This is a genomic window from Enterococcus sp. 3H8_DIV0648 (assembly GCF_002140655.1).
Lineage (GTDB): Bacteria > Bacillota > Bacilli > Lactobacillales > Enterococcaceae > Enterococcus_A > Enterococcus_A hulanensis.
On record NZ_NGLG01000001.1, the window covers coordinates 3,107,448 to 3,165,118 of the forward strand.

The following is a 57,671-nucleotide window of genomic DNA, read 5'->3' on the forward strand; positions in this document are numbered from 1 at the left end:
TGTTGTTATCATTATTTAATCATATTATCATTAAAAACGCTATTCCTTTTTTAAGCATTTCCGTTCTGTTTCTGGTTGTTCTTCTATATAATGTAGCTGGGAGGGCTATGGACAAATGAATACAAAAAAAATGATGGCACAAGAAAAGGTTAAACCTTTTTTGTTGCAAGCACGTTATGGGATCGAAAAAGAAAGTCAACGAGTTACACTAGATGGTGATCTCGTTCAGACCGACCACCCGGCTCTTGTGGGGAATCGGAATTTTCATCCTTATATCCAAACAGATTTTTCTGAAACACAATTAGAATTGATCACCCCAGTCACTGAATCAGTCGATGAAGTGTTGGCCTATTTAGAGGCGATCCATGATGTCGCACAACGAAGTATGTCAAAAGATGAAATGATGTGGCCGTTCTCCATGCCGCCGCTGCTTCCTGAAAAAGAGGAAGATATTCAGATCGCGAAGCTGGAACGTCATGCGGATGTTTTGTATCGGCGTTATTTGGCACGGGAGTATGGCAAACGAAAACAAATGGTCAGTGGCATCCATTTTAATTTTGAATATGGCTTAGACTTAGTCAAACAATTGTTTATGGCACAAACGGAAGAAACTTCTATGGAAGACTTCAAGACCCGTTTATACATGAAAATTGCGCGCAACTTTTTACGTTATCGCTGGTTGTTAACGTATTTATTCGGTGCTAGCCCGTTAAGTGAGGACCGTTACTTTGATAGCGAAGATCGTCCAAATGAACCAGTCCGGAGTATTCGTACTAGTCATTACGGATATGTAAATAAACCTGATGTCCAAGTGTCTTACGAAACCCTGACTCGCTACAGTGAGGATTTAGCTGAAAACGTGGCGCAAGGCAGATTATCAGAAGAAAAGGAATTTTATGCGCCGATTCGGATGCGCGGCGGGAAAAAGGTCGCAGATCTTTTCCACACCGGAATCCGTTATGTAGAATTGCGAAATATTGACCTGAATCCTTTTGACCGTGTTGGTATTGATGCAGAAGAAATCGAGTTTATTCATTTATTCATGCTTTATTTGTTATGGACGGACGAAAAATTATCAGCTGATGAATGGGTAGCAGAAGGAAATCGCATTAGTGATGAGGTTTCGTTAGAGCATCCAGCTAAACCAACGGCTCATTTAGCAGAAGGACAAGCGATTTTTGCAGAAATGCTGCAAATGGTTGATGATTTAGAACTAGACGGTGCTGACCTGCTTAAAAAATATCAAGGTTGGCTGGAACATCCAGAAGAAACTTTAGCGGCTAGAATCTTAGCTTTAGATGAAGCAGAAGGACAAGCCGCAGTAGCAACAAAACTGGGGCGGAAGTTTTACGACCAAGCTTGGGCTTATCCCTATCGATTGGCTGGCTTCCAAGAGATGGAGCTGTCTACGCAAAATCTCTTATTTGATGCGATTCAAAAAGGGATCGAGACCGAAGTCTTGGATCGTCAGGATCAGTTCGTGAAGCTGCAGCATAACGACCATCAAGAATTAGTGAAGAATGGGAATATGACCAGCAAAGATACGTATATTGCGCCCTTATTGATGGCCAATAAAACAGTGACTAAAATCGTGTTGGCTCGAGCAGGATTCCGTGTACCAGACGGCGAAACGTTTGGAACGATGGAGGAAGCCAAAAAGGCTTATCCGCGATTTGCCCAAAAAGCTTTTGTAATCAAGCCGAAATCGACGAATTACGGTTTGGGTATCACGATCTTTAAAGGGGAGACATCAATAACTGATTTCAATGCAGGTTTGGCAATAGCCTTTGCAGAAGATGATGAGGTTATTATTGAAGAGTTTTTACCGGGGACGGAATATCGCTTTTTCGTCATCGACCATCAAGTCAAGGCGGTCTTGTTGCGAACACCGGCCAATGTTATAGGTGATGGCGAACGATCGATTGAAGAATTGGTAGCCGAAAAGAATGCGAATCCTTTACGGGGAACGAATCATCGCTCACCGCTGGAGAAGATCCAGTTAGGTGATTTAGAGCAATTGATGTTAAAAGAACAAGGCTTGCGAATCGATAGTGTTCCTGAAAAGGGCCAGCAAGTCTTTCTGCGAGAAAATTCTAATGTTTCGACGGGCGGAGATTCTATTGATGTCACAGAGGAAATCCACGAAAGCTATAAGCAATTAGCGATCGATGCAGTCGAAGTATTAGGAGCCAGCATCAGCGGCATTGATTTGATCATCCCAGATAAAGATAAAGCTTATGAAACACATGAGGACTATGGGATCATCGAAGCAAACTTCAATCCAATGATGCATATGCATATCTATCCTTATATTGGTAAGAGCCGCCGCTTGACTCTGGATGTGCTGCGTTTCTTATATCCTGAAATGAATATCTAAAAAAACGACCCGCGCAAATTAGGAGGCTGCTGAAAAAGTCTCCCAATTAGCGTGGGTCATTTTTTATAATAGTCTTGAATAAATGTATCGATTTCCAAGAGTGAGTCGGAAAACAAAACCAGCTGACGATCTTCATGAGATAAAAAATTTTGCTCCACCATCTGATCAAAAAATGTTTGTAACGGAGCATAATAATTGTTTACATCAAAGAAGATACAGGGAGTATTATTTTGTCCGACACGTGCCCATGAATAAGCCTCACTGATTTCTTCTAATGTTCCAATCCCGCCGGGTAAGGCCAAGCAGACATCTGCGTGCTGCATCATGGCTTTTTTGCGTTCATCCAAATCATTCACAGTGATCAGATGAGTCAAGCCAGTATGGATGCGCTCGCGATCTTGTAAAAATTTAGGCATGATTCCAGTCACTGTACCGCCTTTATCCAAGACACTGTTTGCAACTGCGCCCATCAAGCCAAGCTTGCTGCCGCCATAGACGAGCTCGTGGTTATTCTCGACGATCCAATCACCTAATTTTTTTGCGGCTTCTTGATAGGCTGGATCGGAACCTAAGTGTGCCCCGCAATAAACAGCGATCCGCATCAGTTTTCTTCCAAGTCGAGCGTTTGCTTCGTTGATTCAACCGTTAAACCAGTTTTTTCTTCCCACCAAATCTTCATTTCTTCTTCGTAAGTGTCAGGAAATCTGTTAACTGTATCAATTAAGGGTTCATCTTGCAGCTTGGCATAAGGATAGTTCATCGCTAGATTCAATTTTAATTCCTTCAATAAACTATAATATTGGAACATCATGTAGTACATTTCCTCGTCATCACCACTGGCTAAAACTAAAGCGGCACGGTCTAACATGAAGCCAAGGCTGCGCATCATAAATAAAAATGCAGGAATTTCTTCTGCTTTGATGTCATTGACCTCTTTCAAAATATCAACGTGTAAATCAAGCGCTTGCAATAAATCGGTTTGAAGGTTCTTATAAGTAGCCATTAGGATCTCCTCCTTAAATATTTTCTTTAAAATAAGTATAGCACAGACGAAAAAAATCCTGCGGTCAGATTCAGCTTTTGACTCGCATTATTGCAGTGATTTGTGTAAAGTAGACGGGAAGGAGGCGGCAAGATGGGAAAATTAGCTGTGATTACGGATCTGCATGCAGATATCAATCATTTCGATGACCATGAATTGACTAAACTTTTTGCGCTGTTACGCGAGCAAGAGGTGACACGTCTGCATTTTGCTGGTGATACGGCCAATAAGATCGATCAGACGCTGGCTGTCAATCATTTTTTTCGCAAGCGCGGCATACCGACGACCTTCAATTTAGGAAATCATGAGATGGGGAACGTTAAAGGGGAGCAGATGATTGAACACTATCCCGACAGCCATTTCTTAAACCTGCGCTATGTGCCGCTTAACCATGAGACTGTATTATTAGGCTTCAATGGCTGGTATGATTACAGCTTTTCTGAGATAAAGGACCCGCAGCAAAATCGTTCAATTAAAAATATCTATTGGTTTGACCGCATCATCGACCGTTTTTCTGACGATCAGACAGTCAATCAAGAAATTTTGCAGCAGTTGCGCAATGTACTGGATGATTTGGCGCGAAAAAATTATCAAGTGATTTTAGCAACGCATTTTGTACCAAAAGAAGAATTCATCGTTCATTTAAGTGGGAAATATCGAATTTGGAATAAATTGAACGCTTTCTTAGGTTCGCAGGCGTTAGGCGAATTATTGGATCACTATTCAAACGTGAAGCAGGTGGTGTTTGGTCATACCCATCGACGATTTGACGATCAAACGATCCACGATACGATTTATAGTTGTCGGCCATTAGGCTATTATTATGAATGGAGAATTACGCGGAATTTTGTTTTAGAGAATCAATTAGCGGAAGTTTTTATACCGATGAAGATGCGTAGTTTATTGAATAAGCATCAAGCGGAGTTTGCTGCTTATAAAGAGGAGCACTTGCTGGAAGAATTTCGGCAGGCGATGACCTTGATTTCATATTAGTGGAAGGATAATTTTGGGATGGAAGCAATTAAAAGATTTTTACGACAGTTTACTCAGACGACGCCGTTTATTTTAGCGAATACGATGATCGTCATTCCTTATTTACTATTTATGCACCTGATTGATTCGCGGCTGTCTGTTACGGTATTGCCCTTTGTTCTGTTCTATACATTTCGAGTAACGGGAATTTTTTTGATTCGTGGACTGTATCGCTCCATTGATCAATATACTTTGTTGATGGTCTCGCTCTTAGCTGGCGGTATTGGGGCATTTTTGACCTTGATCGGAGCATTACATTTTACATTCTATTTATTTGGCAGTATCTTTTTAGGATTAAGTGCCGCTTGGCTGCCGCCGGCAAATACAAGTGTGAATTTTTTTGAAAAGTCCAAGGGCTTTCAAACAATGAGCAGTCGCCGCTATTTAGTCGCGCTGATCGTTTTATTGCCGCTATTTTTGGGAACCACGCTCACATTTCCTGTTCAAGCAGTGATTGTGCCAAGTATCGTTACACTTTATTTTGTATGTGCGTATCACACAGTGAAACATTATCCGCATTATGAGATGGATTTTAAGGAATTGACGAAGCATGTCTTCTCGCTTTCAGAATTGGTTTGGTTCGTTTTATTTTTTATTGCGCTCTTTTTATTGCGCAGCGGCCGATTATTGTTTAGTGAATCGATGCTGAATAATGCGATCATTCTGTTTGCCGGTATTTTTATGGCAGCCATCGTTGTGGTTAACCAAGTAAAGAATCGCTGGAAGCTTCCGCTTTGGCAAAATGCCCTAACCTTCCTTAATGGAATGCTGGGAAATTTTATTTTTCTTTTTGGCGCTTTTTATGTAGCCGTTTATAAAGGAGCTGCTTCTCAAGGAACCTATCTATTTTTACCTTATCTTTTAGGAGTCATCAGTTCGTTGGTTTTAGCTGGAAAGGTTCGACAAGCTTTCAAAAATGAGTTGCTTGTTCAACTTGTGGGTTTAGCCGCAGGGTTATTATTATTAAGTGTGCGCCCCTTATTTCCAGTTGCGATTTTTGTTTTAACCTTTTTCCAAAAGGGAACAAGCGCATGGTTGAATCGTCTGTACTATCAGACAGACACTATTGAAGCGCAACAACGTCTTACTGCGAAATACTCGACGTCGAATAAAGGCAGCATTACCCATCAATTTATTTTGATGTTCTTGATGCTGGTCACTTTGCAGTTGAAAAATTTGCCGGTCAAAGATATTTTTTTATTGCGCAGCTTGCATACACCGGAAATCCTTGCAACAATGGACGTAGTTAAATTCATCTCGATCATTATTTTATTAATTGGACTTTGGTTGATTGGAAGGGTAGGAAAATATGCGTTTGATCATTGACGGCGATGGTTCGCCAGTAAAAGATACAGCAATTATCGTTGCAGAAGAATATTCGCTGCCGGTGGTGATCGTAACGAGTATCGATCATTATTCAAAAAAAGAATATCCAGCTTTTGTCGAATTTATCTACGTTGATCGTGGAGCAGATTCCGCCGATTTCAAGATCGTTTCGGTTATTCAGCCAGAGGATATTTTGATCACACAAGATTATGGATTGGCCTCTTTAACATTGGCAAAAGCAGCCCATGTTCTGCATCAAACGGGTATGGAGTATACGCAAATGAACATTGATTCCTTGTTGACACAACGATTTATCGGCAGTAAGATGCGCCAAGCGAGACAACGCACGAAAGGGCCCAAGCCTTTTACAAATGAAGATCGAGCACATTTTAAGGATGTGCTGGAAAGCTTGATTCAACAGTCTTTAATGTAATATAAATGATAAGCATTGTAATACTTGTAAAATTTCTTTTTGGGGATTTTGATTTTTGTGCTAAAATGTTAGGGATCAGAAAGTAATGGAGGATACGCAGTTGAAAATTATTTTACTTTATGGTGGGAAAAGCCCAGAACATGATGTAGCTATTTTATCGGCTTTTTCAGTTATTTCTGCGGTATATTTTGATTATTATCAAGTACAACTTATTTACATTGATAAAACCGGCCAATGGGTCAAAGGTCCATTGTTGACGGAAGCACCAGAAACAGACGAAGCACTGCGCTTAACTTGGGACCCAACTGGTAATGTAGTTGAAGGCTTTAGTGGCAGGGTAATTTCTCCTGGTGATATCAAAGAAGACAATGCAATCGTCTTTCCGGTCTTACACGGACCAAATGGAGAAGATGGAACAATCCAAGGCTTCTTAGAAACCTTAGATATGCCTTATATTGGTGCAGGAGTAATGACCAGCGCTTGTGCGATGGATAAAATTATGACAAAATATATCCTGCAGGCAGCCGGTATTCCACAAGTTCCGTATGTTCCGGTCTTGAAAAACCAATGGAAAGAAAATCCAAAACAAATCTTTGATAAATGTGAAGGAACGCTTTTGTATCCGATGTTTATCAAACCAGCGAATATGGGCTCAAGTGTCGGCATCACACGAGCAGAAAATCGAGAAGAATTGCAAAATGCTCTTCAAGAAGCTTACCGTTACGATTCTCGCGCCTTAGTTGAACAAGGCATCGATGCGCGTGAGATCGAAGTTGCCGTTTTAGGAAACGCTGACGTGCGTACGACTTTACCAGGTGAGGTCGTAAAAGAGGTCGCGTTTTATGACTACAACGCTAAGTATATCGACAATACGATTCAGATGGCGATCCCAGCAGAGATCCCAGAAGAAGTGATGAAAAAAGCGCGAGACTATGCTAAATCAGCATATACAATGCTGGGTGGTTCCGGACTTAGTCGAGTCGACTTTTTCTTAACGAACAAAAACGAATTGTTCTTAAATGAATTGAATACGATGCCTGGCTTCACTGAATTCAGTATGTATCCATTATTATGGGAAAACATGGGCTTGAAGTATGGTGATTTGATTGAAGAATTGATTCAATTAGGTAAGAAGCGCTATGAGCAGCAGGCGGCCTTTGAATAAGTGAGTATCTGTTTTGCAAGCGAGCAGGGCTTGAAACATGATTCGATTTGAATCGTGTTTCAAGTTCCTTTTAACGTCTGGCTGATCGAACGATTAATTATTCAGAAGATGGACAAGTTTTATAGGAATTTTACTGTAGTCAGAAACAAAAATTTGGGAGGAACACCATGAATTTTACAACGACAATCATCAGCAGGGCCGTTCAAGGTGAAGTATTGGCGGAAAATGAGGTGACCGTTACTGGTGTCGAATTCGATTCACGAAAAATTCAAGCCGGCGATTTGTTTGTTCCGTTAAAAGGAACAAATGATGGCCATGAGTTTGTATCAAAAGCAATTGAAAATGGCGCGAAGGCAACGCTTTGGAGCAACGATCCAGCGACTGCACCAGCAGGTATCGCAGTGATTTTAGTTAAGGATACGTTGTTGGCATTTCAAGCGTTGGCAAGCTATTACTTATTAGAAGAAAATCCAGATGTGATTGCAATTACAGGCTCAAATGGAAAAACCACGACAAAAGATATGACTGAATCGGTCCTTAGCCAAAAGTTTCGGACGTATAAAACACAAGGCAATTATAACAATGATATCGGTCTGCCTTACACGATCTTGCATATGCCAGAAGGAACGGAAAAGTTGATTCTGGAAATGGGAATGGATCATGCGGGAGAAATCAGCATTTTATCAGAACTGGCTGAACCGGATGTTGCGGCGATCACGATCATTGGTGAAGCACACATTGAAAATCTAGGCTCACGGGAAAAAATTGCGGATGCTAAGATGGAGATTACAACAGGTTTGGCATCAGATGGTCTGCTGATAATTCCAGCTGATGAACCTTTGTTGGAAGAACGCACCAACTCGGTGTCACAAACAGTAGAAACGTTCGGTATCCAAAAAGGCGACTTGTCTGCCACTATTTTGAACGAAGATAAAGGGGCGACGGTCTTCTCTGTAGATGACAATGGCTACCAGATTCCCTTGCCAGGCAGTTACAATGTAGAGAATGCGCTGATTGCGATGGCGATCGGCCGGTGGTTTGAAGTAAGTACAGAAGAAATTTTCCAGGGTTTGGCTTATGTTCAAGTCACTCAAAATCGTACGCAATGGCTGAAGGCTAGTAATGGCGCGGATATCTTGAGTGATGTGTATAACGCCAATCCAACAGCGATGGGTTTAGTCTTAGATACTTTTGCTAAATTACCAACTGAAGGCCGGCGTTTGGCAGTTTTGGCAGATATGCTGGAGCTAGGTGCGGATTCATATTCGCTTCATGCCAGCATGGCAGAGCATATCAACAACAAAGATTTCCAAGAAATTTATTTATATGGCGATGAAATGAAAGGGCTGAAGCTGACTTTAGCTGATCGCTATCCAACATTGGCGGTTCATTATTTTACTAAGAATGACAAGGCGCAAATGATGCAAATGCTCAAAGAGAGTTTGCAAACAACGGACAGCGTTGTTTTGAAAGGCAGTAACGGTATGGGGCTGATCGAAGTCGTTGAAGCATTGCAGAAATAGTGAAAACTTGCAGAAAACGAAATGATGTGCTAAAATGAGCCATTGCCGAGAAATGAAGTATGATTGAATGAATCATCTATGAAGTTAAAGATTCGCTAGCGAGATTCGCTGGCTTACCAATTATTTTTGAGAAGCGGTTGGGGCATTTTTCGATTGAATGATGTCTCAGCCACTTTTTGTGAGAGATGATCCTTCCGCCTGACTTCGCGGAGCGGTTTTTCGGTAGTATCGCCAAGGACGGCAACTAAAGGGACAGTTGCAGCCCAAGCGCTGATACCAAACCATACGCTCTAAATGATAAGGTCAACAGACATTAGGAGGATATCATTTGAAATTCAAAGAACTAAATTTATCACCAGAACTATTAATTGCGGTTGAACGAGCAGGTTTTGAAGAAGCAACACCGATCCAAGAACAAACTATTCCTTTAGCACTAGAAGGAAAAGATGTAATTGGTCAAGCACAAACGGGTACAGGTAAAACGGCTGCTTTCGGATTGCCAATGCTAGCAAAAATTGATACCACAAAAACAATGTTACAAGGATTAGTAATCGCGCCAACACGTGAACTTGCGATCCAAACACAAGAGGAATTATTCCGTTTAGGCCGTGACAAAAAAATTCGTGTACAAGCTGTATATGGCGGGGCTGATATTGGTCGTCAAATTCGTGGTTTGAAAGATCGTCCGCATATCGTTGTAGGAACACCAGGACGGATGTTGGATCACATCAATCGCCACACACTGAAACTAGAAACTGTCGAAACGCTTGTCTTAGATGAAGCTGACGAAATGTTAAACATGGGCTTCTTGGAAGATATCGAAAAAATCATCAGTAAAGTCCCTGCAGAACGCCAAACATTGTTGTTCTCAGCAACAATGCCTGATGCAATCAAAAAAATTGGCGTTAAATTTATGAAAGATCCTGAACACGTGAAAATCAAAACCAAAGAAATGACGGCTGATTTGATCGATCAATATTATGTTCGGGCAAAAGATTATGAAAAATTCGATGTCATGACGCGCTTGTTTGACGTTCAAACACCTGATTTGGCGATTGTCTTCGGACGTACGAAGCGTCGGGTTGATGAATTAGCTCGTGGATTAGAAGCTCGCGGCTACAAGGCTGAGGGTATCCATGGTGATTTATCACAACAAAAACGGATGAGCGTATTGCGTTCATTTAAACGCGGCGATCTTGATATTTTAGTAGCGACAGACGTGGCTGCCCGGGGGTTAGATATCTCAGGAGTAACCCATGTTTATAACTACGATATTCCACAAGATCCAGAAAGCTATGTTCACCGTATCGGTCGGACTGGTCGTGCTGGTAAAGGCGGTATGTCAGTAACGTTCGTTACACCAAACGAAATGGGCTACTTGCATGTCATCGAAAACTTGACGAAAAAACGCATGAATCCAATGCGTCCACCAACCGAAAAAGAAGCCTTCAAAGGACAACTAGGCGCGGCGATGGAACAAATCCAAAGTCAAATGGAAGAAAATTCCGACAGCCTGGAAAAATACAATGAGTCAGCGAAAGAATTATTAGCGACTTATTCACCAGAAGAACTTGCTGCTTTATTATTAAAGACAACAGCAAAAGATCCTTCTGACGCTGTTCCTGTGAAGATCACTCCTGAACGCCCATTGCCTTCAAATAAAAAAGGCGGCGGCTTCAATCGCGGCGGCGGTAAACGTGGTGGCGGAAGCAACCGTGGCGGCGGCCGTGGTAAAGACAACTACCGTAAAGATCGTGACCGCAACAGCAGCAATAAAAACAAAAATTACGGCGGCAACAAACAACGCAGCAACAATAAAAGTACGAACCGTAATAACGACAAAAAACGTGGATTTGTGATTCGCACGAACACAAACGACTAAGTTAAGTTTGACTATCAAAGCTATCAATCTTTTTGATTGATAGCTTTTTTCTTGATTTAAAAGACTTTGCACGGATTATTAAAAAAAAATCGTAGCATTTAAAGAAGTCTTTGGTAAAATAAAGATGTTACTTGAAAGGGTTGAGAGTATGATTAAAGGAATCGGGATCGATGCGACCGAGCTGGAACGAGTTGCAAAAATCATTGAACGCCGCCCACATTTTGTGGAACGAATATTAACTCCGGCGGAACAGACCCTTTTTGCTAGCCATTCTCCTCATCGTCAGGTAGAATTTCTAGCAGGACGGTATGCATGTAAAGAAGCTTTTTCTAAAGCCTGGGGAACCGGCATCGGAAAAGTCAGTTTTCAAGATTTGGAGATTTTACGAGATGATCATGGTGCACCCGCCTTTACAAAATCACCTCATCAGGGAAAAGTTTTTGTCAGCTTAACCCACACAGAGGAACTAGCGATCGCACAAGTATTGCTGGAGGAATAGAAAGAAGGACACTTAGTTTATGGTTGTAACATATCATCGACCTACAAGAGCCATCATACATAGGAAAGCATTGAGAGAGAACATTAAGAACGAAATTGAGCGTTTGCCGAAAGGAGTCGAGTTATTTGCCGTAGTTAAAGCAGACGGCTATGGTCATGGAGCGATCGCCGCTGCCCAAATGGCCTTGTCTGTCGGCGCTGCAGGTTTTTGTGTAGCGACATTGGACGAAGCGATCGAATTACGAGAAGCGGGAATCACTGAACCCATTTTAGTATTAAGTGTAGTCTTCCCAAGCTATCTGTCGCTGGTTGTCGACTACGATTTGTCGATTACGGTAGCGACAAAGGAATGGCTGGTCGAAGCCCAAGAAGTATTGAACGTTTTAGAAGAAACAACGGCACCAATAAAAATTCATATCAAAGCAGATACTGGCATGGGGCGGATCGGTTTTGTGACCCCAGAAGAAGTCAAAGAAGCGGCGGACATGATTGAAGCTTCATCGAATATGGTTTGGGAGGGGCTGTTTACCCACTTTGCTACGGCGGATGAAAAGGATGCTACTTATTGGCATAAGCAAGCAGATCGCTTTAACGAAGTGATTGCTGCATTAGATCATTTGCCGCGTTATGTCCATTCAAGCAACAGCGCGACGGCCTTATGGCATGATAAAGAAATGCCGGGAAATATGATCCGTTACGGTGTTGGCATGTATGGGTTGAATCCATCAGGTCATGAATTGCCTGAGAGCTATCCATTAAAACCAGCGATGGAATTAGTTTCTGAATTGATTCAGGTGAAGGAATTAGCAGCTGGTGAAGGCGTGGGTTACGGGAAAACCTACGACACACCGGAAAAAGAATGGATTGGAACGATCCCCATCGGTTATGCGGATGGCTGGCTGCGGAAGATGCAGGGGTTTTCGTTATTAGTTGAAGGTGAGTTCTGCGAAATTGTTGGGCGTGTTTGCATGGATCAATTAATGATCCGGCTGCCGCGAGAATTTAAGGTTGGGACAAAAGTCACGTTGATCGGCAGAAGTAAGGGGCAAGAGATTACGATGCAAGATGTGGCGGATCATTTAGGAACGATCCATTATGAAGTTTGTTGTATGCTTTCGGAACGTGTACCAAGAATTTATCAAGAGTAAAAAAATATTTTGGAGCTTTGGAGGACGACTGTTCCTCCTTTATCAGCAATTATCAAAGAACAACTCTCGTATAAACTAAAAAAAGAGTAAGGAGAATATTATGGTTAAACGTGGTGATATCTATTTCGCGGATTTATCGCCAGTTATTGGTTCTGAACAAGGAGGGATTCGCCCGGTGTTGGTGATCCAAAATAATTTGGGCAATCATTTTAGTCCAACGATCATCATTGCGGCAATTACGGCAAAAATGGCGAAGCCTAAATTACCGACACATATTGGAATCAAATCAAATGGTACCGGAATTGAGCGAGATTCGGTCATTTTATTAGAGCAGATTCGCACGATCGACAAATCACGTTTGAAGGAAAAGGTTTGTCATTTAGATCGCTGCTTGATGGCAGAAGTCGATGCTGCTTTACGAATAAGTGTGGGCATCGAGACAATGTCTGCCGTTACAACGAATCTTACATAAAGTCAACATGGTTGATTTGCGAAGCCAACTTTTTGCCGCTTTCTTGGCTGAAGGGAAGATCATGAGTTAAATGAGCTTATCAATCGGCCAGCATAGTTGGTTCGGATGCGTAAAAATAGAATATTAGGCTAGCTGTTAAGGACGCAACGTTTCGTTGCGTCCTATTTTTGTCTGTTCAACGAATCATCTATCAACGATTTGTAGTAAACCCGAAGTCGGCCGTTGTATAATATAAGCAGAAATAAAGGATAGAAAAACGGGGGAAGACGATGGTTGAGATCGGTGAACAGCTTAAATATTTTCGCCAAAGAAAAGGAATGAGTCAAAAACAAATTGCTGAACTTTTACATGTTACGCCACAAACCATTTCTAAGTGGGAATTGAATAAGAGCGCACCAGATTATGACCAGCTGATCGCTCTTAGTAAGATTTATCGAAAAAGCATCGATGCTCTTTTAGGCCAAGCAAAGCCTAGTCTTTTAGATTATTTAGCGGACTCGCAGAATTTTAGAAATCAGTACGGAATTCCTAGAATAGATGGAGGCGATGGAGATGGAAAGGATTCATAAGATCAATAAGCTGCTTTTGATTACTTATAACCTAGGCGGAGTGTGTTTGGTGGCGATCGGTTACATGGTAGGCATTGGCGCACCTCCAGGCTATCTTCCAGTATGGGTGAAGATCATTACTGCGATGGTGTTCTCAACAATGATCATCGGTCATATCGTCCGCTACATTTTGGAGCGGAGAATGAGTAAAACAGGCTGACACAAGTGTGTCAGCCTGTTTTTATGCTTGAGCGTAGACGATCAGATTGACGGAATCGCCAATACAGGTTTGTAATGTAATGCGTTCGCCGCCGCCAGCAGATGTAATTTGATCCCAATTGTCTATACCAGAAGCGATGTCTCTGCCGCTGTCGTCAACTTGGACCAAGCCGTTTACTATATAGGTTGTTGCATTTCCTGCACTGTCTGTAACTGTGATGGCATCCCCGCCGCCAAGCGCTAGTACTGGTGAGAAAATACCAGGATTATGTCCGATGAAATGAGTATTTTGATTATCAGTACCCGATTGTATTGGATTTCCGCCCCAGGTGGCAGCGATTGATCCGCCATTGATGACTCCTTGCCCACTGCCTTGTCCGGCATTTTGATAAGGGATGGACTGTCCATGAAAGGAAATTTGATTTGGCTGCAGCACGGGCTGTTGTGGGGCAGGAGGTTCAACTGCGGGTTGTGTGTTTGCTGGAGCAGTCGACTGTGCTTCTTGCGGGCTTGCGGTTTGTTGTTGTTGAGGTACGGTTTCTTGGGTATTTTCTATTGGCGCTTGCTGCGCTTCTGCTGAAGGAGTTGATTCTTGAATGGTTGGGTTTTTGGCTGGCTCTGCTGGAGCTTCTTTAGGAATTGTTGAGGCAGGTGGTTGACTGGGCTGCGTTTTCTTTTCAGCTTTGGCAACGTTGTGGGGTTTGTCTTTTTCAACAATGATCAGGGCTGTTCGCTTGTCATAGTCTTTTTTATTTTTTGCAGTCAAAATTAAGGAGTAGCGTCCGGGCTTGCTAGTATTGACGTTGGTGTAGTTCAATTGAACCGGCTGATAGTCATCACCAACAGCTTTGTAATACTGTTTTGGATGAAAGGAATCATTTTCAGTAATGGTGATCACATCTTCACCATAGATTTTTACATGGTCCTCGTAGCCTTCCTTTTTTTCAGCTTGAGCATCTGAAATAGAAGAAAAAATGATCGGGACAAATAATAAGAGGAGACATACAATAACAGCGGAAAAAATGATTTTCTTTCTTCTCGATGGTTTCAAGAAAATCCCTCCTTTTTCTTATTTGCTTAAATGATAAGGGATGAAGCAATAATAGAAAATAAAAATAACGTAATTGTTAAAAAGGGTTGTTATTTGTGAATTTCAGTTTAATAAATAGCAATATTTTTCCGTTTTACTAGGGTTATTTTATGATATAATGACCAAAGAATGTTATAATCCGAAAACTTAAAATTGATTTTCGTATTTGAAGATTTGTGACAACTGGCTGAGGAGGGTACTTTTGTGCGGAGACTATTAAAAAATACAACACAACGACGGTTAGCCATTATTGGCGTTTTACGAGATTTAATTGGCTGGCAGAATCCAGAGATGGTGGCAGACTTGCTGGATTGTTCGATGAAAACGGTTCTATCTGATGTCGAGGCAATCAATGAGCATTGGGGCGAGCATGTCGGAGTAGAGTATTCCCGTACGAATGGTTTACGGTTGAATGATGCCCTTCATAATAAAACACGGCAATTAGCCAGAAATTTGATGGAAGAATCTGAGGCCTTTACTTTTTTAGAGCGGATATTCTTTCAACCGAATGAAGACATGGATTATTGGATCAATGAGCTGTATATCAGCGAAGCAACCTTTTATCGAATGATCAAGCAGATCGACAAGGTCTTAAAAGAAAAAGGACTCGTTTTGGAGCGAAGGCCGTTTCGCATCTCTGCGAAAAATGAACGCTGGGTGCGAGTTTTTTATGTTCAATTGTTTTTAGAAAAATACGGTTTGAATGAATGGCCCTTTGATATCGGGCGGGAAAGAATGATCAATTTTATAAAAAATGCGAATCGTTCCTTCGATATTGTCTACAATGATCGCGAGATTTTAGAAAGCAGCTACTTGCTGGCAGTCATCATCGTACGGACTTCGCAGGGATTTGTTTTAACAGAAAGAGAAAAGATGAATCTAAATCAAGCGCTGATCGATAAAATTTTGACTTTACGCTCAGCGGCGGATCAAATCGTTCAAGGGACTAAATATACGGTGACGGATCAATGGTATTATGAAGTGGCGAATAGTTTGTTCTGTTCTTGTTTTATTACCCGCTTTGAACCCAGCTGTCAAATTACCTTGAAACATTTGGACAGTTTTCTAAAAGAGCTGGAGCATCTTTATGAATTAACGCTGTCAGATGAAAGTCGTAAGAACATTTTACAAAAATTAGTGCAGCTTCAGGCGGCTTATCAGGTATGTCCTTATCCACGCTCGATTTTATTCGATTCATCAGCGTATTTTTCAAGAAATGCGAAACAGCAATATCCGTACTTTACAAAGTCCGTGCATCAATTATTATTACGCTTGGAGCGAACCCTCGGGGATCCTTGGTTTAGTCAATTCCAGTTTTCCGTTTTGACGATTCTATTTAAAGAGTGGGAAGGACTGGCGCACTCACTGGATGTTCACTCGGCGAAGGTTCAGATTTTAGTAGTGAGTGATTCTGGTAAGAGTCATGCGGAGATGATCGCGGAATTGATCAAAAATCGATTCTATTATCGTGTGGGAATCGAAGCCCATCAAGGGTCGATACTGGATTTTGGTCCGGATGAGAGTTTTAAAGAGTATGATTTAGTAATCGCTAATTATCCGATAAAAAATTATTCCTATGGTAATTTAAAAGTTGTTGATGATTTTTTGACTGAAGGTGATCTATCATCGATCGGCTCTTTCATCAAAGAAGTTCGTTAGAAGGCTCATTGCGAGTCTTCTTTTTAAGGTTTTAATCCTTAAGAAAATTCGCTACACTGATAGTAAACGTTTTTGTTAAGGAGAAAATGATGAACCCAAAACTTTTAGTTATAGGGATAATTTTGTTTGTTGCTGTATTTTTTATTGCTATAGACCTTTATTCTCAGTTCAAAACTCGCCAATTTGTTCGGAGCCAGTGGGGGAAAATTCCTTGGCAGACTCGCTTGGATAAAGAGGAAAGCTTAAAGGCGGCTTGGCAGATTGAAAAGCAATTTCACAAATGGGATAGCGAGATTGATGATTTAACCTGGTATGATATTGATATGCAAGAGATTTTTGAACTGATCAATGGCACTTATTCCAGTATCGGTTCCGAAGCGCTCTATCAACGTCTGCGTAATTATAATTTTGATCAAGCGGATGATTTGGAAGAATTGATCCAATTCTATCAAGACCATCCTGATATTAGAGAGAACATTCAATTTCATTTTGCTGGTTTAGGGAAGCGGGACAATAATTTTACCAAGCAATATATCGCAAACGGCAAAAAAGAAAAGCTAGGCAGCTTGTGGTTGTTTGTGCTGCTGGGATCATTGCCGCTCATCAGCATTGTCCTGTTTTTGCTGATCGGTCCAATCGGAATTTTTGTGCTGTTAGGCTCGATCTCATTTAATATCGTTTTTTATATGATGAAGAAGGAAAAATTGGAGATCGAACTAGAAAGCATGCGCTATCTGGTGCAGTCAATTTCTGTGGCCAATCGGTTAAGCAAAATAGCGACTCCGCGACAGGCTGAGATCATTAAAAATGTAGTGCCGTTGAAATCAATTGCCAAATGGGGCTTTAGTTTTCGCCTGAAGAGCACCAATGAAGCAGATATTATGTTTGAATATCTTAATTTAGCATTTATGATTCCTTTTATTGCCTATAATTTTGTAATTACTCGTTTGAGTAACTACAGCCAAGAAGCCATTAATTTATGGAAGGTATTAGGTGAGCTGGAAGTTGCTGCAGCAATCTTGAACTTTCGTACTTATTTTCCAATGAGCTGTCAGCCAGTGTTTGCCGCTGGCGGGATTCAAGCGGAGGATATTTATCATCCGCTAGTCGATTATTCAGTCGTCAATCCTGTTGATTGGCAGCGGAATACCTTGGTTACCGGGTCCAATGCTTCTGGAAAATCAACCTATGTAAAAAGTATTGCTATCAGTGCGATTCTTTCGCAAACGATCAATACGGCGATCGCTGAGGAATTCACCATGCAGCCGGGACATGTCTTGACCTCAATGGCAGTTGAAGATGATATTTTCGCCGGAGACAGCTATTTTGTTGCTGAGATCAAGTCAATCAAGCGGCTTTTAGATCAAGTGGAAAAAGGCGAGCGCTGCTATTGCTTTATTGATGAGATATTAAAAGGAACGAATACGATCGAACGGATCGCGTCATCTTCCAGTGTTGTTACTTGGTTAGGGGATTATCCAAGCATGAGCTTTGTAGCGACACATGATATTGAATTGACCGAAATATTGAAAAATCAATGCGACAACGTGCATTTTGAGGAAACGGTGACAGAAGAACAGGGCATCACCTTTGATTACATTTTAAAACAGGGGCCGGCAGTGACTCGCAATGCGATCGCTTTATTAAAGGTGATGGACTATCCAGATAAACTTGTTGCTCAGGCAAAAAGCCAAGCACACTATTTTGATGAACAGCGAACTTGGTCCATCATAGAGGATAGTTAAGAAGAAGGCGGCTTAGCCTGCTTCTGACGGATTAAATAAGGAACGTCTTACATTCAAGGCGTTTCTTTTTTATGAAAAAGGGATGAATTTATTAGAACTTTCGAGAAAAAATCTCTATACTATAGTAAGCAATCGTTAATAAAAAAATGAAAGGACGTGAGTACATGCTAAAAAAATTACTGGCAAATGTCGGTGAATATAAGAAGCAGAGCTTGCAGACCCCGCTGTTTACGATGGGGGAAGTATTGATGGATGTGATCATGCCCTTGATAATGGCAGGCTTGATCGACAATGGAATCGAAAAAAGCGACACCAATACGATTTTACGCTATGGCGGTTTATTATTTTTGTGCGCGCTATTTGCGTTGGGCTCAGGAACATTAGGCGGACGAACCGCCGCGATCGCCTCAGCCGGTTTCGCGAAAAATTTGCGTCACAACTTGTTTGAACGGATCCAAAGCTTTTCTTTCTCGAACATTGACCGATTTTCGAGTTCGAGCTTGATTACTCGTTTAACAACCGATGTGACCAATGTACAAAATGCCTATCAGATGGTGATACGGATTTTGGTGCGTTCGCCGTTGATCTTGATTTTTTCTTTAGTGATGACGTTTCACATCAATCGGGAATTATCCATGATCTATTTGGTGATCGTACCGATTATGATCGTGGGACTTGGGCTGATCATTCGTTTTGCCCATCCGCTATTTGAAAAAGTTTTTCGGACGTATGATCGATTGAACAATGTGGTTCATGAAAATCTGCAAGGGATTCGTGTCGTAAAATCTTATGTAAGAGAAGAACACGAAGAAGAAAAATTCAGTCGTGTATCCAAAAAGGTTTTTGACAATTTTACGAAGGCGCAGCGTATCGTTGCCTTCAATATGCCTCTTTTGCAAGTAGCAGTCTATACGTGTATGCTGCTGCTCTCTTGGTTAGGTGCGGAAGTGATCGTGAACAAGGGGACGCTATCGACCGGAGAACTGGTCAGCATGTTCAACTACACGATGCAGATTTTGATGAGTCTGATGATGATGTCTATGACCTTTGTCCAATTGATGATCGCCCGCACATCAGCTGAACGGATCACGGAAGTGCTTAATGAAGAAAGTGATCTGAAAAATGGCGAAAATCCGTTGACGGAAGTTCCTGACGGATCAGTAGAATTTAAGAATGTCTGCTTCAGCTACAAAGACGATATGGATAAATTAGTATTGGAAAATATTGATTTGAATATTGCTTCTGGTGAAGTGATCGGAATCGTCGGCGGGACCGGGAGTTCAAAATCCAGTCTGGTACAGCTGATTCCGCGTCTTTATGATGTCACACATGGTGAGATCAAGGTTGGCGGACATGATGTACGAAGCTATGACTTGGAAACGTTACGTGATCAAGTCGGGATGGTTTTGCAAAACAATGTCTTGTTCAGCGGAACTATCACAGACAATCTGCGATGGGGCGATGAACATGCGTCGAAAGCAGACGTGATTCATGCTGCAACGATCGCACAGGCAGATTCATTCATCCAAGAGTTTCCCAATAAGTATGACACGATGATCTCTGAAGGCGGGAATAATGTTTCCGGCGGACAGAAGCAACGATTGACGATCGCGCGTGCATTATTGAAGAAGCCGAAGATTTTGATCTTAGACGATTCCACCAGTGCCGTAGATACAAAAACCGATCGCGCGATTCGCGAAGGCTTAGCCAAAGAAATCCCTGGAACGACCACTTTCATTATTTCTCAGCGAATCAGTTCGATCCAAGATGCCGATCGAATCATCGTGTTGGATGATGGGAAAATCAATGGTATCGGAACACATGATGAGCTGCTGGAAAATAATGTGATCTATCAAGAAGTCTTTGATTCTCAACAGAAAGGATTTGGTGATCATGATGAATAAAGCGACAATGCCCAAATCCAATCCGATGAAAACGATCAAGCGACTATTAAAAATTATGGCGAAAGAGCATAAGCTGCAGCTGGTCATTGTCTTTTTCATGATTTTGATCAGTGCATTTGCTAACGTGCGAGGCTCGCTGTTCTTGAAAGTAGTGATCGATGACTATATCACACCATTAATTGGTCAAAGCAATCCGAATTTTACGGGTTTGCTGAAAGCGATCATGATGATGGCCCTGATCTATGTCGTCGGGATCATCGGGACACTATCTTATAATTTGATCATGGTAAAAGTATCCGAAGGGACGCAAAAGAAAATCCGTGATCAGATGTTTACTCATTTAGAAACATTGCCTTTACGCTATTTTGATTCAAATGCCGATGGCGATATCATGAGCCACTTTACCAATGATACCGATACATTGCGGCAAATGATCTCGCAAAGTATTCCCAACTTGATGATGGCTCTGGTGACCTTCATCTCAGTTTTTATCGCGATGTTCTCCTTGAGTATCCCTTTGACTTGCTTTGTCATCGTTTCAGTTTCGTTGATGTTTGTGATGCTTCGTTTCATTACTAACCGCAGCGGACGATATTTCGGTGAGCAGCAGCATTCGCTTGGTAAGGTCAACGGTTATATCGAAGAGATGATGCACGGTCAAAAAGTGGTGAAGGTCTTCAACCATGAAGAAAACGCAATGAAGGAATTCGATGTTATCAATGACCAATTGCAAGAAAGTGCTTCAAAGGCCAACGCTACGGCGAATACCTTGATGCCGATCATGATGAATCTCCTGAATATCCAGTATGTGTTAGTAGCGATTATCGGAGGATTGTTCGCGGTTTATGGTGTTTCTGCTTTGACCGTTGGGATGATTGCGTCCTTCTTACAATTGAGCCGCTCATTAAATGGACCGATTAGTCAAATTTCGCAGCAGATCAATTTTGTCATTATGGCCTTAGCCGGAGCTGATCGAATCTTCCAATTATTAGATGAAGAATCGGAAGTTGATGATGGCTACGTGACGCTCGTCAATGTCAAAGAGGTCAACGGCGAACTAATCGAAACCAAAGAACGGACTGGAATCTGGGCATGGAAACATCCCCATGAGGATGGAACGACCTCTTATGTCCGCTTGACCGGAGATGTACGATTTGAAGATGTGAACTTCGGATATAACGACGACCAGCTGGTGCTGCATGACATCAATCTTTATGCGGAACCTGGACAAAAGGTGGCTTTTGTTGGAGCAACGGGAGCCGGCAAGACGACCATCACGAACTTGATCAATCGTTTTTACGATATCCAAGAAGGAAAAATTCGTTACGATGGCGTCAATGTTAAAAAGATCAAAAAGAGTTCTCTGCGGACTTCTTTAGGAATCGTTTTGCAAGATACTCATTTATTTACTGGAACGGTTAAAGAAAATATTCGGTACGGAAATCTGAGCGCGACGGATGAAGAAGTCTATCAGGCAGCAAAATTATCGAATGCAGACACCTTTATCCAGCATTTGCCAGAAAAGTACGACACCGTAATTACTGGTGATGGTGAAGGTCTATCGCAAGGTCAGCGCCAATTACTGGCGATTGCTCGTGCGGCGATCGCTGACCCGCCGGTTATGATCATGGATGAAGCAACTTCAAGTATCGATACCCGCACAGAAAGCATCGTTCAATCAGGAATGGATCGCTTGATGGAGGGACGGACAGTATTTGTGATCGCCCATCGATTATCAACGATTCAAAATTCTGATGTTATCATGGTAATGGATCATGGTCGAATTATTGAAAGAGGAGACCACGAAAGTCTATTAGCGGAACATGGAATGTATTATCAACTGTATACCGGAAAAGTTGAATTGGATTAGCAATTCAAGAAAAGGTGTGTCCTGCATAAGCGGAGCACACCTTTTTGTTGGAACAAGCACAAAATAATCGCTACAATGAAAAGAAAGGACTCGGAAAGGAAGCGGTGGTATGGCACTTGAAATTTCACAGTTGGATTTTTCAGAATTAGCTGAAGCGAAAGAATTGATCAAAAAAGTTTTCATGACTTTTGAGGCACCGGATTATTCTGACGAAGGCGTAACTCATTTTTTGACCTATTTGGATGAAGAGCTGGAAAAGGAAATGTCAGCTAATCAGGTTCAGGTTTGGTGTGGAAAATACGATCAGCAAATCGTAGGCATATTAGCTGTCCGGTTACCTGCCCATATCGCACTGCTTTTTGTTGACGAAGCGTATCATCGTCAAGGAATCGCAAAGAGAATGTATCAAGCGATGATTTCAGAATTGTCGCCAGAACGAATGACCGTCAATTCGTCACCTTATGCCGTACCAGCTTATGAAAAATTGGGATTTCAGTTAAATGGCGAAGAGGAGACAGTTTCAGGAATTCGATTTCAGCCAATGATTTTTATCAGAGAGGAAGGATAAAGATGAAACGTTTTGCGATAAAAGATTATGGAGCAGCGAAAGATGTATTGATTGAGCTAGAGGCGGAACCTCGCCTTGTTGATGACACTCATGTGCGTGTTGAGCTTAAGGCTTTTGCGATCAATCCTTATGATATCGCCTTGCGGCAAGGAGCGATGCGTGATTTTCGGACGCTAAAATTTCCTTATGTGCTAGGCAATGATGGTGCAGGAATCGTGACCGAAGTCGGCAGTGAGATCACTCATGTAAAGGTCGGCGACGAAGTGATCGTTCATGCAGTTGGCGGGACTTATGGTGAAGAAGTCGTGGTTCCCGGCAAGAAAATAGTGAAAAAACCTGCCTCTATGACTTGGGAAGCTGCTGCTGGTGCAGTCACGCCGTGGTTAACTGCGTATAATTTAGTGACGCATTTATTAGGAGACAAAATCGGTGAAACGGTGATGGTGCAAGGGGCATCTGGAGCAGTCGGTTCATTGCTGGTCCAATATTTAAAAGAGCAAGGAAAAACGGTCTTAGCTTCTGCTTCTAAGCGAAACGAGGAGTTGGTCCGACAGCTAAGAGCCGATCACTTTGTGGCCTATGATGTAGAGGATGCAGGATCATTTTTTGCTGATCAGGCCGATACAGTGATCGACGCGACGAAAGGCGGCCGTGCTGGCGAAGCGGGGATGCAGATTATGAAAGCGGGCGGTAATTTCGTTGCCTTGAATGATCTGCCAAGTGAGCAAAAGAAGACAGGAAATTATCTATCCTTCGGCCCATCTAAAGATTACTCTGATTTTGAGGCTCTAACTGCTTTGACCAAGTTGGCAGATAAGCTCCAGCTGACGATCGCCGAAGTATTGCCTTTTACTTTAGCAAGTGTGATTGCCGGTCATGAAAAATTAGAAGGTCATCCATCGGCAGGAAAAATCATTATCAAGAAGGTGGGATAAAATGAATCAACAAAAATGGCAATTAATAAAAGCAAATTTTGACGGAACAGAGGCCTTGTCGGATGGGTATTATCGTATACGGGAAGTTGACGGCGGCTATCAATTTGCCTATTTAGTCGCGGGACCCTGCGGCGATAAAAATCCTCATCCAGAAGTGACGCTGCATCAGGAAGGAAATCTTGTGCGGCCGATTCGTTTGCGAGATTGGGAAGAAACACCCATTTTGAACTTATCGGAAGAAAATGATTTAGACAAGCTTGAGGAGCTGACAGATCAACTTTTAGATCGCTTTATAAGGATAAAGAACCTTAGTCTTTAAGCATTTCTTTAGTATTTCATAGGTGAAAAGGGATACAATTGTGACAAATCGTTAGGAATGTCAAAAAAGGTGATTTCAGCTGCTCACGAGAATTGAAATTAGCCGAAATTCCGTGCTACATTAGTTCAGCGAGAAAAAATAGTAGGTGAAATCAATGAAAGTTTTTCAATCTCTTAAACACACATGGAGTCTATTCAAATTAGATTGGCGTCGAATTTTCAAAAATCCGATCGCCATTTTTCTGATGGCCGCATTGGTCATCATCCCATCACTTTACGCTTGGTTCAATATCAAGGCTTTATGGGACCCATATTCAAATACCGGCGAATTACCGATCGCTGTTTACAGTGCCGATACCGGCGCGAAGTTTCAAGACAAGGATGTCGAGATCGGAAATGAAGTAATCAAAAACCTCCACAAGAATAAGCAATTAGGCTGGCGCTTTGTCGATTCAAAAGAACAAGTCGTCGAAGGCGTAAAGTCTGGTAAGTATTATGCGGGTATCTATTTACCCAAAGAATTCTCTAAGGACTTATTGAGTTTCACATCAGGAGATATCCAAAAACCAAAGATCGAGTATTATTTGAATCAAAAGATCAATGCGATCGCACCAAAAATCACTGATAAAGGTGCCGGATCGATCCAGCAGGAGATCAGCCAAGAATTTATTAAAACTGCCAGCTCAACATTACTGAAAGTTTTTAACGAGATAGGCTATAACATTGACGAGAACTTAGTCAGCATCAATAAAGTCAAAGATTTGATTTTGACGACGAATGATAATTTAGGTGAGATCGATAAGTACACACAAGAGGTCGTAGAGGTTCACAGCAAACTGCCTGAGCTGAAAGAAAAATTAGCCAAGGCCAATGAAATCCAAGCCTACTTGCCGCAAGTCGATGAGATGGGGCAAAAACTGATCACCTTGAATCAGAAAATGCCGGAAATCAAACAGCAAGCCAGTGTGATTTTGACCTTACAACAAAAAATTCCCGAAATCCAACAGGCCGGCAATCAAATTGCCCAAGTCGATAGCGACTTTGCTCAAATCGAAAAGACGATGAATGACGGCATCAACGAAGCTAAACAAGGCTTGAACATCATTCATCAAGTCCAAACGATCTTGCCGGATATTCGAAAGCTGGGCAATCAGGCAGATGATTTTGCGGCGACCACTAAAAATGGTGCGGAGCAATTAAAATCAGCCGTACCAAGTATTTCAAATAGCGTTCAAATTACACTGCAATCGATAGGTCAAGTAGCAACAACAACGCAGTCAATTACGAGTGATCTGTCAGCCTTACTAGATAAGGAAGAATTAACACCAGATGAAAAAGCCCATATTGCGGCGATCATTGGTGACTTCCAAAGTAATTTAGCCGATCAGCAAGCGGCTATTGACAAACTCAATCAGTTTTTGACGGACTTAAAAAAAGCTGCTGATGATAATGGCAATACTGAAGCTAGTCAAAACTTAGCCACCATTATTGGTCAGCTTGGCAATCTGAAGAACTCTTTAGGTGATCTAAGCAATCGCTTTGGTCATTTAAATGATTTGGTTCAAAACAGTACACCAAAAAAAGCTAAAGAATACCTAGATGAAATCAATAGGGCTGCGGGGGAAATAGCGAATTTTGTCAACGGCATCAATGCTGAACAAATCGGTCAAACCGTCAGCACGATCCTTGATAAATTAATCAACACGATCACTACCGCGCAAGGTGTCTTGAACCAAGCGCAGCAAATTGATTTTGCTTCATTATTGAATTCAACTGAAGGAACCGTCAGCAATGCGATTACCTTCTTAGAAAAATACCAAAAACAAATGCCGGCGATCGGACAAGAAGTTCATGATGCAAATGTACTATTAAACGGACATATGAATGAGATTGTCAACGGCATCAACACTGGCGCAGATCTGTACAATAATGAGCTTCCAGTAGTTGAGCAAAAATTAGGCTTGGCTGCGGACTTCATGCAAAATGATTGGCCAGGTGTGAAAAAAGATTTGACTGGCGGCTTGAAAGTAGCGAATGATAAAATGCCGGAGGTTGAGCAAGCCTTGAATCTTGCGACGGATTTAATTCAAAACGATTATCCAACCTTGCGGGCAGGTATTCAAAAAGCGGCGAACGCAATTCAGCAAGGGGATAAGACAATCGACTTCGGTCAAGTATTGAAATTATTGAAATTGGATGCACAAAAGGAAAGTGACTTCTTCACCACTCCGGTAGAACTGCAAACCAATACAATGTATCCAATCGCGAATAATGGTTCGGCTAGTACGCCTTTTTACACAGCCTTGTGTTTGTGGGTAGGTGCGGTACTCTTCTCAAGTGTGACGACAACCGAATTTTTCTTGGATAAGAAAGATCGCGGCAAATACACAAAACGTGAACAATTTGGCGCGCGGATGCTGACGTACTTAGTTGTAAGTGTCGGACAAGCCCTGATCGTAACACTCGGAAACATGTTCTTGTTGGGTGTTTATGTGAAGAATCCAGTGTACAGCGTATTGTTTGCTGTCTTAGTGGCATTAGCCTTCATGATGATTGTTTATACGCTTGTGGCGCTCTTTGGAACTGTCGGGAAAGGAATCGCGATTATTATTCTGGTGCTTTCCATTTCTGGTGGTGGCGGGAACTATCCGATCCAAGTATCGGGCAAGTTCTTCCAAGCCGTGAATCCATGGCTGCCATTTACCCACGCGGTCAACTTGCTGCGTGAAAGTGCCGGCGGAATCTACTGGCCTAACGCGACCGGCGATATCATTATTATGATCGGATTGTTCATTGTATTTGGTATCTTAGGAACTTGGGCATATCCACTTCTGCAGCCGCATTTGACGAAGCTTACAAAAGTGGCTCATGAAAGTAAAATATTCCATTAAGCTAGCTTATAAGTTTAGTATGTATTTTCGTAAAATTACAAAAGCAGAACTCGCAAATGAGGCAGGCAAGATGACAGCGTATTGCTGTTGTTTTGCCTGTTTTCGTGTTTTACTTAGGTTACGAAAAATCGTTGAAAAAATCATTGACATTTAGTTTGAGTGCGAGTAATATTTCGCTTGTTTGTCTTTTTTAAAAGCTGTTTATTAAGAAAGACAAAGAGGTTAATTCCTCTAAAATGAAAAGGAGTGAGTCTAGTGGATTATCTTAAACGCTTGCTGGTTGGCCGGCCACTGAAGTCGTCTGAAAATGATGATCAAAATCTGTCGCGCTTTGCGGCTTTGGCGATGCTGTCCTCAGATGCGTTATCCTCTGTTGCGTATGGGACAGAACAGATCGTAGTTGTTCTGGTTACCTTATCCGCAGCGGCGATTTGGTATTCATTACCGATCGCATTTGTGGTATTGGTTTTATTGACTTCATTGATTTTATCTTATCGTCAAATTATTCATGCCTATCCTCATGGTGGCGGCGCGTATGTCGTCAGCAGTGAGAACTTAGGGAAGAACGCCGGCTTGATCGCTGGAGGCTCGCTTTTAGTGGATTACATGCTGACCGTTGCCGTATCTGTATCAGCTGGTGCGGAGGCCATCGCTTCTGCGGTCCCTGCGTTGTATCATCATCGCGTCCTGATTTCCGTTATTATTGTTTTATTATTGATGCTGATGAACTTGCGCGGACTGCGTGAAAGTGCTGGGTTATTGATGGTGCCGGTTTACAGCTTTATCGCGGTCATTACGATCTTGATTATTGTCGGCTTAGTGAAAATCATTTCCGGTGCGGCACCTGTGCATGCGACAGCGCAAGTCGGAGCTGTGGTACCGGGAATTTCTATCGCACTGTTGCTGCGAGCATTCTCATCTGGTTCCTCTTCGTTGACCGGGGTGGAAGCTATTAGTAATGCCGTGCCTTTCTTTAAAAAACCGCGCGCTAAAAATGCGGCGGGAACATTAGCGATGATGGGCTTGATTCTTGGGTTCTTCTTTACAGGGATCACCTTCTTGAACTATTGGTTCGGGATTGTTCCAACGGCTGAAGTCACTGTTTTGTCACAAGTTGGTGAAGCCGTCTTTGGCAAAGGCATCATGTATTACCTTTTACAATTCGTAACAGCTTTGATTTTAGCGGTAGCGGCGAACACAGGCTTCTCAGCCTTTCCTGTCTTGGCTTATAACTTGGCTAAGGATAAATTCCTGCCGCATCGTTATCAAGACCGTGGAGACCGTTTAGGCTACTCTAACGGCATCATCACATTGGCTTTAGGCTCGATCGTTTTGCTTTTGATCTTCCAAGGTTCGACGGAACGTTTGATTCCCTTGTATTCAGTCGGTGTGTTCATTCCATTTACCTTGTCGCAAACAGGGATGGTTTTGAAATGGCGTAAAGAAGGACAGCATTGGATCAGAAAATCTATTGCCAATATCATTGGTGCGTTGATCTCATTTGCGATCGTTCTGATTCTGTTTATCTACCGTCTGCCAGATATTTGGCCATTTTTCATTATTATGCCGATTTTGATTTATGCTTTTTATAAAGTCCATACTCATTATAAGAACGTGGCAGAGCAGCTTCGTTTGGCGGATGATGTAGAATTGCATGATTACGATGGAAACACCGTTATTGTACTAGTCGGCAATGTGACGCAAGTAAATATTGGGGCAATTAATTATGCCCGTTCGATTGGTGACTATGTGATTGCGATGCATGTTTCCTTGGAGGAAAATGAAGAGAAGGAACGAGAGATCCGGCGTGAATTCCGTGAAAAATTCCCAGATGTCCGCTTCTCAGTCGTTCGTTCGCCTTATCGTTCAATCGTCAACCCGGTCAGCCGTTATGTTGACCGTGTAAGTAAAAATGCCAAACAGCACAACTATACTACGACTGTTTTGATTCCGGAATTTGTTCCTAACAGAACGTGGAAACGGTCATTGCACAACCAAACGGCGCTGCGATTACGCTTCCGATTGTCTTATCGCGATGATATCATCATTAGTACTTACAACTACCATTTGAAGAAATAGCATGTTTTTTTAACAGGAGCGTACCGTTGTTCAGGTGCGCTTCTTTTTTGAGGAGTCAGTGTCTTTTTTAAAAAAAGTCAAAGACTATAAATATTAAAACGTATTCATTCTTTTTTTGAGCAAAAAAGGTTGATTTTAATTCCTATTAGATGTAATATCAAACAGCATTAATTACTAACACTATTAGGTATTAATGAAAGAGAAATTATTTTTCGAAAAGAAGGAGGAGGAGTTTGATGACATTCGCAGAAGATGCTGAACGTGAGCTGATGCAGCTGATGGTCAAAAATCGCCACGGCGCATTCAGTAAGATCGAAAAAAGCAGCAAAGGTGCCAATATCGTTATCAAAGTACTTGATCGATTAGGCGAACCTACGAACCCGAAACAATTAGCTGATACGCTTAATCTGTCAACTGCTCGAATTGCTGCCGTGCTGGGAAATTTGGAGAAGCGCGGATTAATTAGTCGAACAATGGATCCTGATGATCGACGTCGAATTAATGTCAGTTTAACGGAATGCGGGAAAAAAGTAGCCAAAGCTGAAAAGCAGGAGATGCGAAATAAAATTATTCGAGTGTTTGAACTTATGGGAGAAGAAGATACTAACAAATATCTCGAATTAACTACCAAGTTTGTCAACTACTCTCAAAAATTATCCACGGAAGGGGAAGGTGATCAATAGTGAAGATTTTTAAATATCTTGGTAAATACTGGTATGCGATCATCGCCGTATTTTTACTTTTAATCGTACAAGCATCTAGTGATCTTAGTTTGCCAAGTTTGACATCGGATATCGTCGATGTTGGTATTCAACAAGGAGGGCTTGAACAGTCGACTCCAGATAAAATCAGAAAATCAACGCTTCAAGGAATCGAGATTTTCATGACTGAAAAAGAGAAGCAGACGATCAAAGATAATTATAAGGAAGCAACTCAAACCGTTGATGGTAAGAAAGTTGAGATTTATAAGTTAGATCTTCAAGATGGCATGACAAAGGATAAGTTAGCTAAAATCTTTAATCTGCCAATGATGATGATCGCGTCTACTCGATCAAAGGATTCCAGCAATGCCAAAGAAGCCAAAGAAGTCATCAATGACTATACAGCGATCTCAAAAGACGCAGCTAAAGCACAAGCATTGGGACAAGAAGCCAAAGAACTGGGCGAACAAGCGCAAGCAGCCGGACAAGAAGCTGCTGCTGCAACGGATGCTGCAACTGCGGCCGCTAAAGGTGCGGAAGCTCAAAGCCTAGCAGCGGAAGCTCAAGCCAAAGGTGCGGAAGCGCAGAAGCTTGGAGATGAGCTCAAAGCAAAAAATGACGCCATGCCCGCAAAAGTGGACGCAGCTCGAAAAGCAACGAAGGAAAGCTTAGGCGATATGGGTGAAGACTCATTGAAAACAGTGGGTATCCAATTGACCTTAGCGGAATACAAAGCTTTAGATGTCAATACTGGAAAAATTCAAACAGATTATATGATCAAAACGGGTGCTAAAATGCTCGGTCTGACTTTGGTATCAGCAGTTGCTGCAATCATCGTTGGTTTGATCGCTGCATTAGTTGCCGCAACCGTTGGTAAAAACCTGCGGGTTGGTCAATATGAACGGACCTTGGAATTTTCAAACAATGAAATGGAGAAATTCTCGCCAGCTTCATTGATCACTCGGAATACCAATGATATCCAACAAATCCAAATGGGGATCGTAATGATCATGCGGATCGTTTTATACGCACCGATCTTAGGTATCGGCGGCGTTTATCGCGTGTATAAAACAGGTACAGGCATGGGCTGGATCGTCGGCGTAGCTGTAGCAGGTGTTTTAGTCCTAGTGGTGACTCTGCTGCTGACAACGATGCCTAAGTTCAAGGCTCTGCAAACATTAGTTGACCGGGTCAACTTGGTTTCTCGTGAGATCATTACCGGTCTGCCGGTTATTCGTGCGTTCTCTCGTGAAAAATATGAAGAAGAACGTTTTGACGTGGCTAATACGAACTTGATGAAAACACAAATGTTTGTTAACCGGGCCATGTCATTAATGATGCCAATCATGATGCTATTAATGAATGGTATCTCTGTCTTGATCGTTTGGGTCGGCGGACATAATATGGATAGCGGTCAGTTGCAAGTCGGAGACATGATGGCGTTTATCACATACACGATGCAAATCGTTATGGCCTTCATGATGCTGTCAATGGTATCGATCATCCTGCCGCGTTCAAATGTGGCTGCTGGTCGTGTGGATGAAGTGCTGAACACAGAACCAACCATTAAAGATCCAGAACAGCCAAAAGACGACCACGACTTTAAAGGCGAAGTGAAATTTGAAGGTGTTCAATTCCGTTATGGAGATGCCGATGCCGATGTGCTGCATCATATTAATTTTGTAGCCAAACCGGGTGAAACTACAGCCTTGATCGGTTCGACAGGTTCAGGGAAGTCTACGATCGTCAATTTAATTCCGCGTCTATTTGATGTGACCGGCGGAAGAATCACGATCGATGGGATCGATATTCGTGAGATGAGTATGCATAAGCTGCATGAGATCATGGGCTTTGTACCGCAAAAAGGGGTACTGTTCTCTGGTGATATTGCTTCAAATATTAAATTTGGCGATGGGGATATCTCAGACGAGCAAATGAAAAAAGCTGCTGAGATCGCACAGGCAACTGAATTCATCAATTCGAATGAACAGGGCTTTGATCGTGCGATTTCCCAAGGCGGTACCAATGTTTCTGGTGGGCAAAAGCAACGTTTATCAATCGCTCGAGCATTAGCGAAGAATCCTAAGATTTTGATCTTTGATGACTCATTCTCAGCCCTTGATAACAAAACCGATGTAGCCTTGCGTAAAGCATTGGCTGAAAACATCAAGGATGCGACTCAAATCATCGTGGCGCAAAAAATATCAACGATCCTGCATGCGGATAACATCATCGTCTTAGATGAAGGCCGTGTCGTTGCTCAAGGTCGTCATGAAGAATTGATGGCATCATCAGCGGTCTATCAAGAAATTGCTCAGTCACAGTTAAGCAATGCTGAATTGGGCATAGAAGAAGCGGATTAAGGAGGAGCGAGAAGAATGGCAGAACAAAAACAAAATCGCCCTCGTGGTGGCGGACCTGGCCGAGGAATGGCTGCGCCAGTAGAAAAAGCCAAAGACTTCAAAGGTACAATCAAAAAATTAGTATCGTATCTTGGTGCATATAAAATCGCGGTTTTCTTTGTAATGATTTTTGCGATCGCCTCAACGATCTTCAATATTTGGGGTCCCAAAATCTTATCAAAAGCGATTACTGAATTATTTAATGGGTTGATCAAAAAGTATCAGGGAACCGGTGGGATCGACTTTGACAAAATCGGCGGCATCCTGCTCTTCATGTTAGGCCTGTATGTGGTAGCTTCCTTATTCGGAATCATCCAGGGCTGGATCATGTCGACGATTTCGCAAAAAATCACGTATCGGATGCGGAAAGAGATTTCTGAAAAAATCGACCGCATGCCAATGAACTATTTTGAAAGCCGCACGACTGGTGAAGTTCTATCACGGATCACCAATGACGTGGATACTTTGGGTCAATCATTGAACCAAAGTTTGACGCAATTGATTACTTCGACCTTTACGATTATCGGAGTCATCGTGATGATGCTTTCGATCTCAGTAAAAATGACAGGGATCGCGATCCTAATCGTACCGATCTCATTATTGCTGATCATGGTCGTCGTGAAGAACTCGCAAAAATACTTTAAGACACAACAAGAATATCTTGGTGTAATTAATGGTAAAGTTGAAGAAACTATCGGCGGGTATACGATCGTTCGTTTGTTCAATGAAGAAGAAAATTCATTGAAAGAATTTAAAGAACAAAATGAAGTTCTGTTCAAATCAGCGTGGAAATCACAATTTCTATCTGGTTTGATGCAGCCGATCATGAACTTTGTCGGTAACCTAGGTTACGTTGGTGTAGCGATTGCCGGTGGGATCATGGCTTATAATGGGACGATCACTGTCGGAGATATCCAAGCGTTCATCCAATACGTACGTAACTTGACGCAACCAATCGCGCAGCTTGCTCAAGTATCGAACATGCTGCAATCAATGGCTGCGGCAGCTGAACGGGTCTTTGAATTCTTAGCAGAAGATGAAGAAGAACAAACGGCTGAAAATCCTGTTCAGCTTGATAAGGCTGAAGGAATGGTTGATTTCGATCACGTTCAATTCGGTTACACAGCGGATAAGATCGTTATTCAAGATTTCACCTCCCATGTTGATCCGGGGCAGACAGTTGCCATCGTGGGACCGACGGGTGCTGGTAAAACAACAATGGTCAAATTGTTGATGCGCTTTTACGATGTTAATTCTGGTGCAATCAAGATCGATGGTCATAATATCAAAGACTTCAATCGTGCCGATTTGCGTAAAAATATCGGGATGGTCTTGCAGGATACGTGGTTGTTTAAAGGAACGATCATGGACAATCTGCGCTATGGACGTTTAGACGCTACGGATGAAGAAGTTTATGCAGCAGCGAAAGCCGCTCATGTGGATCACTTCATCAAGACATTGCCTGGCGGCTATGACATGGAATTAAATGAAGAGTCTTCAAATATCTCACAAGGTCAAAAACAATTGTTGACGATTGCGCGTGCGATTTTAGCAGACAAACCGATTTTGATTTTAGACGAAGCAACGTCTTCTGTTGATACTCGGACAGAAGGATTGATCCAAGAAGCTATGAACAACTTGATGGCTGGCCGGACATCCTTCGTTATCGCTCACCGTCTATCAACAATCAAAGACGCAGATAAGATTCTTTATATGCAAGGCGGAGACATCAAAGAACAAGGTAGCCACGAAGAATTACTGGCTCAAAATGGACTTTATGCCGCATTGTATAATTCACAATTTGAAGAATTAACTGAATAAACGAAAGAACCAAGCATCGCTATTGGATGCTTGGTTCTTTTTTGCGCTGAGCGGGTATTAATGATGGTCTTTATCTGTGATCATCTTAGTCTCCTTGTCATAAGTAACCGTGATCGAATGACTGGTGAAATCACCATTTTTGGTTTTGTTCCACGTAGCCATTGATCTTGGTGATCTACCGTGAGTTTCTTTTTCCCAACTAGTAACTGTGTCCGGGGTGCCAACGAGTTTTTCTAATTCTTCATAACTCGAACCGCCTGTGAAAGAATACTTTTCATTATTGTCATCATAATTCTCTGTGGCTACTTTTATTGATTCGTAGATGCTTTGGTTCCATTCACCGGGAAATTCTTCTTCTGAAGAATCTACTGTTCCAGGTTCGATTGGTTCATAGGCAGTGTTTGTATTGTTGAGACTAACGGTCAGGTATCCCAATGGGCCGACCAAAACAAAAATGATCGCCAGTACAACACCAATGAGGATTCGGGTCTTTTTCTTTTGAAGACCAGATTGCTCGCTGGTGTTTTTTTCTGTTGTTGCCGTTTCTTTTTTCGGATTCAAATAAAGCGTGCCGCAATAATCGCACTTCCAGCCATTTTCCACTTTATTGAATTTAGTGCTGCCGCAATTCATACATTCCTTACTTTTCATGATAGAGTCCATCCGATCCATAGTTTTCAGGGAAGTCATCCGGGTATTTGCCTAATCCTGCTCGAGGATATTTTTCAGGCAATCGGCTAAAGGAGACGTAGCGCACTATCGGCGTCACGTAACCTACTTGATCTTCTGAAAAATAGACATTGGGTTTCCCCTGTTTCTCATAAACGAATTGTTTAGTATAGCCAGCATAAGAATTATCTTGAATGAGTGCAATAAAAGCTCTGACCTCTCGCCATGTCATTTGGCCTTGCTGCCATTGTTCTCTAAGATTTTTGGCTTCGTAGCTTACTGGATTATTATTTTCATCGAATTCCAGCGTAATATTTTTTTGGATTTGTTGGGAATCGGTAATGATTTCATCCGGCTGCCCCCAAATGCGCAAAATATCTGCGGCGGAGTATTGATCGAAGTCGGGTCCATAAGCACTTAAAAAACCTGCTTCGCGATAGTAGGTCGTTACAGCAAATTCAGAATCCGGGTTTTCGATAATCATATCTGCTTTTGGTGCCGTTTTTGTTCTCTTCTTTTTTAACGATTCATGTTCCTTTTGGGCATTCGTCAATCGTTCTTCGAATGCTTCCGTTTTCTCTCCGCCATATTCCTTTACAGAAGCTTTGGCTTGCTTGATATCGGCTTGATTTAAAGAAAGCTCTGCGATTCGAACATTTCGTTCGGGATTTTTTAATTGGCTGGCTGAATAAGTGTCTTTCGTACCATTAGCCTTAGTCGTGCTTAAAGAAGAACTAGTTTTTTCTTTTGTACCAGCTATGAGCAAACCGCTGACCACAAGGATCACGAAAATAAGCAGCAAAGCCAGCCGCATGATCGGTGGTTTCTTTCGCTGAACATTCTTTCGCTCAATTTCATCATCAAATTCATACACGGCATGACAGTAGGTACACTCATAGCCTTCTTCTGTTTTGTTAAAGTGGTTCCCGCCGCAATATTTACAAACTAGACCCTTCATTTTTTCTCTCCAAGTTTATTGATAGTCATCAAGTGAATAACTTTTTACCAATGATACCATGGGGCAATCACTTGGGAAAAGAAGAGATTGGATTATTCGCTCGTTGATTTTTATTTTTAGAGAATAATTTCTGTATATTAAACTTTAGTTCCTGATTGACTATTTATATTCGAGGTGTTAGGGTTTATATAGAGAATAATTTCTTTGTTAAGAACAAAATTTCATAAAGGAGCTGTTTCTAAATGATGGAAGAAGAAAAAGCGCTGCTGGTTGAATATGGCAAAAGGTTGATTTCAACAGGATTAACGGCTGGCACTGGCGGGAATATCAGTGTATATGATCCCGAAAGGCAGTTGATGGCTATCACGCCGAGCGGGATTGATTATTTTGAGATGACGGTAGACGATATTGTCTTGCTGACTCTTGCTGGTGAAATTGTTGAAGGTACTCGTAAGCCGTCGAGTGAATGGCAGATGCATTTGATCAATTATCAGAAACGTGGAGAAGAGATTCGGGCCGTCGTACATGCGCATTCGACATTTAGTACGATCCTTGCGACTTGTCGAAAAGACCTGCCAGCGACAAATTATATGATAGCGGTTGCAGGCGGAGATGATGTTCGCTGCTCTAAATATGCTACTTTTGGAACAGAAGAATTAGCAGAATATGCTTTTGAGGCGATGGAAGGCCGCTATGCTTGTTTCTTAGCAAATCATGGTTTGCTGACTTGCGGTCCGACGCTCAAAGAGGCTTTTTCGGTGGCGAGTGAAATTGAACGATTGGCTGGACTGCATGTGGGAGCGTCATTGTTAGGTAATCCAGTGGTACTAGCGCAGTCAGATATGGCAAAAGTACATGAACAATTTCCAAGTTATGGTCAATAGGCTGATCTTAATACGAGTGAAGAGGTGGGAAAATGAGTAAAGTAGTTGTCGTCGGAGATGCATTTGTCGCGGTAGATACGTTGAAAAGAGCGGCCGAGTCAATGGGGCTTCCTGAACCATTAGAGATCGTCATGCTAGAATGGCACGGAGAAGATTCGCCAGAAGAATTTCAGCGAAACCTGAAATTGATCGAAGAGCATGGTCCGGAGTCAGTAGATCTTCCTGATGGGATCATGAAAGAAATCACAGATGCAGAGTACTTGTTCGTTCATCTTGCACCAGTAACACGACAAATGCTGGAAAGGGCAGAGAAATTAAAATTGATCGGTACGTGTCGAGGCGGGGTGGAGCATATCGCTGTTGATTCTGCGCGGGAAAAAGATATACCAGTCATTCATGTCATTCGAAATGCCGAGCCGGTTGCAGACTACACGATAGGTTTGATCTACACGGTGACTAGAAATATTGCCTTATCCCATGCGGCGGTGATGCAGGGCAAATGGCCAAAAAAATTTCCGAATGACGCATATCGGACGACGCTTTCTGAACAAACGGTTGGACTGGTAGGTTTAGGTCATATTGGGAAAATGGTAGCCCAACGTCTAATCAGTCTGGGGGTAAACGTCATCGCTTATGATCCGTTTATTGATCAAAAGAAGGTGCTGGCTTCAGGACTTGAGCTGCGTTTTGTTTCTTTGGAGGAATTATTTACCGAGGCTGATATAGTTTCTCTTCACATGCGGGTGACACCAGAGACAGAAAAGCTGGTGGATGAGAAATTATTGACGCTGATGAAACCTAACGCCTATTTGATTAATACTGCTCGACCAGGAATTCTTGATAAAGAGGCTTTTATTGATGTGTTAAAGAAACGAAAAATCGCTGGAGCAGCAATCGATGTGGTGTGGCAGGAGCCGATGCATTCGGATGATCCGTTGCTGGATTTAGACAATTTAGTTATTACTTCGCATATTGCGGGAGATACTGTGGATGCGATCCCGAACTCGCCTTTCTTGTTAGCGCGAAAGGTGAGAGAGTATGTAAAGACTGGTGAGAGTGAATTTATCATTTAAAAAAGCGATCCTGAGATTTTTTCTCAGGATCACTTTTTGTTTTATACGCGATCGTAATCTTCTAAACGGATATCTTCTAATTCCTCTTCTTTGAAGCCGAGATCTTTGTCTAAGATTTTTTCAACAGCTTTGATTAACGAAGCTGCATCTAATCCGTATTTTTTCAGTAAATAAGGTTTTGAAGCACCATGGGTCCATTCGTCGTTGATTCCGACTTTAATCAATTGCTTATGGAGCTGATGTTCTAACATCACTTCTCCGACAGCGGTGCCTAAGCCGCCGATCGTTACGTGGTTTTCCATTGTCACTACTCCGTGTTTTACTTTTTGAATAGATTCCACTACTAATGGATCAGTAAACGGCTTGAGGGTCGTGATATGAACGTGTTGAACAGAAACGCCATGTTTTTCCAACCATTGAGTTGCCCGCATCGCTTCTTCGGTACAGATGCTGCTGGAAAATAGTGCGACATCATCGCCTTCAGAAATTACTCGGCCTTTGTTAAACTCGGTTGGTTTGTCAGGAGAAAAGAGCCGCGGCATTTGTCCGCGAAGCATCCGGACATAGATCGGTCCATTTACTTCCTTGCAGATCTCCAACGCCGATTCCACATCTGTTGCATCCCCGCAATCGAAAATCGTCATGTTGGGAATCGTCCGCAAAATACCTACATCTTCAATCGATTGGTGGGTAACCCCGCCAGGAGTAGTAATCCCAGGGACGAAACCTAAAAGTGAAACCGGCAGATTAGGGTAGGCGATCGACATTTCTAATTGATCTAACGGTCTGCGATATAGAAAAACTGCGAAGGTGTGTAAAAATGGCCGGAAGCCTTCTCGTGCTAAACCGGCTGCCCAGCTTAGCATATTTTGTTCCGCTATTCCCATGGATAAGTATTTTTCAGGGAAGACTTTTGGAAATTCCTTTACCTCGCAAGAAGTGCCGAGATCGGCAGATAAAACTAAAACATCCTCATTTTCCTGAGCAAATTTAATCATATTTTTTGAATGAACATCCGATTCAATTTTCATAATAAAACTCCTTCCTAGTCTCGATTACATTTCATTGTAGAATTTAGTATATTTTTCGATTTCTTCCCCTTGTTTTAAACGAACAAAATGCAGAATCGGTCTTCTTTCGTTTAAGTAGGGGATTCCTTGAGTTGGATCGGTGTAGCAAAGAATGACTAATGGTTTATTTTTTTCTCCCTGTTTAGCAGCTTCTTCGATGGCTTGAATGTCGTGTCCGTCTACTGAAACGGCTTTTGCACCGAATGCGGTGAAGCGACTTTCTAATGGTTCGACGTTCATAACTTTTTTCGTTTCACCTTCGACCTGCTGTCCATTGACGTCGACTAACAGCACCAGATTATCTAGTTCGTAAAAAACGGCGGCTTGGAGCGCTTCCCATAATTGTCCTTCTTGCATCTCGCCGTCGGACATCATGACAAACACGCGACCTTCTTCGCCACGCAGTTTTCTTGCATGGGCTGTTCCGCCAGCGACGCTGATCGCTTGGTCCAATGTACCGGCAGCGTTTTCAAATCCGGGTGTATGATTTGCTCCGATCATTTCCATTGAGTAGCCGTCGCGATTGAACATTTCTAAGGCTTTTTCATCTAAGCGGTTCGCTTCGATCAATGCCGCATAAACAGGTGCCGCATAGTGTGCCGGGGAGACGAAGAAGCGATCATAGGGTGCCTTTAATGATCCGTGGTATGCTGCTCCTTGAATATAATCCATATTGTCTTTTGAAGGGGTTCCTGGGAATTTTTCCGGTAACCGAGGTGCCTTGCTCTCGCTTAAATTTAGTACCCGCAAGTAGAGAGTAGCGAAAAGCTCTGCGGAAGAACAAGCCTGTGACAGGTAGCAGCCGTTTCTTTCGATTGTCAGTTTTAGTACGTGTTTGCGAATGTTCGTTGCAGCTTTTTCTACATCAGCGATTGTATAATTATTTGCCATGATAAAACTCCTTTTTCGATTTATTGTCTTTATTTTTGACCATAATTATTTTGATAAAAATCATATACCTCAGAAGTATATGAGGATTTCAACGGTTCAAGCTTCGCATTCAATGTTCTGGCATAATAGACACTTTGAGCGGTTTCTTCAAGAATGACCGCGTTTTTCAGAGAGTTTGTAGCGGATTTCCCTACTGTAAAGACGCCGTGATTTTTTAACAAAATTGCCGGACAGTTCGTTTCTTGATAACAGCGTACGATTTCAGCACCAATCGCTTTTTCGCCAACTGCCGCAACTTCAGATAAAGGAATCTCTCTGCCGAAAACAGCAGCAGAAGTTGTTGTATAAATAGGTAATGATTCTCCGGCGATTGAAAAAGCAGTAGCGTATGGAGAGTGTGTGTGAGTAATCCCAAAAACGTCTGGACAGTGATTGTATACATATAGATGCGATTCCGTATCGACTGATGGAGTCAGTTCTCCTTCGATTACATTACCTGCTAAATCTACAACGATCATGTTGTCCGGAGTCAAATCATCAAAATGAATTCCGCTGGGTTTGATGACCACATATTCTGTTTCTGGATCTTTTGCACTGACATTTCCGCTCGTCCATAAAACCAATCCATTTTTAGGAAGCGCTTTATTGTCTTTGCAGACGGTCTCTTTCAATTGTTCAAGCATAACGATACCTCCAATGTTGTTTTTTACATTATTTCATCATAAAGAACAAATGTCAATATATCTTTTATCGTTTTTTATCCTTTAATAGTAATAACGCTAGTTATAAGTCTAATGCAATCGTTTTCAATAAAAGTGTTGACAGAACGAAAAACCCATGCGATACTTTTCATAAGTTCTAACAAGTGAAAAAAAGTTCAATAAAAGGAGGAATTATTGTGGAGTTGTTACAAAATATCTTAAGTTCATTTGGTGCTGCCGTCGTCGTACCAGTGATGTTGTTCATCGTGGCCTTATTTTTAAAGGTCAAACCTAAAAAGGCCTTCCAGTCTGCTTTGAATGCTGGGATCGGATTAACGGGCTTCAATTTGATCGTTAATTCATTTGTTCCAATCGTTACACCAGTTATCAATAATATGGTTGAGCAAACAGGTGTCAAATTACCAGTATTTGATACAGGTTGGCAGGCGACTTCCGTTATTGCATACTCTACTCAAGTAGGTGTGGTCTTCTTAGTAGTAGGATTGGTCCTGCAAGTGGCATTATTCTTAATTAAATGGACCGATGTATTTATGCCGAGTGACATGTGGAATAACTATTCCTTCATGGTCTGGGGGTCAATGATTTATCTAATCACTGACAACATGGCATTAGCGATGGCTTGTATGATCGTTCAGAACTTATACGTGATGCTGCTTGGAGAAGTGATCGCCAAACGCTGGGCGAATTACTACAATCTACCGGGAACGACCTTAACGGCACCCCACCATGTCACCTCGGTACCTTATGCAATCATAATGAACTGGATCTTAGACAAATTAGGTGCAGGCAAGATCAATTGGGACCCAGCAACCTTGAAGAAGAAATTAGGCTTCTTAGGAGAACCGGTCACTTTAGGACTGTTTCTTGGTTTGCTGATTGGGATCATGGGGAATTTGAATACGTTAACTACATTAGACGGCTGGGGCAGTGTTCTGACAATGGGACTTGCCGTATCAGCAGTTATGGCAATTTTCCCGCGGGTTGCGAGTATCTTTGCTTCAGCATTTACCAGTTTGACGAATGCTAGTAAGAAAACGGCAAAAGGCAGCGGGAAGAATCGTGAATGGATGCTTTCAGTGAATGATGCGGTTGGTTATGGCGAACCGGCAACGTTGATGACGGGTCTGATTTTGATTCCGATCATGGTATTGTTGGCGATGATCTTGCCAGGCAACGAAACCTTGCCGCTGGTTGACTTGATCGCCTTGCCATATATGGTAGAAATGATTATTTGTATCTCAAAAGGGAACATCTTCAAAGGCGTGATCTCAGGTATTATCTGGTTTACGATCGGATTATATGTTTGTACTTTAACCGCCCCTTACTTTACAGAAGTTGCCGCTCAGGTTGGTGTGAATATTCCAGAGGGTGCCATGATGATTACTAGTTTCGGGATTTTATACAATCCGGTAATGGCATTGATCTTCTTAGCATTCTTGTCGGGGAACTTCTTATGGATGGGTATCGTGGTCGTGCTTTACTTAGCGATGTATGTCTTGTTCAAGAAAAACAAACAAGCTGTTTGGAGTTTCTTGGAAGGTGAAAAAAATGATGGTCCAAAAGAAAAGGTGGTTGCATGAAGGCGCTAGTCAAAACAGAACCTGGCTATAACAAAATGAAGTTGTTGGAGATTGAAAAACCTGTTCCAAAAGACAAAGAAGTTTTGATCAAAGTCATCTATACCGGCATCTGCGGAACAGATATTCATGGCTTCAAAGGAGAGTATGACCGCTTGAAGACTCCTTTAGTATTGGGCCACGAATTTTCCGGAATTGTGGATGCGGTGGGAGAAAACGTAACAGAAGTACAAGAAGGTCAATTAGTCACTAGCGAAACGACCTTTGCTACTTGCGGCGAGTGCGAATCTTGCCGCAACAAAGAGTACAATCTTTGCTTGAATCGAAAAGGCTTAGGCAGCCAAGTAAATGGCAGTTTTGCGGAGTATGTACTAACTCGCGAAGAAAGTGTTCATATTTTAGATGATAAGATCAGTCTGTTAGCTGCGTCAATCACGGAACCGATTGCCTGCGGTGTTCATGCCAGCCTGGAAAAAGCGCAAGTCGAAAAAAATGATGTGGCAGTGATTGTCGGGCCTGGTCCGATTGGGTTATGCTTAAGTCAGGTATTAAAAAGTGTCGAGGCCAAAGTAATCGTCGTAGGGATCACTCAAGATGCGGAGCGTCTGAAAACGGCCAAAGAGTTAGGTGCAGATATGGTAATTGATTCGCTGAAAGAAGATGCAACAGCGCTCATCAAAGAATTTACCAACGGAAAAGGCGCGGATTATTGCTTTGAATGCTCAGGTGCGGCGCCGGCGATCAAAAATATTTTTGATTATTTAAAACAAAAAGGAACGCTGGTACAAATGGGTGTCTTTGCCAAAAGTTTAAATGAACTAGACATGAATTCGATCGTTCAAAGAGAAATGAATGTCATTGGCTCACGATCACAAAAGCCTTCTACTTGGCATTTGACTTTAGAGTTGATGAGGCAAGGCAAGATCGACGCGGAGCGTTTGATTACCAAAATCTATCCATTGGATAAATGGGAAGAAGCGATTGAACAAGTGATGGCTGGCAATGAAATCAAAGTTGTTTTACAGCCGAACAAAGAATAAGGTGAGGTGCAGCGATGGAAGAAAAAAATCTCGTTGAAAGAAATTGTATTTTGCTTGATCAGGATATTCATTCCTTTGAAGAAGTTATTCAGTTGATCGGTGTTGAGTTTGAAAAGGCGCAGATCGTCAAACCAACCTATGTAGATGCAGTGATTGCCAGAGAAAAAGTATTTCCGACTGGCTTAGCGGCGGATGGTCATAACATCGCGATTCCTCATACCGATCCTGAACATGTTTTGCGGCCAGGAATGGGTGTCGTTGTTACAAAGGAACCAATCGAGGTTTCTATGATGGGAAGTCCCGATATCAAGCTGCAAAGCAATATCTTTTTCCCGCTGGCGATGGAACATCCGAAGAAGCAGCTGGCTTTGCTGCGACAATTAATGAGTGTTTTCAAAAACAGAGAAGACTTGGATGCGATCAGCTCAGCTAAGACACCAGAGGAAATTTTAGCGGTGACCAGTAAAATTAAATTCTAAAAAGCAACATTTGTTGTAAGCGTTATACTATAATGAAAAAAAGCACACAGTAGATTACTTAAAATAGGAGGGATAGCGATGACAGAAATAAAAGTTTTATCTGTATGCGGCTCAGGCACAGTTAGTTCGGCTATGGTTGGCGAACGGATCATAGAATTGTTAGAAGAACACGGATATGAAGTAGAGATCCAAGAGGTCAATCCCGGAATGGTCAAAGGGGCAGTCGCAAATGGCGATATTGATTTAGTCGCTTTTACTAGTCCGATTGATCCAGCAGACGCAGAAGGAATTCCGCAAATAAATTCTGTTGGGCTGCTGACTGGATTAGATGAAGAAACATTTTTAGACGCAGCGTTGAAAGCCTTAAAAGAGATGGGAAAATAATATTTTGAAAGGCTGGATAAGAATGTCCAGTCTTTTTTTTGAAAGGAAATCCTGATGAATTTAATTGCTTTAGATCTTGATGGCACGGCACTAGATTCTACCGGAAAATTGACTGAAAAAGTAGCTGAGGCGATTCAACGAAGAGCCGCTTGCGATACATATCGCTTTGCCTTTTGTTCGGGCCGCCCAATGTCAGGCGTCTTGCCTCATGCGAAAATGGCAGGGATTGCCGATGATTATCATGTCATCGCCAATGGTGCGGTGGTGCAAAATGGTCACGGACAGAAACTAGCTGAGGAGCTGCTTGATTTTACAGATTATCGAGAGCTGACTATTTTTTGTCGTGAGAATGGCTTATCCTGCATTGCGGTGAATGATCGGGGGGCGACCACTCCCTTTCCAATGATCAATGTTGGAACATTGGAATTTTGCTTTTTGACGAATAATCATTTAAAGGTTTGTGCAATGAACGAACTTGATCCAAATGATAAATATTCCAAATTGCTTATTTGTGATAACCCCGATATAATTAAACAGAATAAAAGTATGGTAGAACAACGTTTTTCACAGGACTATTCATGTGTTCAGGGCTATCCCACCATGATCGAATTTGCCAAGAAAAATGTTAGTAAAGGAAATGCTTTAGCTGAGCTGGCGAATTATTACGGTATTTCTGATAATCAGGTGTTTGTGGTTGGTGATAATGGAAATGATCTCTCAATGTTTGAAAGATTTTCGCAATCGATCGCGATGGGAAATGCTACACCTGAATTAAAGCAGGCAGCTAAATGGCATTGTCCAACAAATGATGAAGACGGCGTAGTAAAAGCGTTGGAAATGATCGACGATTTTATTACATGATGATAGGATGCTCGACCGGTATTTGAACTAGGAGGAAAAAATGGCGAATGATATTTCTACATTATTAAAAGTAGCAGAACTGTATTATTTAGATAGGATGAACCAAAATGATATTGCGAAAATAATTGGGGTATCACGTCCATCCATTTCCAGAATGCTGGAAGAAGCACGGGAGAAACAAATTGTTAAAATCTCGATCGAAGCGCCTTTCGAACGGAACAACACCCTGATGATGCAGTTAAAGGAAAAGTTTGATTTATTAGAAGTCATCGTGGTCAAGGGCTTAGGCGAATATGACTATGATTTAAACAACGTGGGGAAGGCTTCAGCAGATTATATCAGCGGTGTATTGGCGAATGATCGACTGCTGGGGATCTCATGGGGAGTGACCGTCGAGAAAATGGTGAAAAACTTCCCGGCTCATGATTTGAAGAATGTTCATGTGGTCCAATTAACCGGCAGTTTAGGTCCCAATCGAACTGTCATGGATGGCAACGAGCTGGTTTTCCGCTTGGCGCAGAAATTAGATGGCCGCCACGAATTTTTCAACGCTCCGGCCTTTGTTAATTCACGGAAATTACAGGAAGAATTATTGGCGCAGCCGCAAATTGATTTGAATATTTCCCTCGGCCGGAAAATTGATGTGGCCTTTAGCGGGATCGGCAATATTGAGACGACCCGCAACACGTTGGTCTCCTCAGGCATCTTAGACAATCGCGATCTGAATGATCTAGTCGCTGAAGGTGCGGTGGGAACGATGATCGGACGTGCTTTTGATATCAACGGAAAAGAAATTCAATACCGCAATCAATTTCCGATTTCCAGCGGGCTGGATTCTCTGCGATTAGCGCCCATCAGTATTGGGGCGGTCTGCTCGAAGAAGCGAGCGACGGCAACCTTGGGAGCAATCAATGGGAAATTGATCAACGTCCTGATTTGCGATGAAGAAGTTGGGTATGAATTGTTGAATAGTTAAATCAAACCTCACCGTTCAGAATGTTGAACGGTGAGTTTTTTTGACATTAAAGATTCAGGTGTCAAAAGTCTATATTCATGATTTATCGTCGAAAGAATGCTGTCATATCAAGGTATAAAATTGATTGAAACAGGAAATAGTCACTTTTGACACCCGAATCATTAAAGTAAGTATAAAATTTTCAGATGAATAAATCGCTTTGTAGCGGGTATATCCATGTCTGGCTTCACGAACTAGCTTTATCGGCAATAAGCAAAAATATTTCGAAATTTGAGAAGCAATTTAGAAATATTTTGGTCTTATTGCTCAAAAGCTGAACGAGTTCGCGAAGCCTTTCTTACTTATTTGAGTTCGATTTCTCCAGCGGCATTATTCAGAGTAATTTCGCCATCAGAGCGGTTTCCTTGGTGACCTTCATAGGTTGCCCCGCCATCTTGTGTTTGAGTGATGTCCTTTTTCATCGCAGAAGCGGCTTTGATCTCGCCAATCTCGCTTTTGGCGTGCAGGCTGCCGGAAAGGTTAGCGGCAGAAATTTTTCCGGCTTGAGCATCTACGGTGATTTCTTTTCCGCGGACACCATCAAGTTTTACGTTGCCTGCTTCGGAGCGAACATGGATCGACAGGTTGTTTTTCTTCGGCACTTTGATATACAAGACTTTTGGAGAGGCGAAGTGCATGCCGGCTTTAGGTTCGGGCAGCGTGATCGATAATTTTTTGCCGTTCTTTTTCAAAAGCGTGCCTTTGTGACCAGACATAGAAGCGGTGATTTTATTGCCCGTGGTTTCTTGGATAACGACATCATTTGCGGGTGAGTCGATCGTTAGTTGTTCGCAGCTTGCTGTTTTTACAGTGTCGCTGCTTTCTTTTTCGCTGGCGAATCCAGTCATACTTCCGCCAAAAACCATTCCCATTACTACCAATCCGATTACTTTTTTACTATTTTTCATTTTTCAAAACTCCCTTTTTTAGTTGATTTTCTTTGATAAAAGTTACGCTGAAACTAATTGCTGTTAATACGATTGCGACGATCAAGAATTGCAGGGTATTCATTGTTTGAACGCCCATAAAGTCCATGGTACCGAGATTATTGATAGGGCCGAAATAGAGTAAAGCGATATAAAGACCTTCAAACGGTTTGCGATTTCCAGTAAGTGTTCCTAAGGCCATAGCAAGAGCTGTGATGAACAAAAGGCCGACGCTCCATGCGATAAAACGGTCTGCGGCACCAGCTAGCGTGAAACGAATAAGGATACCGCTGGAGGTAAAGAATGCGATCAATAAGCCTGCAATAAAGGTAGCTAGCCATTTGAGCTGCCACGGACAGCTGACTTTGATCAATTGTGTTAGGTTAAATTGCTTTTCGCGACAGCCCATCTGAGATAAGATTCCCATCGGCAGCAGTAAAATCAAGGTTCCCCATTTCAATCCTGAGCCGATAACGATGAAGCCGCTCAAGCAGATCGAGGTCAATAGGAACAGGTACCACCAAGTTTTTTGACCCATCAGCATAATTTTCAATTCACCTTTGACCATCAAGAATAGGTTGAGGAAACGGGTCTTTTTGATGGGAGAAAGCTTCAAACTATTGGTTGGTCTGTTGGTCTTTTGTTGCGGCAGTTTTTTAGACTTGCTTGCTGATTTTTCCTTGAATCGATTAAAGACAAGAATGGAAATCAGAATCAAGCCAAGTGCCGCTAAAATCCATAATAGGCGGCTGATCAAAAATGCTGAATCAAACTGAACTCCATGCCATTCGAAAGTAGGGATATCCGTTTTCTGCGGGTAATAACCAAAGCTGCCGCCTTCTGGCAATGCGGGATAAATACTTCTAGCGCCTGCCGACATTTGATTTAGCAAGTAGCCTAAGCCGAATAAGTCAAAAGCATTCCCCGGTGCCGCAACGGAAACGGTAGCTAAACCGATCCAAACAATAAAGATTAAACAATTCCCAAAAGCATTTTTGATTCCCGGAACTACGTCGAAGAAAACAGTTAATGCTGCTAGAAAAATCAAGTAAGGAACAGTAATAACGAGTAAAGGCATCAAGTATGCGCCAAGTTGAATAGAGAGATCTTCGTGACGGATAAGCTGCATGATCAGCATAGCGACAGTGAACAGCAGATCTGCTACGAACAAGACCGAGAAGTTGGCAATGAATTTTCCAAAGATATAACTTCCTTTACTAACTGGTGCGGCAGCGATCACCTGACCAATATTTAACCGCCGATCTTCAGAGATTTGACTGCGTAATAGGTAAAAACCAGGCAGCCATAAAAGGATCACAGGCAGCATCGCGGCGATGGTTCCCAGCCAATACGCATTGTAGATTCCCCGCACGCCTCCAAGGTAGAAAATCTCATAGCCATCCCCGAGTGCCGGCACACATAGGAAAGCGAGAAAGACGCTGACCATCATGACCAGTAAGAAACTGTAACTGCGGGTTTGTTTGATTAGATTATGTTTAATGAGAGAACTGATTGTCTTCATTGGTCTTGCTCCTCCTTATTTTCCCTTAGTAGCGTAAAGGTATGCATCTTCTAATGACGGTTCGACTAAATTGGCGCCGAGCCGCGGTTGCTCTGTTGAAACGATCCGGACATGGATACCGTCGCTTCGCTGCATCGAATTACTGACGATATATTTTTGCTGCAAAGCTTCTAATTCATTGACATCAACAATGGCGTTCCAGACTTTGCCGTGCGCTTGAGTCATCAATTTTTCAGGTGAAGCCGCGGCGATCAGTCTGCCTTCTTTCATCACCACCAAATTTGGTGCGATGGATTCTATGTCGCTGACAATGTGTGTCGAAAGAATGATCGTCCGATCGGCAGCGAGTGAAGCGAGGAGGTTTCGAAAGCGAATTCGTTCATCCGGATCTAAGCCTACGGTCGGTTCGTCTACGATCAATATTTTAGGATCATTCAATAATGCTTGGGCGATTCCTACACGCTGTTTCATGCCGCCTGAAAATCCTCCTAAGTGACGTTTGCCAGCGGATGTTAGATTTAAAATGTCTAACAACTCATTGATTCTTACTTTTGCAGATTTCATGGAGAGCCCCTTCATGGCGGCCATGTACTCTAAAAACTCTGACGCGCTCATATTGGGATAAACACCGAAGTCTTGGGGCAAGTAGCCTAAAACGCGCCGCAGGTCATTCGGATGTTTCGTAATGTCGTTCCCATTGAAAGTGACGCTTCCTTTGGATGGTGTATCAACGGTTGAAAGGATTCGCATCAGGGTGGATTTTCCTGCGCCGTTCGGTCCTAAAAGTCCGGTTACGCCTTTGGGAAATTCTACGGTCAAATTATCTAGCGCGATTTTATTTTTATACTGCTTGGTCAAGTTTTCAATTTTTAACATGGGGTGTTTCCTCCTCTTGTTTTCTATAGTGCTATCATAACCAGCGAAAACCACAACTAAGTAACGGGAAAACCACAAGTAAGTAATTTTTGAATTTGAACTTTCGTTGTTCTGTAAGAGTTTCTATGGTAAACTCGCGTTGTCTTAGTGAGAAGGGGTGTTTTTGGGTGAATAATGAAAATATTTTACTTGTAGATGACGAAAAGGGCTTGCTGGAATTGTTGGAGATCACATTGCGGAAGGAACATTTTAACCATATTACGTGTGCTTCAACTGCAACAGAAGCGTTGGAGAAGATAAAAAATGAGGACTTTGATCTGCTTATACTGGATGTGAACTTGCCGGATTTTTCTGGTTTTGATCTTTGCCAAGAGGTGCGACGGCATACGCTGGCACCTATCATCTTTTTGACGGCAAGAGACAGCACCTTTGATAAATTATCCGGTCTAGCCATCGGCGGAGATGACTACATTACGAAACCATTCGAGCCGTTAGAGGTCATCGCTCGAGTGAAGGCACTCTTGCGGCGCCAAGGCTATTCAATGAAGCAAACGGAAATAAAGGAACCGGACCAAGCCGATATTTATGATTATGGGCGCTTTGTTTTGAATACTCAAAACGGCACGCTGTTGATTGAAGGGAAGCCGGTGGAATGTACGGCCAAAGAATATGATCTATTAGTCTTTTTCTGCAAGCATCCGAATCGCGTTTTTGCAGCATCGCAGCTTTATGAGGCTGTTTGGGATAGCTTGGGAGTAGGAGATGACAAGGCAGTGACGATGCAGATCTCGCGATTGCGGAAAAAAATCGGCGATGATGGTCAGGGAACACAGATGATCCAAAACCTGCGAGGGATCGGCTATAAATTCGTGCCGCCTGTAAAGGGGGAATGAATATGAAGCTAAGACTGCGTTTCATTTTGTTCTTTATCGGAAATTTGATCGCCTTCATCTTTTTTACGGGGATTTTCGTCGCCGTATTTTTGGAATATGTCACGCCCTTTCTATTTAAAAGCGAGCAGGCGGCTTATTTTTCTGATGTTACGGGGATCATTCTGCCCTTTATTTTCGGCGGGATTTTGTTTGGTCTTTATTTTGTCAATCCGCTAGTGACGATGCTGTCCTTGATCAAGGAACTGTCCGAGGGAGATTACAGCTTTGCGAATATGAATCAGATTTTGTATAAGAAAAATGGGAAATTAAAATGGCGCTATGCGCTTTATCGAGAATTGATCACTGATATTTACGAACTGGCCCGTCAACAAGGAGCCGCGGAAAAGGAACGAGAGAAGCTGGAAGAGGCGAAAACGAACTGGATTTCAGGTGTTTCCCATGATCTCAAAACGCCGCTTTCTTATATCACGGGATATTCGGCTTTATTACTGGATGATCAAAAGGAATGGTCGATAAGCGAGCAGCAGCAATTTCTCACTACGATCCATACCAAAAGCGAATTGATCAATGAATTGATTAGCGATTTGAATTTGACCTTTAAGCTGGAGGCGCTAAGCGAGAACTATCCGATAAATAAAAAAAGCTTTGATCTGGTGGATTTTGCCAGAGCATTCTTAGTTGATCTGGCAAACGATCATCAAACGGAAGGCTACGAATTTGGGTTTCAGACGGATAGTGAAAAATTGCTGATCGAAGCAGATCAAAAGCTGCTGTTTCGAGCGGTGCAAAATATTGTAGGCAATGCCCTCGCTCATAATCCTAAGGGAACGGTGATCGAGATTGACATCAAATCTAATCAGAGTAACGTTGATTTTACGATCAAGGATAATGGGGTCGGGATGTCTGGGGCGACGCTAGAGCAGCTTTTCAAACGGTATCAACGGCCGGAAGAAACAGAGAATAATGTTAGCGGAGGTCTGGGCTTATCCGTCGTCAAAAATATTATCGAAGCTCATGGCGGAACTATTTCTGTCGAAAGTGAAGTAGGAGAGGGCAGCAGCTTTACGTTTCATTTACCGTTATAAAATAAAAAATTCTGCAGACCGATTGATGAGCGGCCTGCAGAATTTTTTTTATCTTATTTACTTGTCTTTGTCGCTGGGTCTAATTTCCGTTCTACGATTCCTAGAATCCAGTCGGTCATAATCGCCATTAAAGCTGTCGGCAATGCACCGGCTAAAATCAAGGAAGTCCCGTCTGTGGCATTGGTTCCGCGGATAATGATATCCCCCAGACCTCCGGCTCCGACGAAAGCGCCGATGGCAGTTATCCCGATTGCGACAACTAGCGCATTACGAATCCCTGCCATAATAACAGAGACCGAAAGCGGCAATTCGATCATATAAAGCCGCTGCCACGATGTCATCCCCATCCCAGTTCCGACATCCAGCGCATTTTTATCGACTTGACGCATGCCGGTGTAAGTATTTTTGATGATCGGCAGTAATGAATATAGGAAGACAGTCAAAATGACGACGTTGACTCCTAAGCCTAAACCGATCATTAAAATCGAGATCATGGCTAGTGAAGGAATCGTCTGAATGACATTAGCGATTCGGATCACCCAGTTGGCTAATTTATAATGCTTTGAAATGAAGATCCCGATTGGAATCCCCACGATTGATGCAAACAGCACCCCATAAATTGAAATCAGGAAGTGACGCACAAACTGACTGAAAACGTAGGCACCGTTGGTTTGGAAATAGGTGATAAATTGTTGAAGGGTATTCATGTTTTCCATTTTTGCCTCACTCCTTTTCGAAATAATTGTGCTGCTTCAAGAAATCTTCTGCGACCACAGAAGGCTCTACTAAATCGTTATCGGCACGATAGTTCAATTTTTGCATTTCTTTGGTCGTGATGGTTCCTTCTAAACGTTTTAAAGCGGTGCGGATCTTCGGATTTTTCTTCAAGACCTCATCAGTGGCAACCGCCGCAGCGTCGTAAGGCGGGAAGAAGTGCAAATCATCCTCCAGCATCACAAGATCATAGCTAGCGATCCGACCATCTGTTGAATAGCCTAAAACGATATCCATCTTACCAGCATCGACGGCATCGTAAACAAGTCCGATCTGCATTGGTAAAATTGAAGAAAACTCAAAGCCGTAAGCTTTTTTGAAGCCGTCATAACCGTCGCCTTCACGAGTGATCCAAGCGGTATCGACTCCAGCTTTTAATTCACCAGCATGCTTTTTCAAATCGCTGACTTTTTTCAGATTATATTTTTCTGCGGTGTCTTTACGAACAAGAAACACATACGTATTGTCAAAACCGTAAGAAGTGAACCAAGTTTGGTGATAGCGTTTCTCAAATTCAGTTTGCACCGTATTGAAGGCTTTTTTCGGATCTTTTTCCGCCGGCAAACCTAAAGTAGTTGTTAAATCAGTTCCGGTATAACGTGCAGCCGAGATGGAGGCATCATTATTCATCATCGCCTGATGATTGATCGTTGTTGTCGCTAAGTTATTAATGATCGTCGTGTCCAGATCGGTATAATGCTTGATCATGCCAGAGGCTAAACTAGCCAAAATCTGCGCTTCAGAAGTAATTCCGCCAGTGATCCCGATCGTATCTTCGCTATCGTTAGAGGCTAAACCAGGAAATGAGCAGCTGCTAAGCAGAAGCAGGGAAAGTCCGAGTAAAGCAACTATTTTTAGTTTTTTCATTCTTTACTTCTCCTCCTTTAATGCTGCTGGAGTCATGCGATCTTCTAAGAAACCTAATAATAGGTCCACGATCAGTGCCATCAAAATGACTGGTACGGTCCCAGCGATAATCAAAGGCGGTTGGAAGTTGTTCAAACCGCTGAAAATCAAATCTCCTAAACCGCCTGCACCGATGTAGGCAGCTAGTGTAGCCCAAGCGATAACATAAACGGCAGCTAGACGAATCCCAGCCATAATAGTCGGGATTGCGATTGGTAGTTCAACGGAGAAGATCGACTGTAAGTTCGTCATCCCCATCCCCTTAGCCACATCACGATAATTGCGATCGACATTCTTCATTCCGATAAAGGTGTTTCGTAAAATCGGTAAGAGCGAATAGATAAAAAGGGCAACGACTGCCGGTAATTTTCCGACGCCAAAAAAGGGAATCATTAGGGCCAATAAAGCAAGCGAAGGGACAGTTTGTAAAACACTAGCGATCCCAATCACAAAATTCGCGATCTTCGGCAGCCGAGTCAATAAGATTCCTAAAGGGACAGCGACTAAGATACCAAGGCCTAAAGCGATGGCGGAGATATACAAATGTTCAGCGCTCTTTGTCAGCATTTGCCCACCATATTCATTGATGAATGCTTGCATGATTACGCCTCCTCGCTGGTGATGCTTTCAGCTGCATCGCCAAAAGTATCTTCTTCGCCCCAAAGCACATCATAGATGATATCTACTAAGGACACTCTGGTTAAGATGCCGACCAGATGCTTGCTGTCGTCCACTACGGGAACATATTTTACGCCGCGTTTTAGAATGCGCTGCAAACTATCGCGCACTAAAGCCGCCTCTTTTACATAAAAAACTTTCGGATTGATGATATCGCCGATGCTGGTAGCTTTTCCACGGCGGCGTTCGCGGTCGATTGTTTCCACATCTACAAAACCTTTTAAGATGTTTTCTTCATCTACGACCAATAATGTATCCACCCGTTTTTCACGCATCAGACGAATCGCGTTTTGCAGACTCTTTTCCGGTGTGATGGATACGGCAGTATGCATCATGATTTCGCCAACGGTTGTCGTATCAGGTTTAGCCTGTAATAGACGGTCCTCGCCTAAAAGCTCTTCGACGAATTCGTTTGCTGGTTTTTGTAAAATGTTTTCCGGTGTATCAAATTGGATCACTTTTCCGTTATCCATGATGGCGATCCGGCTAGCTAACTTCAAGGCTTCGTCCATATCGTGAGTAACGAAAACAATGGTTTTACCTAAACGTTCTTGCAGGTCTTTCACAAGGTCCTGCAAAGAATCACGGGTGATCGGGTCAAGAGCGCCAAAGGGTTCATCCATCAAAATGACATCTTGATCGGCTGCGAGCGCACGAACGACCCCGATCCGCTGCTGCTGACCACCAGATAATTCATGGGGATAGCGATCTAGCATATCGCGAGGCAACTCGACTAAATCAATCATTTTTTCTGCTGTCTTGTTTTGCTCTGCCTTGTCTACCTTTAATAATCGTTGGACAAGAGTAATATTGTCGCGGATTGTCATATGGGGCATTAGGCCGATATTTTGAATCACGTAACCGATCTGACGGCGTAACTCAACCGGATTTTTCTTTTGGATATCTTCGCCATTGATTTTGATCGTTCCTTTTGTCGGATCGATCATCCGATTGATCATGCGCATCGTCGTGGTTTTTCCGCTGCCGCTGGTACCAATCAAACAAATGAATTCTCCTTTATCAAAAGAGAGGTTGATATCTTCAACTGCTACTTTGTTTCCATTATATATCTTAGAAACGTGGTCAAACTCAATCATTTTTACACTCCTATTCCTGTTTTGTCTGTTCAATTTTTTAAACAAGAAATTTCCCGTTGAAGTAATTAATCAAAGGGAATTTAATATCTTAAATGTAAAAAATTTAACAGACTTATAATTTTAGTATGCTACAAAAACGGATAAAAAAGCAAATGCCCCGCTCATTTGGGACCATTTTCAACCTGTCTCTTATACACATCTAGATGTGTATAAGAGACAGTAGTTAAAGAGGATTTAAAAAAAACGGAATATTAATTTCAAAGGAAAATTTTCCTAAAAATGAGAGCTTTTCTAATTTAACGGCAAACCGAACCAAACTGCAAGAGACTTTTCTTTGTATGTTACCCATGATAAAATAGCCGAGGAAAAGAGGAGAAGCTATGTTAACCACAGAAGATTTTGATTTTGATTTACCTGAAGAATTAATTGCCCAAACCCCTCTAGAAAAACGTGATAGTTCGCGCTTGTTAGTTTTAGAACGGGAAACTGGTCAGATCGCGGATAAACATTTTGATGAGATTATTGATGAATTAAACTCAGGAGACGCCTTGGTGATGAATGATACTCGGGTGTTGCCGGCTCGTTTATATGGTGAGAAGCCAGAAACCGGGGGGCATTTAGAAGTATTATTGTTAAACAATACGCAGAAAGACGAATGGGAAACCTTGATTAAACCCGCACGCCGCGCAAAAGTCGGGACTCAAATCGTTTTTGGCGACGGCCGTTTACGAGCAGAAGTTAAAAAAGAGCTGGAACACGGTGGACGAATCGTAGAATTTTCATATGAAGGAATATTTTTAGAAAATCTAGAATCATTAGGCGAAATGCCGCTGCCGCCATACATCAAAGAACGTCTGGAAGACCCAGAACGTTATCAAACCGTTTATGCCAAGGAAAACGGTTCGGCCGCAGCACCGACTGCGGGCTTGCACTTCACACCAGAGCTATTAGAAAAAATCGCCGCAAAGGGTGTAAGACTAGTCTACTTAACCTTGCATGTTGGACTGGGAACTTTCCGTCCCGTGAGTGTGGATAATATCGCGGAGCATCAAATGCACAGTGAATTTTATCGTTTATCAGAAGAAGCGGCTGCTGAGCTGAATGAAGTTCGCGACAATGGCGGAAAAATTATCGCAGTTGGAACAACATCGATCCGCACACTGGAAACCATCGGTACGAAATTCGATGGGAAGATCGAAGCGGATAGCGGCTGGACGGATATCTTCATCACGCCGGGCTATGAGTTTAAGATTGTTCAAGCATTTTCGACGAACTTCCATTTGCCAAAATCCACTTTAGTGATGTTAGTGAGTGCATTTGCCGGTCGTGAAAAAACATTAGCGGCATATCATCATGCGATTGAAGAACGCTATCGCTTCTTTAGCTTCGGTGATGCGATGTTCGTAAAATAGCTTAATAGATAGAAGAAAAGTCAGCGAAAATAACTCGCTGACTTTTTTGTATTGAAAAAGCTGCTAATTAATGAACTGTGAAATTAATCTAGCACAAATCACAGGCTGATCGATCCATGGCATATGCCCAGCGTCTTCGATCAATTTAAACTGACAATTTGGAAAAGCCGCAGCGATTTCTTGTCCTTTCTCAACAGTGGCGAACGTATCCTTTGCGCCCCAGATCATTTCCACTGGGAAGTTTAACGCAGAAAGTTCAGCCGCCTTGATTTCATTTTGGTCATTGGTGTTAAAGGCCCGGAGTAAAGAAAGGGTCGATTCTTGATAGTTGGGCAGATTTTGGAAACGATAGTAGCATTCGCGAAACTCATTTGGCATGTTAGCCAAAACGTCTTCATTGGTCCCCATCATCTTTAAGCCATTTAAGGCATGGTCATAATCCTTTGGCACCATCTTTTTCACCGCGTGTTCACCAATGACTGGTTTTACCATCATTTTAAGAGGAAGAGGTGTTTTGCCCAGCATTACGCGGCCCGGATTTCCGATCAGCACCAGCTTTTCCACCCGTTCAGGTCGAGCCATAGCATACCATAATGACCAATGACAGCCCATTGAATGAGCCATGATGGTCACTTTTTCCAAGTGCAGCTCAGCCAGCAGCTGATCAAACAAATCAATGATAAATGGTCGAATCGCGACTTTTTCATGATTCATTCCATCACTGAGCCCGCCGCCGGGACGATTAAATAGGAAGAATTTATGGTCCTTCATTTGTGCCAACAAGGGCGTGAAGGGAAACATGTCGCCAGTATTTCCCGGCACCACTAGGACTGGAGTACCTTCGCCAATTTCGGATACGCGAATGCGCAGGTTTTCCTTTTGCTTAGTAAACCAATACTCCTTTTCCGTTAAGCCGTAAACGGCTAATAGTTCTTTTTCTGCTTGTGCTGCGGTTTTATAAGATTCACTTTCATGATCTAAACGCGGTTGTTGATAGGTCATTTGTATTCGCTCCTTAAGGAAATTATTTTTGTAAAAGTTTTTGACCGTTGTCATAAAAAAGCTTTTGCTTTTCTAGTTGAGAAAACAAATCGGTTTCTTCGATTTTTCTAGCATAATTTTGCACAGCTTTGGCGGGTGTATAAGGGAAATCACCACCATATAGTAATTGCTCGGTGGCAACGATTTGTAATAAGGTCGGCAATTGATAAGGCAAGACCATTCCCGCTAAATCAAAATAAAGATTTTTTTGTGCTAAGACAGCTAGCAGATCATCAGGTTTGGGTGTATCAGGATCGGCTAAGAACTTATTTCCTTCGCTGATTCGTTGGGCGATGATCGGCAGCAGGGCGCCCGCGTGAGGAAGAATCCAAGTGATTTTTGGGTAACGAGAAAAGACTTGGTTTTGCGCCAAATTTACGATTGTCCGAGTCGTATCAAAGAAGAATTCCATTAACGGTGTCTTCACCAGCTCGCCGGCATGAATCGTTTGTTCATGTGGCTCAGTTGGATGGATCATAATTTTCGCTTGCCGTTTGTTTAATTCGGACATCAAGGGCTCTAGTTTTTCATCGCCAAGATAAAGTCCTTGGCAATTCGTCGGAAATGAAAAACCAAATGCAGTATCAGCGAAACGATCGATGCTTTCTAGGCAGTCTTCAATTGAAGGTAAAGGAAGGCTGGCGCAAAAAGAAAATTTTTCTGGATAAGCTTGGCAGATTTTTTCCGCCTCTTGATTTATATTCTGGATCAATTCTTTTGTTTCTTCCGCTGTTCCGAGACTCGGATGTGGACTGGATAAGGAAAGAACTGAATGAGTGGTCTGATTATCCTTCATTAATTGCAAATGATCTTCTACTGACCAATGGGGAGTAGCTACGCCATCTGCTTTGCCAGCATAGTATTTTTCCAAGTAAGCTTCATAAGCTTTAGGAATGAAGTGGGTATGAAAATCGATTTTGTTAAACATTTGTATTCCCTCTTTCATTAATGTACCTTTATTTTAAGAGAGGTCAGAGGAAAAAAGGAGGTACAGAATTTCTAATTCTGTTTCATTTATGGAAAAATTATCTGGGAGTAAACAAAGCTTGCTGGAAGCATTTGCCTATTTTTTAACGTTTAAATCCGTAGAAGAAATCAAAGTTTCTGAATTGATTCGCAAGGCAGAAGTGAGTCGTTCGACGTTTTATCGTTTGTTTGAGACAAAAGAAGAATTTTTCCAATGGGTCTTG

53 protein-coding genes (1 of these 53 only partly in view) are annotated in these 57,671 nt (G+C 42.3%); 36 read left to right on the forward strand and 17 right to left on the reverse strand.

Annotated elements, in window-relative coordinates:
• Window positions 1–115: 115 nt before the first annotated feature.
• Window positions 116–2,377, forward strand: a complete 2,262-nt coding sequence (gene gshAB, locus A5875_RS14385; protein ID WP_088934221.1) for a bifunctional glutamate--cysteine ligase GshA/glutathione synthetase GshB — start codon at window positions 116–118, stop codon at window positions 2,375–2,377.
• Between the two features lie 56 nt (window positions 2,378–2,433).
• Here the strand turns inward: gshAB and A5875_RS14390 are convergent, their stop codons facing one another.
• Window positions 2,434–2,979 (reverse strand): TIGR00730 family Rossman fold protein, encoded by a 546-nt coding sequence (locus tag A5875_RS14390; protein WP_088934222.1) that lies wholly within the window; start codon window positions 2,977–2,979, stop codon window positions 2,434–2,436.
• On the reverse strand, window positions 2,979–3,380 hold the full coding sequence (locus tag A5875_RS14395; RefSeq protein ID WP_088934223.1) for a hypothetical protein: 402 nt from the start codon (window positions 3,378–3,380) through the stop codon (window positions 2,979–2,981). The genes A5875_RS14390 and A5875_RS14395 overlap by 1 nt, the downstream gene beginning before the upstream one ends.
• 132 nt (window positions 3,381–3,512) lie before the next feature.
• On the opposite strand from A5875_RS14395, the gene A5875_RS14400 reads away from it, so the two are divergent.
• The 11 genes from A5875_RS14400 to A5875_RS14450 all read left to right on the forward strand — a co-directional run bounded on the left by A5875_RS14400 (window position 3,513) and on the right by A5875_RS14450 (window position 13,666).
• Window positions 3,513–4,412 carry a metallophosphoesterase gene (locus A5875_RS14400; RefSeq protein ID WP_088934224.1) on the forward strand — a complete coding sequence of 300 codons (900 nt, stop codon included), beginning with the start codon at window positions 3,513–3,515 and terminating at the stop codon, window positions 4,410–4,412.
• An 18-nt stretch (window positions 4,413–4,430) separates the two neighbouring features.
• On the forward strand, window positions 4,431–5,777 hold the full coding sequence (locus tag A5875_RS14405) for a hypothetical protein (RefSeq protein WP_088934225.1): 1,347 nt from the start codon (window positions 4,431–4,433) through the stop codon (window positions 5,775–5,777).
• Window positions 5,761–6,210, forward strand: coding sequence for a YaiI/YqxD family protein (locus A5875_RS14410; protein ID WP_088934226.1), 450 nt, complete (start codon window positions 5,761–5,763; stop codon window positions 6,208–6,210). The genes A5875_RS14405 and A5875_RS14410 overlap by 17 nt, the downstream gene beginning before the upstream one ends.
• 100 nt (window positions 6,211–6,310) lie before the next feature.
• Window positions 6,311–7,375: a D-alanine--D-alanine ligase gene (locus tag A5875_RS14415; RefSeq protein ID WP_088934227.1), complete on the forward strand. Its 1,065-nt coding sequence runs from the start codon at window positions 6,311–6,313 to the stop codon at window positions 7,373–7,375.
• Between the two features lie 167 nt (window positions 7,376–7,542).
• Complete coding sequence (locus A5875_RS14420; protein ID WP_088934228.1) at window positions 7,543–8,898, forward strand: UDP-N-acetylmuramoyl-tripeptide--D-alanyl-D-alanine ligase; 1,356 nt, start codon at window positions 7,543–7,545, stop codon at window positions 8,896–8,898.
• A 328-nt stretch (window positions 8,899–9,226) separates the two neighbouring features.
• Window positions 9,227–10,780: a degradosome RNA helicase CshA gene (cshA, locus tag A5875_RS14425; protein ID WP_088934229.1), complete on the forward strand. Its 1,554-nt coding sequence runs from the start codon at window positions 9,227–9,229 to the stop codon at window positions 10,778–10,780.
• A 148-nt stretch (window positions 10,781–10,928) separates the two neighbouring features.
• On the forward strand, window positions 10,929–11,279 hold the full coding sequence (gene acpS / locus A5875_RS14430) for a holo-ACP synthase (protein ID WP_088934230.1): 351 nt from the start codon (window positions 10,929–10,931) through the stop codon (window positions 11,277–11,279).
• Window positions 11,280–11,298: 19 nt separating this feature from the next.
• Window positions 11,299–12,426 carry an alanine racemase gene (gene alr, locus A5875_RS14435; protein ID WP_088934231.1) on the forward strand — a complete coding sequence of 376 codons (1,128 nt, stop codon included), beginning with the start codon at window positions 11,299–11,301 and terminating at the stop codon, window positions 12,424–12,426.
• Between the two features lie 100 nt (window positions 12,427–12,526).
• Window positions 12,527–12,898, forward strand: coding sequence for a type II toxin-antitoxin system PemK/MazF family toxin (locus A5875_RS14440; protein WP_010782013.1), 372 nt, complete (start codon window positions 12,527–12,529; stop codon window positions 12,896–12,898).
• Between the two features lie 269 nt (window positions 12,899–13,167).
• Window positions 13,168–13,467 (forward strand): helix-turn-helix domain-containing protein, encoded by a 300-nt coding sequence (locus A5875_RS14445; protein WP_088934232.1) that lies wholly within the window; start codon window positions 13,168–13,170, stop codon window positions 13,465–13,467.
• Window positions 13,451–13,666, forward strand: a complete 216-nt coding sequence (locus A5875_RS14450; protein ID WP_088934233.1) for a hypothetical protein — start codon at window positions 13,451–13,453, stop codon at window positions 13,664–13,666. The genes A5875_RS14445 and A5875_RS14450 overlap by 17 nt, the downstream gene beginning before the upstream one ends.
• A gap of 21 nt (window positions 13,667–13,687) precedes the next feature.
• On the opposite strand, the gene A5875_RS14455 is transcribed toward A5875_RS14450, so the two are convergent.
• Window positions 13,688–14,716, reverse strand: a complete 1,029-nt coding sequence (locus A5875_RS14455) for a sortase domain-containing protein (protein WP_088934234.1) — start codon at window positions 14,714–14,716, stop codon at window positions 13,688–13,690.
• A 243-nt stretch (window positions 14,717–14,959) separates the two neighbouring features.
• On the opposite strand from A5875_RS14455, the gene A5875_RS14460 reads away from it, so the two are divergent.
• The 12 genes from A5875_RS14460 to A5875_RS14515 all read left to right on the forward strand — a co-directional run bounded on the left by A5875_RS14460 (window position 14,960) and on the right by A5875_RS14515 (window position 33,648).
• Window positions 14,960–16,414 (forward strand): helix-turn-helix domain-containing protein, encoded by a 1,455-nt coding sequence (locus A5875_RS14460; protein WP_088934235.1) that lies wholly within the window; start codon window positions 14,960–14,962, stop codon window positions 16,412–16,414.
• 89 nt (window positions 16,415–16,503) lie between these two features.
• A complete protein-coding gene (locus A5875_RS14465; protein WP_088934236.1) occupies window positions 16,504–18,159 on the forward strand; it encodes a MutS-related protein in 1,656 nt (551 codons plus the stop codon).
• A gap of 164 nt (window positions 18,160–18,323) precedes the next feature.
• Window positions 18,324–20,063, forward strand: a complete 1,740-nt coding sequence (locus A5875_RS14470) for an ABC transporter ATP-binding protein (RefSeq protein WP_088934237.1) — start codon at window positions 18,324–18,326, stop codon at window positions 20,061–20,063.
• The gene (locus A5875_RS14475) at window positions 20,053–21,933 is read left to right on the forward strand and encodes an ABC transporter ATP-binding protein (RefSeq protein WP_088934238.1); all 1,881 of its coding nucleotides are present in this window, start codon (window positions 20,053–20,055) and stop codon (window positions 21,931–21,933) included. Before A5875_RS14470 ends, A5875_RS14475 begins: the two co-directional genes overlap by 11 nt.
• A gap of 109 nt (window positions 21,934–22,042) precedes the next feature.
• Window positions 22,043–22,501, forward strand: coding sequence for a GNAT family N-acetyltransferase (locus tag A5875_RS14480; RefSeq protein ID WP_088934239.1), 459 nt, complete (start codon window positions 22,043–22,045; stop codon window positions 22,499–22,501).
• A 2-nt stretch (window positions 22,502–22,503) separates the two neighbouring features.
• A complete protein-coding gene (locus A5875_RS14485; RefSeq protein WP_088934240.1) occupies window positions 22,504–23,436 on the forward strand; it encodes an NADP-dependent oxidoreductase in 933 nt (310 codons plus the stop codon).
• Window position 23,437: 1 nt separating this feature from the next.
• Window positions 23,438–23,755, forward strand: coding sequence for a hypothetical protein (locus A5875_RS14490; RefSeq protein ID WP_088934241.1), 318 nt, complete (start codon window positions 23,438–23,440; stop codon window positions 23,753–23,755).
• Between the two features lie 154 nt (window positions 23,756–23,909).
• Entirely contained in the window at window positions 23,910–26,645 is a 2,736-nt protein-coding gene (locus A5875_RS14495; RefSeq protein WP_088934242.1) for a YhgE/Pip domain-containing protein, read from the forward strand.
• A 255-nt stretch (window positions 26,646–26,900) separates the two neighbouring features.
• Window positions 26,901–28,724, forward strand: coding sequence for an APC family permease (locus A5875_RS14500; protein WP_088934243.1), 1,824 nt, complete (start codon window positions 26,901–26,903; stop codon window positions 28,722–28,724).
• 236 nt (window positions 28,725–28,960) lie between these two features.
• Window positions 28,961–29,407 carry a MarR family winged helix-turn-helix transcriptional regulator gene (locus A5875_RS14505; RefSeq protein WP_088934244.1) on the forward strand — a complete coding sequence of 149 codons (447 nt, stop codon included), beginning with the start codon at window positions 28,961–28,963 and terminating at the stop codon, window positions 29,405–29,407.
• A complete protein-coding gene (locus tag A5875_RS14510; RefSeq protein WP_088934245.1) occupies window positions 29,407–31,788 on the forward strand; it encodes an ABC transporter ATP-binding protein in 2,382 nt (793 codons plus the stop codon). The genes A5875_RS14505 and A5875_RS14510 overlap by 1 nt, the downstream gene beginning before the upstream one ends.
• 15 nt (window positions 31,789–31,803) lie before the next feature.
• Entirely contained in the window at window positions 31,804–33,648 is a 1,845-nt protein-coding gene (locus tag A5875_RS14515; protein WP_088934246.1) for an ABC transporter ATP-binding protein, read from the forward strand.
• Window positions 33,649–33,705: 57 nt separating this feature from the next.
• On the opposite strand, the gene A5875_RS14520 is transcribed toward A5875_RS14515, so the two are convergent.
• Together A5875_RS14520 and A5875_RS14525 are read right to left on the reverse strand one after the other, a co-directional pair.
• On the reverse strand, window positions 33,706–34,299 hold the full coding sequence (locus tag A5875_RS14520; RefSeq protein ID WP_088934247.1) for a hypothetical protein: 594 nt from the start codon (window positions 34,297–34,299) through the stop codon (window positions 33,706–33,708).
• Complete coding sequence (locus A5875_RS14525) at window positions 34,289–35,275, reverse strand: DUF4947 domain-containing protein (protein ID WP_088934248.1); 987 nt, start codon at window positions 35,273–35,275, stop codon at window positions 34,289–34,291. The genes A5875_RS14520 and A5875_RS14525 overlap by 11 nt, the downstream gene beginning before the upstream one ends.
• 245 nt (window positions 35,276–35,520) lie before the next feature.
• Between A5875_RS14525 and A5875_RS14530 the strand changes: the two genes are divergently transcribed.
• Window positions 35,521–36,159 (forward strand): L-fuculose-phosphate aldolase, encoded by a 639-nt coding sequence (locus tag A5875_RS14530; protein ID WP_422851538.1) that lies wholly within the window; start codon window positions 35,521–35,523, stop codon window positions 36,157–36,159.
• A 32-nt stretch (window positions 36,160–36,191) separates the two neighbouring features.
• Window positions 36,192–37,232: a 2-hydroxyacid dehydrogenase gene (locus A5875_RS14535; RefSeq protein ID WP_088934250.1), complete on the forward strand. Its 1,041-nt coding sequence runs from the start codon at window positions 36,192–36,194 to the stop codon at window positions 37,230–37,232.
• A 41-nt stretch (window positions 37,233–37,273) separates the two neighbouring features.
• Here A5875_RS14535 and A5875_RS14540 read toward each other — a convergent pair whose 3' ends face one another.
• From A5875_RS14540 to A5875_RS14550, 3 genes are read right to left on the reverse strand one after another with little or no spacing between them, the layout of a single operon-like run.
• Window positions 37,274–38,263 carry a transketolase family protein gene (locus A5875_RS14540; RefSeq protein ID WP_088934251.1) on the reverse strand — a complete coding sequence of 330 codons (990 nt, stop codon included), beginning with the start codon at window positions 38,261–38,263 and terminating at the stop codon, window positions 37,274–37,276.
• Between the two features lie 24 nt (window positions 38,264–38,287).
• Window positions 38,288–39,193, reverse strand: coding sequence for a transketolase (locus A5875_RS14545; RefSeq protein WP_088934252.1), 906 nt, complete (start codon window positions 39,191–39,193; stop codon window positions 38,288–38,290).
• A gap of 29 nt (window positions 39,194–39,222) precedes the next feature.
• Window positions 39,223–39,876, reverse strand: coding sequence for an L-ribulose-5-phosphate 4-epimerase (locus tag A5875_RS14550; RefSeq protein ID WP_088934253.1), 654 nt, complete (start codon window positions 39,874–39,876; stop codon window positions 39,223–39,225).
• A gap of 215 nt (window positions 39,877–40,091) precedes the next feature.
• On the opposite strand from A5875_RS14550, the gene A5875_RS14555 reads away from it, so the two are divergent.
• The 6 genes from A5875_RS14555 (at window position 40,092) to A5875_RS14580 (ending at window position 45,232) form a co-directional block, all read left to right on the forward strand.
• Window positions 40,092–41,495 carry a PTS galactitol transporter subunit IIC gene (locus tag A5875_RS14555; RefSeq protein ID WP_088934254.1) on the forward strand — a complete coding sequence of 468 codons (1,404 nt, stop codon included), beginning with the start codon at window positions 40,092–40,094 and terminating at the stop codon, window positions 41,493–41,495.
• Window positions 41,492–42,532: a zinc-dependent alcohol dehydrogenase gene (locus A5875_RS14560; RefSeq protein ID WP_088934255.1), complete on the forward strand. Its 1,041-nt coding sequence runs from the start codon at window positions 41,492–41,494 to the stop codon at window positions 42,530–42,532. Before A5875_RS14555 ends, A5875_RS14560 begins: the two co-directional genes overlap by 4 nt.
• 14 nt (window positions 42,533–42,546) lie before the next feature.
• A complete protein-coding gene (locus tag A5875_RS14565) occupies window positions 42,547–43,011 on the forward strand; it encodes a PTS sugar transporter subunit IIA (protein ID WP_088934256.1) in 465 nt (154 codons plus the stop codon).
• Between the two features lie 78 nt (window positions 43,012–43,089).
• Window positions 43,090–43,395 (forward strand): PTS sugar transporter subunit IIB, encoded by a 306-nt coding sequence (locus A5875_RS14570; RefSeq protein ID WP_088934257.1) that lies wholly within the window; start codon window positions 43,090–43,092, stop codon window positions 43,393–43,395.
• A gap of 54 nt (window positions 43,396–43,449) precedes the next feature.
• A complete protein-coding gene (locus A5875_RS14575; RefSeq protein WP_088934258.1) occupies window positions 43,450–44,256 on the forward strand; it encodes a Cof-type HAD-IIB family hydrolase in 807 nt (268 codons plus the stop codon).
• A 40-nt stretch (window positions 44,257–44,296) separates the two neighbouring features.
• A complete protein-coding gene (locus tag A5875_RS14580) occupies window positions 44,297–45,232 on the forward strand; it encodes a sugar-binding transcriptional regulator (RefSeq protein ID WP_088934259.1) in 936 nt (311 codons plus the stop codon).
• 341 nt (window positions 45,233–45,573) lie between these two features.
• On the opposite strand, the gene A5875_RS14585 is transcribed toward A5875_RS14580, so the two are convergent.
• From A5875_RS14585 to A5875_RS14595, 3 genes are read right to left on the reverse strand one after another with little or no spacing between them, the layout of a single operon-like run.
• Window positions 45,574–46,179 (reverse strand): DUF4097 family beta strand repeat-containing protein, encoded by a 606-nt coding sequence (locus tag A5875_RS14585; RefSeq protein ID WP_088934260.1) that lies wholly within the window; start codon window positions 46,177–46,179, stop codon window positions 45,574–45,576.
• Window positions 46,169–47,719 (reverse strand): hypothetical protein, encoded by a 1,551-nt coding sequence (locus tag A5875_RS14590; protein ID WP_088934261.1) that lies wholly within the window; start codon window positions 47,717–47,719, stop codon window positions 46,169–46,171. Before A5875_RS14590 ends, A5875_RS14585 begins: the two co-directional genes overlap by 11 nt.
• A gap of 15 nt (window positions 47,720–47,734) precedes the next feature.
• Window positions 47,735–48,595: an ABC transporter ATP-binding protein gene (locus A5875_RS14595; RefSeq protein WP_088934262.1), complete on the reverse strand. Its 861-nt coding sequence runs from the start codon at window positions 48,593–48,595 to the stop codon at window positions 47,735–47,737.
• A gap of 167 nt (window positions 48,596–48,762) precedes the next feature.
• On the opposite strand from A5875_RS14595, the gene A5875_RS14600 reads away from it, so the two are divergent.
• Together A5875_RS14600 and A5875_RS14605 are read left to right on the forward strand one after the other, a co-directional pair.
• Window positions 48,763–49,488, forward strand: a complete 726-nt coding sequence (locus A5875_RS14600) for a response regulator transcription factor (RefSeq protein WP_088934263.1) — start codon at window positions 48,763–48,765, stop codon at window positions 49,486–49,488.
• Between the two features lie 2 nt (window positions 49,489–49,490).
• Entirely contained in the window at window positions 49,491–50,573 is a 1,083-nt protein-coding gene (locus A5875_RS14605; protein ID WP_176244686.1) for a sensor histidine kinase, read from the forward strand.
• A 53-nt stretch (window positions 50,574–50,626) separates the two neighbouring features.
• On the opposite strand, the gene A5875_RS14610 is transcribed toward A5875_RS14605, so the two are convergent.
• The 4 genes from A5875_RS14610 to A5875_RS14625 are packed head-to-tail and all read right to left on the reverse strand — an operon-like array spanning window position 50,627 to window position 54,028.
• Window positions 50,627–51,289 carry an ABC transporter permease gene (locus tag A5875_RS14610; protein WP_088934265.1) on the reverse strand — a complete coding sequence of 221 codons (663 nt, stop codon included), beginning with the start codon at window positions 51,287–51,289 and terminating at the stop codon, window positions 50,627–50,629.
• A gap of 7 nt (window positions 51,290–51,296) precedes the next feature.
• Window positions 51,297–52,214, reverse strand: a complete 918-nt coding sequence (locus A5875_RS14615) for an osmoprotectant ABC transporter substrate-binding protein (protein WP_088934266.1) — start codon at window positions 52,212–52,214, stop codon at window positions 51,297–51,299.
• Between the two features lie 3 nt (window positions 52,215–52,217).
• The gene (locus tag A5875_RS14620; protein ID WP_088934267.1) at window positions 52,218–52,853 is read right to left on the reverse strand and encodes an ABC transporter permease; all 636 of its coding nucleotides are present in this window, start codon (window positions 52,851–52,853) and stop codon (window positions 52,218–52,220) included.
• Between the two features lie 2 nt (window positions 52,854–52,855).
• Window positions 52,856–54,028: a betaine/proline/choline family ABC transporter ATP-binding protein gene (locus A5875_RS14625; RefSeq protein ID WP_088934268.1), complete on the reverse strand. Its 1,173-nt coding sequence runs from the start codon at window positions 54,026–54,028 to the stop codon at window positions 52,856–52,858.
• Between the two features lie 380 nt (window positions 54,029–54,408).
• Between A5875_RS14625 and queA the strand changes: the two genes are divergently transcribed.
• The gene (gene queA, locus A5875_RS14630; RefSeq protein ID WP_088934269.1) at window positions 54,409–55,440 is read left to right on the forward strand and encodes a tRNA preQ1(34) S-adenosylmethionine ribosyltransferase-isomerase QueA; all 1,032 of its coding nucleotides are present in this window, start codon (window positions 54,409–54,411) and stop codon (window positions 55,438–55,440) included.
• Window positions 55,441–55,503: 63 nt separating this feature from the next.
• Here queA and A5875_RS14635 read toward each other — a convergent pair whose 3' ends face one another.
• Both A5875_RS14635 and A5875_RS14640 read right to left on the reverse strand, forming a co-directional pair.
• Window positions 55,504–56,442 (reverse strand): alpha/beta fold hydrolase, encoded by a 939-nt coding sequence (locus tag A5875_RS14635; protein WP_176244687.1) that lies wholly within the window; start codon window positions 56,440–56,442, stop codon window positions 55,504–55,506.
• 22 nt (window positions 56,443–56,464) lie between these two features.
• Entirely contained in the window at window positions 56,465–57,409 is a 945-nt protein-coding gene (locus A5875_RS14640) for an amidohydrolase family protein (protein WP_088934271.1), read from the reverse strand.
• 118 nt (window positions 57,410–57,527) lie between these two features.
• On the opposite strand from A5875_RS14640, the gene A5875_RS14645 reads away from it, so the two are divergent.
• Window positions 57,528–57,671, forward strand: partial view of a TetR/AcrR family transcriptional regulator gene (locus A5875_RS14645; protein WP_176244688.1) — the beginning only. Its footprint extends 399 nt past the window's final position; the window shows 144 of its 543 coding nt (coding positions 1–144); it begins with the start codon at window positions 57,528–57,530; its stop codon lies off the right edge, out of view.

Bases quoted from the DNA above. Each gene is read 5' to 3' on its own strand.
- A5875_RS14395 (WP_088934223.1), bottom strand. From the start codon at position 3,380: ATGGCTACTTATAAGAACCTTCAAACCGATTTATTGCAAGCGCTTGAT.
- gshAB (WP_088934221.1), top strand. From the start codon at position 116: ATGAATACAAAAAAAATGATGGCACAAGAAAAGGTTAAACCTTTTTTG.
- A5875_RS14545 (WP_088934252.1), bottom strand. From the start codon at position 39,193: ATGGCAAATAATTATACAATCGCTGATGTAGAAAAAGCTGCAACGAAC.
- A5875_RS14590 (WP_088934261.1), bottom strand. From the start codon at position 47,719: ATGAAGACAATCAGTTCTCTCATTAAACATAATCTAATCAAACAAACC.
- A5875_RS14550 (WP_088934253.1), bottom strand. From the start codon at position 39,876: ATGCTTGAACAATTGAAAGAGACCGTCTGCAAAGACAATAAAGCGCTT.
- A5875_RS14535 (WP_088934250.1), top strand. From the start codon at position 36,192: ATGAGTAAAGTAGTTGTCGTCGGAGATGCATTTGTCGCGGTAGATACG.
- A5875_RS14595 (WP_088934262.1), bottom strand. From the start codon at position 48,595: ATGTTAAAAATTGAAAACTTGACCAAGCAGTATAAAAATAAAATCGCG.
- A5875_RS14560 (WP_088934255.1), top strand. From the start codon at position 41,492: ATGAAGGCGCTAGTCAAAACAGAACCTGGCTATAACAAAATGAAGTTG.
- A5875_RS14530 (WP_422851538.1), top strand. From the start codon at position 35,521: ATGGAAGAAGAAAAAGCGCTGCTGGTTGAATATGGCAAAAGGTTGATT.
- A5875_RS14640 (WP_088934271.1), bottom strand. From the start codon at position 57,409: ATGTTTAACAAAATCGATTTTCATACCCACTTCATTCCTAAAGCTTAT.
- A5875_RS14625 (WP_088934268.1), bottom strand. From the start codon at position 54,028: ATGATTGAGTTTGACCACGTTTCTAAGATATATAATGGAAACAAAGTA.
- A5875_RS14565 (WP_088934256.1), top strand. From the start codon at position 42,547: ATGGAAGAAAAAAATCTCGTTGAAAGAAATTGTATTTTGCTTGATCAG.
- A5875_RS14410 (WP_088934226.1), top strand. From the start codon at position 5,761: ATGCGTTTGATCATTGACGGCGATGGTTCGCCAGTAAAAGATACAGCA.
- A5875_RS14615 (WP_088934266.1), bottom strand. From the start codon at position 52,214: ATGAAAAAACTAAAAATAGTTGCTTTACTCGGACTTTCCCTGCTTCTG.
- A5875_RS14495 (WP_088934242.1), top strand. From the start codon at position 23,910: ATGAAAGTTTTTCAATCTCTTAAACACACATGGAGTCTATTCAAATTA.
- A5875_RS14505 (WP_088934244.1), top strand. From the start codon at position 28,961: ATGACATTCGCAGAAGATGCTGAACGTGAGCTGATGCAGCTGATGGTC.
- alr (WP_088934231.1), top strand. From the start codon at position 11,299: ATGGTTGTAACATATCATCGACCTACAAGAGCCATCATACATAGGAAA.
- A5875_RS14405 (WP_088934225.1), top strand. From the start codon at position 4,431: ATGGAAGCAATTAAAAGATTTTTACGACAGTTTACTCAGACGACGCCG.
- A5875_RS14400 (WP_088934224.1), top strand. From the start codon at position 3,513: ATGGGAAAATTAGCTGTGATTACGGATCTGCATGCAGATATCAATCAT.
- A5875_RS14420 (WP_088934228.1), top strand. From the start codon at position 7,543: ATGAATTTTACAACGACAATCATCAGCAGGGCCGTTCAAGGTGAAGTA.
- A5875_RS14605 (WP_176244686.1), top strand. From the start codon at position 49,491: ATGAAGCTAAGACTGCGTTTCATTTTGTTCTTTATCGGAAATTTGATC.
- A5875_RS14580 (WP_088934259.1), top strand. From the start codon at position 44,297: ATGGCGAATGATATTTCTACATTATTAAAAGTAGCAGAACTGTATTAT.
- A5875_RS14450 (WP_088934233.1), top strand. From the start codon at position 13,451: ATGGAAAGGATTCATAAGATCAATAAGCTGCTTTTGATTACTTATAAC.
- A5875_RS14635 (WP_176244687.1), bottom strand. From the start codon at position 56,442: ATGACCTATCAACAACCGCGTTTAGATCATGAAAGTGAATCTTATAAA.
- A5875_RS14390 (WP_088934222.1), bottom strand. From the start codon at position 2,979: ATGCGGATCGCTGTTTATTGCGGGGCACACTTAGGTTCCGATCCAGCC.
- A5875_RS14570 (WP_088934257.1), top strand. From the start codon at position 43,090: ATGACAGAAATAAAAGTTTTATCTGTATGCGGCTCAGGCACAGTTAGT.
- A5875_RS14585 (WP_088934260.1), bottom strand. From the start codon at position 46,179: ATGAAAAATAGTAAAAAAGTAATCGGATTGGTAGTAATGGGAATGGTT.
- A5875_RS14445 (WP_088934232.1), top strand. From the start codon at position 13,168: ATGGTTGAGATCGGTGAACAGCTTAAATATTTTCGCCAAAGAAAAGGA.
- A5875_RS14480 (WP_088934239.1), top strand. From the start codon at position 22,043: ATGGCACTTGAAATTTCACAGTTGGATTTTTCAGAATTAGCTGAAGCG.
- A5875_RS14520 (WP_088934247.1), bottom strand. From the start codon at position 34,299: ATGAAAAGTAAGGAATGTATGAATTGCGGCAGCACTAAATTCAATAAA.
- queA (WP_088934269.1), top strand. From the start codon at position 54,409: ATGTTAACCACAGAAGATTTTGATTTTGATTTACCTGAAGAATTAATT.
- A5875_RS14465 (WP_088934236.1), top strand. From the start codon at position 16,504: ATGAACCCAAAACTTTTAGTTATAGGGATAATTTTGTTTGTTGCTGTA.
- A5875_RS14610 (WP_088934265.1), bottom strand. From the start codon at position 51,289: ATGGAAAACATGAATACCCTTCAACAATTTATCACCTATTTCCAAACC.
- A5875_RS14540 (WP_088934251.1), bottom strand. From the start codon at position 38,263: ATGAAAATTGAATCGGATGTTCATTCAAAAAATATGATTAAATTTGCT.
- A5875_RS14475 (WP_088934238.1), top strand. From the start codon at position 20,053: ATGATGAATAAAGCGACAATGCCCAAATCCAATCCGATGAAAACGATC.
- A5875_RS14490 (WP_088934241.1), top strand. From the start codon at position 23,438: ATGAATCAACAAAAATGGCAATTAATAAAAGCAAATTTTGACGGAACA.
- A5875_RS14575 (WP_088934258.1), top strand. From the start codon at position 43,450: ATGAATTTAATTGCTTTAGATCTTGATGGCACGGCACTAGATTCTACC.
- A5875_RS14525 (WP_088934248.1), bottom strand. From the start codon at position 35,275: ATGAAGGGTCTAGTTTGTAAATATTGCGGCGGGAACCACTTTAACAAA.
- A5875_RS14620 (WP_088934267.1), bottom strand. From the start codon at position 52,853: ATGCAAGCATTCATCAATGAATATGGTGGGCAAATGCTGACAAAGAGC.
- A5875_RS14485 (WP_088934240.1), top strand. From the start codon at position 22,504: ATGAAACGTTTTGCGATAAAAGATTATGGAGCAGCGAAAGATGTATTG.
- A5875_RS14515 (WP_088934246.1), top strand. From the start codon at position 31,804: ATGGCAGAACAAAAACAAAATCGCCCTCGTGGTGGCGGACCTGGCCGA.
- acpS (WP_088934230.1), top strand. From the start codon at position 10,929: ATGATTAAAGGAATCGGGATCGATGCGACCGAGCTGGAACGAGTTGCA.
- A5875_RS14440 (WP_010782013.1), top strand. From the start codon at position 12,527: ATGGTTAAACGTGGTGATATCTATTTCGCGGATTTATCGCCAGTTATT.
- A5875_RS14470 (WP_088934237.1), top strand. From the start codon at position 18,324: ATGCTAAAAAAATTACTGGCAAATGTCGGTGAATATAAGAAGCAGAGC.